This window comes from Candidatus Delongbacteria bacterium, assembly GCA_041675285.1.
In the GTDB taxonomy this organism is placed as follows: domain Bacteria; phylum CAIWAD01; class CAIWAD01; order CAIWAD01; family CAIWAD01; genus CAIWAD01.
Window position 1 is genome coordinate 115343 of the sequence record JBAYTZ010000001.1, and the last position, 57554, is coordinate 172896.

Here is a 57554-nt window from a genome sequence, read left to right on the forward strand (position 1 = left end):
CGGCAATCCGCGGGCCCAGGTGCTGGCGGAGGCCCTGAACGAGGCCATCGGTCAGGTGCTGGAGAACCGCAAGTCGCCCTCGCGCCGGGTGAATGAGCTGGACAACCGCGGCAGCCACTTCTACCTGTGCCTCTACTGGGCGCGGGCGCTGGCCGCACAGTCCAAGGACGCCGCCCTGCAGGCGCGCTTCGCGCCCGTGGCCGCCCGGCTGACCGAGGAGGAAGCCGTCATCCTGGCGGAGCTGGCCGCGGCCCAGGGCGCGCCGGTGGACCTGGGCGGCTACTACCACCCGGACGCGGAGAAGACCACGCGCGCCATGCGCCCCAGCGCCAGCTGGAACGCCGTGGTGGACGCGCTACTGAAGTAGCGGGACGCGCTACTGAAGTAGCGGGACGCGCTGCTGTAGGCAGCGGGCGCGCTGCTGTCGCGCGGCACTGACGAAATGCAAAAGGCCGGGACTCGCAGGAGTCTCGGCCTTTTCATGGCTTGGTCAAGCTGGATCCAGCGGGACGGCGGCCCGCCACCCGTAGGCGCGGCGGCTTGTTACCACCCTTGGTCCAGCAGCGGGACTTCGGTGCAGCCCACGGAATCCTGTGGGGACGGCTCGCGCCGGAAGCGGCGTTCGTCGCCAGCGGGCTGGATGATGACCAGGGTCGAGTCGCCGGCTTCCACCCGATAGGCCCGGGTCGCCTCCGGCAGTGCGTCCAACCGGAGACTGTCGGCGTCCGCCTGCCAGCGCCCCGACGAGACGCTGCAGACGAAGTCATAGTAGTCGTCCTCCATATAGGTCCAGCTGCCATCGGTGGCCAGGTTCAGACTGTAGCCGTAGTCTTCCAGGGGCGCCAGATTGTACCACGTCCCCGACAAGGCCGGGGACCCGCCGGGTTCTGCGCCGAGTCCGCCGCCACCCACGCTGAGCAGCAGCAGGAGAACTGCGCCACCCGTCCATGCGATTCCCATGAGATTCTCCCGACTTGGGCCTGCAGCGGGCTGGGCCTGTGGCAGGTGTCGAACGAAGGGGGCTGGTGTTCCTACCAGCCCAGCAGAATCAACACATCGCGCGGGCAGCCCGTGGTGTCGATGGTGTCCGCCAGGCGCAGGTAGCTGCGCGTCTGGCCCTGCCGGGTGGTGAGATCCAGACTCGTGGCCGTACTGTCCAGGGCATAGGCCAGGCAGCGCTCCGGGTTGCCCATCTGGCGCAGACTGTCCGCGTCGGCCTGCCAGCGCAGCTCGACGTGCCGGCAGTAATCTCCAATGAAGTCGGATTCGAAGATCCACCAGCGGCCGTCGGGATCGAAGCGCAGGGAGCTGAGGGTTGCATCCGGATCGAGGAAGTCCCACGCCTCATCGTCCTCCAGGAGCAGGACGTCCTCGCTGACCCAGGATCCCAGCAGACCGTCCGACGGACCCATGCTCCGCGCGCCGCGTCCGCCCGCGCCCAGGGCCAGCAGCGCCAGGCCCGCTGTTGCCATCCACAACCTGCCGCGCATCTAACCTCCGGGAGTTGGTTGTAACACAGGGTTTGCCTCCAGGCGCAACGTAGACAATTCTTCGATGGGTTAACGGCCACTTCCCCAGCGCTTTGGTTCAGGCGCCGGCGGAGCGGATCTCCTCCAGGAAGGCCGCGCCGTAGCGCTCGAGCTTGGCCCGGCCCACGCCGCTCACCTGGAGCAGTTCCTCGGCGCTGGCGGGACGGCGGCCGGCCAGCGCGGCCAGCACGCGGTCGTGGAAGATCACGTAGGGCGGCACGCCCTGTTCCTCGGCCAGCCGGCGGCGCAGGGCGCGCAGGCGCTGGAACAGGTCCAGGGCGGCTGGATCGGGTTCGCCGTCGCTCTCCAGGCGACTCTCGCCCCGGGGGAGCAGGGTGGCCGGGCGGCTGGCGGGCAGCGCGCGCGCCCGAGGCGGCGCGGCGGCCAGCTCGGCGCGCAGGGCTTCCAGACCCCGGGCGGAGCGCACCCGCCCCCTGGTCGCGGGTGCGGGAGCGTCCTGGCGCAGCTGCAGGCGCTGTTCGCCGCTCAGCACGGGCCGGGCCGCGGCCGTCAGGCGCAGGCCGCCGAAGCCCTCGGGGTCCAGGTCCAGCAGACGCCGCGCCAGCAGCTGGCGGAACACGGCCCGCCAACCGGCGGGCTCCAGCTCCGGGCCCACGCCGTACACGCTCAGCGTCTCGTGTCCCAGGCTGCGTGTGCGTTCGGTGGAGGTTCCGCGCAGCACGTCCACCAGGTGCTGGACGCCGAAGCGCTGGCCCGTGCGCGCCACGCAGGAGAGCGCCTTCTGTGCCGCCACCGTGGCGTCCCAGCTGGCGGGCGGGTCCAGGCAGTTGTCGCAATTGCCGCAGGGCTCGGGCAGGGTCTCGCCGAAGTGGGCCAGCAGGGCCTGGCGCCGGCAGCCCGTGTCCTCGCAGTAGCCCAGCATGGTGTCCAGTTGCTGGCGATTGCGCCGGCGCTGGGCCTCGTCGCCCTCGCCCTGCTCGATCAAGCCGCGCAGCAGCACCACGTCCTGCAGGCCGTAGAGCAACCAGGCGTCCGCCGGCAGGCCGTCGCGGCCGGCCCGGCCGGTCTCCTGGTAGTAGCCCTCGATGGATTTGGGCAGGTCCAGGTGGGCCACGAAGCGCACGTCGGGCTTGTCGATCCCCATCCCGAAGGCGATGGTGGCGCAGACCACCAGCCCGTCCTCGCGCAGGAAGCGCTCCTGGTGGCGGCGCCGCACGGCGGCGTCCAGGCCGGCGTGGTAGGGCAGGGCGGGGATTCCCTTGCCGGACAGGGCCGCGGCCGTCTGCTCGGTCCGCTTGCGGGAGAGGCAGTAGACGATCCCCGCCTCGCCGGCGTGTTCGCGGCGCAGGAAGTCCAGCAGTTGCTGCGGGGCCTGGCCCTTGGGCGCCACGCGATAACGGATGTTGGGCCGGTCGAAGCCGCTGATGAAGACCCGCCCCCCCTGCAGGCGCAGGTTGGCCAGGATCTCGGCGCGCGTGCGCTCGTCCGCCGTGGCCGTGCAGGCCAGCCGCGGCACGCGCGGGAAGCGTTCGGCCAACAAGGAGAGCTGCAGATATTCCGGGCGGAAGTCGTGGCCCCACTGGGAGACGCAGTGCGCCTCGTCGATGGCGAACAGCGCGATGCCGCCCCCGCGGGCCGCCTGCTCCAGCAGGGCCAGCGTACGCTCCTGCAGCAGGCGCTCGGGCGCTACGTAGAGCAGGTCCAGCCCGCCGTCCAGCAGGCGCCGCTCCACCGCGTGCGCCTCGGCGGCAGACAGGCTGGAATTGAGGAAGGCGGCGCGCAGCCCCAGCTGGTGCAGGGCGCTCACCTGGTCCTGCATCAGGGCGATGAGGGGCGAGACCACCACGCCCGTGCCGGCGCGCAGCAGGGCGGGAATCTGGTAGCAGAGGGATTTGCCGCCGCCCGTGGGCATGATGGCCAGGGCGTCGCCGCCCGCCACCAGCTGCGCGATGATCTCCGCCTGCCGGGCGCGGAACTCCGGGTAGCCGTAGACGCTGCGCAGGATCTCCAGGGCGGTGCGGGACACGGGCCGGCCTAGCTCTGGCCCTGTCCGCCACCCGTGGAGCGGCGCCGCCGGCGCTTGGGCCGGGTGCGCGCGGCCTCGCCCTGGGGTGGAGCGCCGCTCGGGCGGGCGCTGCCGCGGGCCGGCGCGGAGGCCGCTGCGGCGGAGCGGCCGGCGGGCTTGGCGGGTGGCCGGGATCCGGATTGCGTGGCCGCGGGCTTGGGCGTCGTCCGCGCCGCGGACCGGTTGGGCGTGGCCCCCAACGGGTGGGAGGTGCCCAGCACCGTGACTTTCATGCCCGGCTTGCGCGACGTGCCGGCCGCTGCGCGCGCGGACTGCTCCTCGAGCTTCTGCCGGGCGCGCTCCTCAGTGGCCAGCGCCAACTGCTGACGCCGGTACTCCTTCTCCTTGGAGCGTTCCCGGGCCGCGGCCTTCTCGGCGCGGATCTTGGCGATGCGCTCGGCCAGCGGCACCTCGAGCTTCTCGCCCTGGCTGGCCTTGTAGTCGAAGTCCGGCAGCACCACGCGGGGCAGACGCTTGCCCACTGCGCCTTCAATGCGCCGCAGGTCGCCCTCCTCCTCCGGCGAGACGAAGGTGAAGGCGTCGCCCGTGGCCTCGGCGCGCGCCGTGCGGCCCACCCGGTGGATGTAGTCCTCGGGCACCACGGGCACATCGAAGTTCACCACGTGGCCCAGTTCGCTGATGTCGATGCCGCGGGCCACGATGTCCGTCGCCACCAGGATCCGGGTCTGGCCGGCCTTGAAGGCGGCCAGGGTGGCGGTGCGCTGGGCCTGGGAGCGGTTGCCGTGGATGCGGTCGGCCACGACGCCGTTCTTTTCAAGGAAGTTGGCCAGCCGGTCGGCCCGGTGCTTGGTGCGCGTGAAGACCAGGGCGTCGCGCAGCTCGCCGCGTCGCAGCAGTTCCAGGAAGAGCAGGCCTTTCAGGTCCTGGGGCACGGGGTAGATGGCCTGGGTGATGCCCACCGCCGGCGCGGCCTGGCGCTGCAGGTTGATCAGCGCCGGGCTCTTGAGCATCTCGCGGCTGAGCAGGCCGATGGGGCCGGGCATGGTGGCCGAGAAGAACAGGGTCTGGCGCCGAGTGGGGAGGTGGGTCAGCACGCGCCGGATGTCCGGGAGGAAGCCCATGTCCAGCATGCGGTCCGCTTCGTCCAGCACCAGGAACTCCAGTCCGGCCAGCCGGGCGTAGGGCGAGCGGAAGTGGTCCAGCAGGCGGCCGGGCGTGGCCACCAGCAGGTCCACGCCGGTGCGGAAGGCGTGCTCCTGTGGTCCCATTCCCACGCCGCCGAACACGGCGGCCCCGCTGAGCGGCGTGTGCACGGCCAGGGTGTTGAAGTCCTCGAGGATCTGGGCGGCCAACTCGCGTGTGGGCGTCAGCACCAGGGCCCGCGTGGTGCGCCGGGGCTTGTCGATGAGCTGGTGCATGATGGGCAGCAGGAAGGCGGCCGTCTTGCCGCTGCCGGTCATGGCGCAGGCCAGCAGGTCCTGGCCGGCCAGGGCGGGCGGGATGGCCTCCGTCTGGATGGGCGTGGGGCGGATGAAGCCGGCCTCCTTGATGGCTTTGAGCAGGGAGGCGTGGAGGTGCAGGGATGTGAAGGACATGGTTCGTTCCTTGGTTGTCTGATCCTCCGTGACCGGCCCGGCGGAGGTGGATTCGGCGGCGTACATCCTCTGTCCGACCGGGTTGGCCCCAGTCCGACAGGCGGTCAGGCACATCCGATTGGAACCGCCCGGCGCGTAGAGGGCCGCGGGGCGGAGGGTGGGCTTCCGGCCTCAAGGTGACGAAGTTCGGGCAGACGCGCGTCGCCGCCCGGTTCAGGTGGGTTCGGCGCGCTCCGGGCCTGTGGTTCGGGCGGCCCGGCGCCGCAGGGACTCGCGCTGCCGGTCCTGCCGTCCGTCCCAGAGGTGCAGGAGCGCCAGCCAAGGGTGGCGCCAGAGCATGCGCGGCCCGGCGTAGCGCATCACGCGGCGGATCCGCTCGCGCATCTCCGGCTTGTAGCAGTGGACCGGACAATTGACGCAGGTGGGTTTGTCCGGGCAGAAGGGGCAGGCCTCCACCCGGGCCCGGGCATAATCCCAGAGCGGCGCGCATTCCGCACAGAGCTCGCGGGCGCCGTGCCGGTGGCGGCAGTGGAGCCGCAACATGGCGTGCACGGTCTTCAGCTCCCGGTGAATGCGCCGGGTGTCGGAGTGGGCGGGCCGCGTGGGCATCGGGCGTCGGGTCCTTGCGCTTAGGTCGGCCTAAGATGTCGATTTCCAGCCGGGTCGCCAGCGCTGGAAAGCCATTGTGCCTGTCTGGCGCCATCCCTACGTTTTTGTAGGCCTTCCCCCGTTCATCCCAGCTTGAGGTACCCATGAATCCGTGCAAGCGCCCCCTCGTCGGCTTGTGGCTGTGTCTGTGGTTGTGCGTCGCCGGCCTGCCCGGCCGGGCGCAGGAGAGCCCGTCGCTGCTGGTGCCCGTCTACGATCGATTCGAGGATCTGGGCAGCCTGATGACCCCCACCTTCATCGTTGAGCTGAGCGGCGACCACGCGGACGCCCGGGGCGAGCTGCGCTTCAGCGTGTTCCATCAGGGCCGGCAGCTGCGGCCGCAGGCCCTCAAGCGCGTGCTGTTCACCTTAAGTGCGGACAAGCCGATGTTCACACGGAGCATGCGGGCGGAACTGGTGGCCCTGGTGGACGGGGAGCGCATCTTCTTCGACGAGGTGGAGCTGTCGGGCATCGAAGTGCCCAGCCAGCCCGTCACGCGGCTCGACGTCTGGCTGCCCGTTGAATCGTTCCGCCGGCTGGCTCACGCCCGGAGCGTGGAGTGCCGGGTCGGTCGCTTCGATTTCAGCTGTCCGCCGGAGCTGCTGGAGCAGCTGCGGCACCTGGCGCTCCGGCTGTGAACTCGGGAGCGGCGGCATGAACCCGCGGCCGGTGGACGACTGCGCCGGGTGTGCCTCGTGCGGGCTCTTCGCCGCCCTCGGGCCGGCGGAGCGAATCCGGCTGGAGCAGTTCCACCTCGTGCGGGAGTGCCGGCGCGGACAGGTGCTGTTCTATCAGGGCGAGGAGCTGCCCCACCTGATCGGAATCCAGCAGGGTTTCGTCAAGCTGCTCAAGACGGACTCCCTGGGCCGAGAGATCGTGATCCGCTTCCTGGGGCCCGGCGACGTGGCGGGCTTCCGGCCTCTGCTGGCCGGCGAACCCAGCGCGGCGGCGGCGGAGTGCGTCACGCCCGCGCGACTCTGTCTCGTGCCGCGGGCCCTCTTCCTGGAATTCGCCACGGACTGCCGGCCCTTCGCCCGCCTGCTGCTGGGCAAGCTGGCCCGCGAGCTGCGGGAGTCCGAGGAACGCTGGCTCTCCCAAACGCGGGAGAGCGCCGAGCAGCGCGTGATCCGCTTCCTGGCCCAGTTGGCCCACCGCCACGTGGAGGCCGGGGGAGTCCGGGTGGAGATCCCCAAACTGGAGATCGCGCGCGCGGCGGACGTCACGCCTTCCACCCTCTCGCGCATCCTGGGCCGCCTGTCCCGCCGCGGCCTGCTGACCGTCGAGTCCCGCGCCCTGACCCTGCTCCCCGCCCTGTCCCGGCCATCCCTCCCCTGAGCTTGCTCCAGGACAAGTTCCACCTTGCCCGTCCGGCTTGCGCCCGGCCGCCGCTCGCCGTATCCTGTTGAAGCCTTGACAGCGCTTCGACCACTCCCTTGCCCGAGGTCCCCATGGATACTCGACGTCTGTTCGTCGCCCTCGCCCTGGCCCTGCTGTCCGCGGCTGCCATGGCGACCCCCGTACCCAGCACCCTGGCCGATTTCCAGCTGCCGGGCTCCCAGCCCGGGCAGTCGGGCACGTTGGAGAACCCTAGCCAGTGCGACAACTGCCACTCCGGCTACGGCGAGACCGCCGTGGAGCCCGTCCACTCCTGGAAGGGCAGCATGATGGCCCAGGCCATGCGCGATCCCTTCTTCCTGGCCTGCCTGGCCGTGGCCAACCAGGACGCGCCCGAGAGCGGCGACCTCTGCCTGCGCTGTCACACGCCCAAGGGCTGGCTGGAGGGCCGCAGCACGCCCACGGACGGCAGCGCCCTGACCGCCGCCGACCGCGAAGGCGTGCAGTGCGCGTTCTGCCACCGCCTGGTGACGCCCACGCCGCTGGGCGTGAACCCCTGGCCCGGCAATGCGAACTACCTGAGCGGGACCTACCCGCGCGATCAAACCTATCTGGCCACCCTGGCCCAGATCCCGCCCGCCTCGGCCAACGGCATGTTCGTGGCCGACTCGGACAACGGCCGGCGCGGACCCTTCTTCGACTCCGTGGCCCGGCACGCGGACTTCTATTCGCCCCTGCACTCGGACTCGCGCCTCTGCGGCACCTGCCACGACGTGAGCAACCCGGTCTTCAGCCTGGATCCGGCCAGCGGCCGCTACCTGCCCAATGCCTTCGACCAGGCCCCGCCCGACGCCGATCCGCGCCGCCAGTTCCCCATCGAGCGCACCTACAGCGAGTGGTCGGTCAGCGCCTACAACACGGCGGAAGGCGTGTTCGCCCCGCAGTTCGGCGGCAACCTGAGCATCGTGCGCAGCTGCCAGGACTGCCACATGCGCGACGTCACCGGACACGGCTGCAGCATGAACGACGCCCCCCTGCGCACCAACCTGCCGCTCCACGATCTGACCGGCGGCAACACGGTGGTGCCCGTCTGGGTGGCCCAGCAGTTTCCCGGCGAGGTGGACGTCGGCGCGCTGAACGACGGCATCCTGCGGGCGCGCTACCTGCTGCAGCACGCCGCCAGTCTTGCGCTCAGCGTGGAGACGGACGGGGATCGTCCGCTGGCCCGGGTGCGGGTGACCAACGAGACCGGCCACAAGCTGCCCTCGGGCTACCCGGAAGGCCGGCGCATCTGGCTGAATCTGAAGGCCTACGACGCCGCCGACCAGCTGCTCTACGAGTCCGGCGCCTACGATCCGCTCACGGCCCTGCTGGAGCACGATCCGGCGCTCAAGCTCTACCAGGTCAAGCCGGGGATCTCGCCCCTGCTGGCCGGGGTGGTGCAGCAGCCGCCGGGACCCAGTTTCCACTTCGTGCAGAACGACAGCATCTACTTCGACAACCGCATTCCGCCGCGGGGCTTCCGCAACGCGGACTTCGCCGCCATCCAGTCGCCGCCGGTGGGGGTCGCCTACGCGGACGGCCAGCACTGGGACGACACGGAGTACGAGTTGCCGCTGGCGACCACGCGAGTGGAGGCGGCCCTGTACTACCAGACCACCAGCCGCGAGTACATCGACTTCCTCCGGGACGCCAACGTCACCAACGACGCCGGACAGACGGCCTGGAACCTCTGGAACGCCAACGGCCGCTCCACGCCGGAGTGGATGGCCGGCGGCAGCGCCAGCGTCACCCTGCCCGCCCCCGGCGTGGCCCAGGATCCCGTTCCGCCCGCGGGCAGTCTGGATCAGCTCCTGCGGCCGTGGCTGGATTGGCAGGCCGGCGCGCGGACGGCGCTGCATCAGATCTACCTGGGCACGGAAGAGCCGCTGCCGCTGGTGGCCAGCCAGCCGGGCACGGGGTGGCAGCCGGACGAGGACCTGCTGCCCGGGCAGTCCTACTTGTGGCGCGTGGATGAGTTCGGCCCCGGCGGCCTGACCCCGGGCCCGCTCTGGAGCTTCACCACCTCCGGCCCGCTGGAGTCACCCATGCCGGTCCTGATCGAATGGGTGGAAGGCGGAGTCCGCTTGAGCTGGCCGGTGGTGCCCGGGGCGCTCAGCTACCGGATCTATCGTGTGGAGCAGACAGGGACCGAACCCGGTGCCACCCACCTGGTGGCACACGTGACCGACACCTTCTGGGTGGATCCGGAAGCCGTCGGGTCGCTGGAGCGGGCCCTGTACTTCGTGACGGCCAGTCGTCCGTAGCCGACAGGGAGGGTGGCAAGAGCGGTCGGATGAAAGGCCGGCGCGGGCTCCCGAAGGGGAGCCCGCTCTCTGTCCAGCCGGCGCGTCCCGCGGCTACAGGGTGGACGTGCACTGCGGGCAGCGCGTGGCCTTGAGGGGCACGGCGCTGCAGCAATGCGGGCATTCCTTGGTGCTGGGGGCGGTGGGGGCCGGCGCCTCCTCGCGCTGCAGGCGGTTGACGCTCTTGATGAGCAGGAACACGGCGAAGGCCACGATGAGGAAGCTGATCACCGCGTTGAGGAACACGCCCAGGTTGACGGTGACCGCCCCGGCGGTCTGCGCGGCGGCCAGCGAGGCGTAGGGCGCCGGCACGCTGCCGTCCTTCAGCGTCAGGAAAATGTTGGAGAAGTCGACTCCGCCCAGCACCAGGCCGATGGGCGGCATGATCACGTCGTCCACCAGGCTTTTTACGATAGTGCCGAAGGCGCCGCCGATGATGATACCCACGGCCATGTCCACCACGTTGCCGCGCATGGCGAACTGACGAAATTCCTTGAACATCTGATCCTCCTGGTCGCTTGCTGGTGTGTGACGGGGACAATGTGCGGATTTTTCACGGGCGGGAGAATGCCGGATCCCGGGTGTCGGCCTGGTGATGATTCGTCAGAACAGGATTCGGGCCTGCACAAGAAACCGGCCTGGGGGACAGGCCGGTTGTGCGTGTGTGCCTCCGCGTGCGGTGCGTGGAGTTCAAGGGTTCTGGCCGGTTGCATGCAAGCCCGATGCCGGAAACTCTCCGGGACCAAGGCCGCAGGGATCTGAAAGACCGGCAATCCCTTCCCTCTAACCCAGGCGCCTGTCTGGCGGGTCGGCCCGGACGGAATGCCAGCCCTGGCCGGTTCCCGTGCCAGATCTGACAACAGCGGGCTTACCCCGCGGGACGCAGGGCGTTGGTCATGGCGAAGCCGTCGGCCATCGCCACTTCGGCGCGCAGCCATGCTCGGCCGGACCAGGGATCGGCAAAGGCCTGCTCCCACTCGCCGGCGGCCCCCTCCCACTCGGCAAGTAGTTGTTCGCCCTGCCCGTTGCCCGCCCAGGCCCGCACCTGGGCGCGCGGCCCGCAGGCCGCGGGCAGGACGGCCCGCAGCCGCAGGGCACCCGTGCGCTCCATCAGGCCGCCCAGCCGTGGAGTTCCTGCAGCATCCTCGAACCAGAGCAGCGGACCGTTTCCCAGCAGCGTGCGCCCTGCCCGCAGTTCCGCCAGCAGCAGGCCCGCCCGCGGATCGCCGGCGGTGTCCCCGGGCGGCTTGAGCGCGCCCCCCGGGAGCAGCACGCTGCTGCGAAGGCCGCCGAACTGCCGTTCGCGATCCCAGCCGACGCGCCACAGGGGCGCCGTCAATTGGCGGCCCAGACTGAAGGAACCGTGGCTGTCCGAGCCGGCCAGCACGGCGCTGGGCTGTCCCGTCCGCAGCAGCTCCAACCACCGGGCCCGGCCCCGGCGGAAGTCCGCGCCGGTCCCGCCGGAGAGGATCTGCTGGGCCGGCACCAGGGCCATTTCGCGGGGAGACCAGGCCCGGCGGCGCAGCAGCCAGCGCTCGGCGCGCCCCGGCTGCTCGGCCGTGTGGGCCGAGACGGGCAGGCAGGGCTGGCCGGCCAGCTCCTCCAGCAGCTCGGGCAGGCGCCACTCCGGCCGCCGGGGCCGCCAGGATTCGCCGCCGTCGGCGGAGCCGTGGAAGAAGCGCGGCGGCTCCAGGAGCAGCAGGTGCAGCACGCCGCCGCCCAGTCCGCCCACGGAGCACTCCTCGCCGCTGACCACAAAGGGCCCGGGCGTGGCGTTGGCCTGCCGGATCCACTCCTGCTGCGCGTGCCAGACCGGCAGGGCGGGATCCTGGCGCGCCCAGTCGTCCGGCGCGTCGTCCAGGTCGTAGCTGTGGTCGGTGAGGGCGAACCAGTCCAGCTCCAGCGCGACGGCGGCGGCGCGCAGCAGCTCGGGGGGCGGGCCGAACTCCACCATGTCGCGGGTGGCCGAACTGTGCACGTGCGGATCACCCTGGACCATCCCGGGCAGGCGGGGCAGCGCCTGCTCGTCCACCCGCACGCGCAGCGGTTCCTCGGGCAGGCCGGGCGCGAGGTGGTTGCGGAAGCGCAGGCGCTGGCCCGTCGCTCCCGTCGGGCCGGGCAGGCGTTCCAGACTCACGTCGCCCCAGATCTCCCAATAGCCCGGCTCCTCCAGCTCCAGCTGGGCGAGAATGGCTCCGCCCACCGGGCTCACCACGCGCAGATCCAGCTCCACGTGCTGCCGCCGGAGCTGCCCCGTGGGGCTGCAGAGCAGCAGGTCCAGCTCGCGCAAGCGCACGGGGAAGCGCTGGCCGTCCGCCCAGGCCAGCAGGAGGGGCAGGGGGGTGCCCCGGGTCACCCGCCAGGGCAGGTCGAGGTAGAGTTCGGGCCAGGGCTGCCAGACCCGCGAGAGTCGCCGACCCAGCGGGGCGTAGTGCAGCTCGGCGTAGGCCGGCACGGGCCGGGGCCAGCGGGACAGACTCATGCGCGGGATCCCCGCCGGGCGCCGCCGCTTGCGAATGCCCAAGCGGCCAGCAGCCCCAAGGCGGGCAGCAGCAGCAGGTACTCGGCGCTCTCCCCCGGTCCCGCCCCCTCTTCCTCCAGGCAGGCTGCCAGCCCGCTGAGCAGGGCCCCCAGGGCCTGGCCCGCCATCAGCAGGAGCAAGAGGCCCAACAGCGGTTTCAGCAGCAGGACCAGCAGCAGGGCGCCCAGCCAGAGCGGGACGGCCAGGGCCAGCAGACGGGGGCCGGGGGAGAGGCGACCCAGTCCGGCGGCCCAGCGGGCCAGCTGGCGCGCGCTGCCCGCCCAGTCCACGGGGTGCGTGCGCACGCGCAAGGCCCGGGGCCAGAGGCGCAGGGCGACGGGCTGGCCGGCCTGCGCCAGTCGGCGGGTCAGTTCCAGATCCTCGTTGCGGTTGCCCGTGGAGCAGGCCGCGTAGCCGCCCAGGGCCTCCACGGCCCGCCGCCTCACGGCCAGGTTGCCGCCCCAGAGCGAGGGCGTCGTGGGCCGCTGGCTGCCGGCGTTGCGCGCGGAGAGCGCGGCCCCCACTCCCGAAAGCAGGATCCAGTGCAGGCGCTGCCAGCGGGCCGCCCGGTCGCCGGAGGTCACGGGCAGCAGCAGGACGGGTCCGCCCGCCGCCTCCAGACCTTCCCGGTTCAACAGCTCCTCCAGCGCCAGGCTCCAGTGCCGGGACAGGCGGCAGTCGGCGTCACTGAACAGCAGCAGGTCCCCCTGGCCCAGCGGCACCGCGCGGCGCAGCCAGGCGGCCTTGCCGCGGATGTCGGCGCGCTCGAGAAGCCGGGCGCGGGGCTGTGTGTCACAGAAGTCCTGCAGCAGGCGGCGCGTGTCATCGCTGGACTGGTCGTCCGCCAGCAGGATCTCCAAGCCGCCGTCCTGGTCCAGCAGCCCCTCCAGGTCCTGCAGCAGGCCGGGCAGCCGCGGCGCCTCGTTGCGGGCCACGATGAACAGGCTGCGCCGGATGCCGCCCGCCGGGTCCCCGTCAGCCAGGCCGCCGGAGTCCTGCGTCCGGATCCGGCAGTCCTCCAGATCGGCCAGCCAGCGGCGCCGCGCCCAGAGCAGGGCCAGGATTCCCGCACCCACCACGGGAACCAGCAGACGTTGCCAACCTTCGGGCAGCAGCAGCAGGTCAGTCATGGCCGGTCTCCAGCAGACAGAGGGGATCCAGGGTCGCCAGGCCGCGGTCCCGCAGCCGGGCCAGCAGCTCGGGCAGCGCCGCGCGGGTCATCTCCTGGCCCGCGCCCGTGCAGTGCAGCAGCAGGATGTCGCCGCCCCGCACGCCCTCGCCGGCCAGCCGGGCCAGCTCGCGCGGATCCCGGGGCCGGTAGTCGTAAGGATTGAAGCTCCAAAAGACCAGCTGCAGGTCCAGGCGCCGGGGCACGTGGCGCAGCCAGGGTCCCCAGGAGCCGTAGGGCGGCCGCATCTGCCGCGGGGCGAATCCGCAGGCGGCCTGGATGCGTTCGGCGGCCCGGGAGAAGTCCCGGGTCACGGCCGTGGCCGGACGCCAGGCCTGGCGCCGGTGGACCAGCCCGTGGACGGCGGGCAGATGGCCGGCCCGCAGCAGCTCGCGCGTGATCCGCCCGGCCTCGGCCTGTTGCGGAGTGGCGGGCTGTGGATCCCCGGGCAGCCGCTCGCCCAGCAGGAAGAACAGGGCCCGCGCCTCCTGGGCCTGCAGGACCTCGGCGATGCGCGCCGTGGACGGAGCGGGTCCGTCGTCGAAACTGAGCAGCACGCGCCCGCAGCCGCCTAGCCGGTCCAGCCCGGCGGGCAGGCGCCACAGGCCGCCGTGCCAGGGCGGTCGCCAGGGGGGCGTCCGGTGCAGCCAATCCATCACGCCGACTCCTTCCAGCGCACGCGGCCCAGCGTGCCGAACCAGGGCGCCAGCAGGCCGTAGGCCAACTGGCCCGGCCAGACTACGGCGAAATCCCCCCAGCGCCACTCCACGCCCAGCCGCCGGGCGGCCCGCCGCACCAGCCGGAGGTCGGGCAGCAGCTTGAGGGCCAGCAGCAGCCCGGCCAATCCGCCGCCGATCCACCCGCAGCCGGCGGCCAGGGGCGCCAGCGCGCAGGTCAGGAACACCAGGTAGAGACCCGCGGCGGCGGCCAGCGCGCCCTTGTCGGGGAAGTGGCGCTCCGTGGAGGTCCAGCGCACGCGCTGCCGCCAGAAGGCCCGCAGGGTGGCGGGCGCCCGGCTGCTCACCCGCGCCCGGGGATCCAGCAGGGCGGCGAGCCGCCAGGTCGTGTACCGACTCAGGCGCTGGATGAGCAGGGTGTCGTCGGCGCTGGCGATCTCTTCCAGCCCGCGGTAGCCGCCCGCCTCCTCGAAGGCCGCGCGCCGCCAGCACAGGTTGGCCCCGCTGGCGTAGAGCGGGCGGCCCAGCGCGAAACTGGCCAGGCCTGCGCCCAGCACGCCGGCGTATTCCAGCCGCACCCGGCGCGCGAAGCGGCCTTGTCCTTCGAAGACCACGGGGCCGGCCAGCAGGCCCAGGTCGGGGCGCAGCTGCTCCACCAGACAGGCCAGCCAGCCGGCGGCCGGGCGCGAATCCGCGTCCAGCACGGCGACCCAGTCGTGACACGCCGCCCGCTGGGCCAGATCCAGCGCGCGCTTCTTGCCCCCCGGTGGCGGCGCGCTCAGCAGGCGTCCACGAATGCCCGCCGCCGCCAAGTCGGCCAGGGCCCCTTCTGCTACGCGCGCCGTGCCGTCCCGGCTGCCGTCGTCCACCACCAGAATCTCCCAGCGCGCGGGCGCCAGGGTCTGGTCCCGCAGCGCGCGCAGGGTGGCCCCCAACCAGGCCTCCTCGTTCCGCGCCGCGATCAGCACGCTGATGCCGGCAGGGGAGTTGGACGGGGCGGAGTCGGCGCCCGGCGACCGGGCTGTGACGGGACCCTCCAACCGTTCCCGCGGGTCGGCCAGAGCGCTGCCCAGCCGCCAGACGAAGGCCGCATAGGCCGCCGGCAGGGGCAGCAGGAGCAGGCCGAGCGGGTTCACGCGGACCCCCGCGGAGGGCGGACCCGGGGCGCGGGGGCGAACCAGCCGCCGAGCAGCGAGGGCAGGCCCATGTTGATCAGGAAGAGCAGGAAGGCCGCGCCCACCGCGCGCTCCGGCGCTCCGCCCAGGCTCTCGAAGAGGTTGGCGGCGAAGAGCTCGCGCACGCCCAGATCGCCCAGGCTGACGGGAAACAGGCTCTTCAGGAACATGGTGCCGGCGGCCGCTGCCGGAACCAGCGGCGAGGCAAGTCCCAAGCCGCGCGCCAGCAGGCTGAACTGCAGGATGAAGGTGGCGTAAAAGGCCAGGGCCGCGGCCAGCACGGCGGCGCGGCGGGGCCGGCTCACGGCGGCCATGGCGGCGTGCACGCGCTGGAAGCGCAGGTTCTTCGCCAGCCAGCGCCAGCGGGCCAGCAGGCCGGTGACCCGCGCCGGGGCCAGCAGCAGGGCCAGTCCGGTCAGGGTCCAGAGCAGCACGGCCGCGGCGTAGGCGCCCAGCACGGCCAGCACCAGGGGCGCGGCCCGCCCGAACAGGCTGAGGTCCCAGCGCGGCAGCGCCAGCAGGCCCAGGGCGCCGAACAGGCTGGTCACGGCGGCGGAGCTGAACTTGTCCAGCAGCGAGAGGGCGGTCAGCTCGGTGGTGTTGCCGGCGAAACAGGCGGCCCGGGCGTGCTCGCCCACCCGGCCCGGCGTGACCGTGCCCAGCGCCAGTCCACCCAGGAAGGAGCGGAAGATCAGGCCCGCGCCCGCGTCCGGCCGCTGGGTGCGCACCAGCAGGCCCCACTTGAGCGCCTGAAAACCCAGGTTGGCGGGCAGCAGGGCCAGGGCGGCCCAGAGGTGGGGCCGTGACACGTGCAGCAGGGTCTCGCGCAGGCGTTCCAGGTCCAGGCGCCCCAGTAGCCAGCCGCACAGCGCGACCGCGGCCAGCGCCTTCAGCAACAGCAGGAGCGTGCGCCGCGAGCTCATGCCGGATCCCGTTCCTGGAGGTCCTCGATGGGCCGCGGGCCCTGGCCCAGGGACATGCCCGCCACGCCGCTGCGACCTTCGCGCCGGCTCTCCTTGTCGCCCGCCTCGCGCGGGCGGCTGGCCCGGGCGGCCTGCAGGCGGCGTTCGATCTCCTCTGGCGAGGGCAGCGTCCAGCCGCGCCGGCCCAGGCTGTCGGCCAGCGGGCGGCGCAGGTCCACGCTCAGGTCGCGCTGCTGGATGGTGAGCTTCACGCCCTCGCCGCAGTTGCGGCACATCTCGAACTGGCTGCGCTTCTTGAACACGGCCCGCCGGAAGGCCATGTAGGGCCGGCTGGTCCAGATGGAGCGGAAGTCCGTCTCCGACAGGCGTCCCATGGCGAAGTCGCTGTCCTTGTCGAAACAGCAGACCGCGATCTCCGAGCCGGCGTTGAGCACGGGCTGATTCCAGAGCCGCTTGCAGCGGTCGGGATAGCCGTGCTTCATGGCGAAGTGGCGGCCTTCGCCGCCCTCCACCACCTGGTAGCGGCGCACGGCCGGGTCGTCGGGCAGCCAGACGTCGATGTCGCCGTCGTCGTAAATCTGCACGGTCTTCAGCGTCAGGCGGTCCACGCCGCAGGCCCGGGCCAGCCGGTCGATCTCGGGGATCTCGTGCTCGTTGTGCTTCATCACGATGAACTGCAGATGCACCACGGGCGTGGCGCTGCCCAGCCGGTGCTTGGTCTCCATCAGGCGCGTCAGTCCTTCCACCACCAGCTCGAAGTTGCCGCTGCGCCGGTAGGCCTCGTAGGTGGCGGCGCTGGCGCCGTCCACGGAGACCAGCAGCGTTCCCAGCCCGCTCCGCACCAGGGCCTCGGGATCCTCCAGGTAGTGGCCGTTGGTGGAGCCGTAGGTCCAGAGCCCCTGAGACGAGGCGTGCCGGACCATCTCCAGGAAGTCCGGGTGCAGGAAGCTCTCCCCCTGGTTCCAGAGCAGGACCATGAAGGAATCCCGCGCCAGCTCGTCCACCAGCTTCTTGTAGACGGCCAGCTCCAGGAAGCGCGTGGGCCGCTTGAGCGTGCCCGCGCCCGTGGGGCAAAGCGGGCACTTGAGGTTGCAGGCGTTGGTGGGCTCCACCATGAAGACCGGCGGCAGGCCCCAGACCACGGGCCGCCGCAGCAGCACGGAGAGGCCGTAGCTGCCGTAGCTCTTGAGCACGTTCCAGCAGCGGCGCAGGGTCAGCGTGTGCCGCAAGAACAAAAGGGACTCGTTCATGCCTTCCTTTCCCGTTCCCCGTCCGGTGGGAACGCCGCCGGGGCGGGTTTCCACTCGTAGCCGCGCAGGAGGCCCAGGCCCGTGTGACACAGGGCGTGCAGGGCCAGACCCAGGGCGGAGGCCAGCGGCCGCGCGGCCAGTTCAGGCTCGCCCAGCAGCTGTAGGCCGCGGACCAGCAGCGCGCGGGCGGCCAGCGTCAGCAGACCCAGCAGGCCCAGCGGCAGCGCCAGGCGGGGCCGCGGATCGGGCAGCCAGAGCGCCAGCAGCGCCAGTTGCACGGCCAGCGCGCCGAACAGCCCCAGCTGGCGGGCGCGCTCGCCCAGGGCCAGGTCGCGCAGCTTGCCGTAGCGCCGGCGGGCCTGGCGCCGCAGGTCGAGCGGCCGGACGCTCTCCGTCGTCTCGACCTCCGCCTGGGGGTCCAGCAGGAACTGCGCGCGCGCGCCGCAGCGCAGCAGCCGACGCACCAGATGGACGTCGTCGCCGCTGCCCAGGTGTTCCAGGCCGTCCAGGGCGCCGGCCTGCCGCAGGAGTTCCGCGCGCGTGGACCAGTTGCCGCCCCGCGCGTAGCCCGGGTTGCCCAGCGCGCAGCCCAGCGCGCACTGCAGGCTGCTGACGGTGTTCTCGAAGCGCCGCGCGCGGCTCAATCCGGCCGCGCCCTCCGGCAGGATGCGCACGTGCCCGCAGACCAGTCCGGCGCCGCGCACGTGGGCGGCCCGGTGGGCGGCCAGCCAGCCCGCGGCGGGCCGGCAGTCGGCGTCGGTGAAGCAGACGCGATCCGCGGGGCTGGCCTGGGCCAAGATCTGCGCGAGCCCGCCCTGCAGCGCGGCCAGCTTGCCGGTCGCCGGTTGGCGGAGGATCCGCGCGCCGGGCCAGTGGGCGAACAAGCGCTCGGCCAGCTCGGCCGTGCCGTCCCGGGAGCCGTCGTCCACCAGCACCAGCCGGAGGGGCGCCGTCTGCCGCTCCAGCGCCCGGGCCAGCGCCGGCAGCCGCTCGGCCTCGTCCCGCGCCGCCACCAGCACCCAGTCGACGCCCTCAGGTGGAGAGATCGCCCCGCCCGCCGACGGACCCCCCGGGCCCGGGCCGGCCTGAAGGCGGCGCAGCCCGCGCCACCAGCGGGCCGCCTGCCAGAGCAGCAACAGGGCCGACGACAGCCAGAGCATCCAGGTGATCAGCATGGGCGAAGATCCTTCACGCCTGCAACCTAACAACGGAGGCCGCCCCTTCCCAGCCACGGCGGCCCTGGGGGGACGGACCTGGGTCGGCCGGCCGTTTGGCGCGAATCACCCCCACTGGACGCCACCGGCCACTGCCCGCACCGGTCCAGCCTTGATTTCCTTCCCGCCAGTGGCTAAACTGTTGCGCTTCCGATGGAGGAATAGACCTAACTGGTAAGGCAGCGGTCTTGAAAACCGCCGGGCTTCGGCCCTTGGGGGTTCGAGTCCCCCTTCCTCCGGTTCCTCCATTGGGCGCGCACATCCATGGAGAGGTGGCAGAGTGGTCGAATGCGCTCGCCTGCTAAGTGAGTAACGGTTAACCCCGTTCGAGGGTTCGAATCCCTCCCTCTCCGTCCCACGAAAAAGGCCCGCACCAGCGGGCCTTTTTCGTGGGACGGAGAGGAATCCGTCAGGCCCGCGCTTAGCGGGCCCTTCCTTAGGGATTCACGTCGGCGTGCCGGGAATCCAGTTCTGTGCGGGGGTGATGGGCCGCGCCGGCGTCGTCTCGCACTGTTTCATGCGCATGAACATGTGCATGAAACGGAATCCATCAGGCCTGCGAGTAGCAGGCCTTTCCATTGAGACCTGCGGCTTCGCTGTGACACCATGGGACAAGGAATGACTTGTCGGCGCGAAGGCGCTATCCCTCCCCTGGCACGCGGATGTACCTGCTGACTGATTGGCGGGTCACTTCAGGCGCCTAGGCGCGGATCGTCTTCCGTTTCGCTTGGCCGGCTTCCGCGTCGCGCCATTCCTGCCAGGCCTCCCGCACCAACGCGTCCGCCAGTCCCATCCGCGGCGCCAGGATGATCCGGGCGCCGGCGGCTTCCATGCACTGCAGGTAGATGCGCAGGGCGTGGGGGAAGACGTCCGCGCGATCCGGCCGCAAGCCCAGTTTCAGCACGCGCTGCTCGACGGACATGGGCTCGACTTTCTCCAACATGCCGCGCACCTGCTCGGCCTTGATGGGTTCCGTCTCCGCGCGCCGCAGCAGGCTGGCCAGCTTGTTGATGTTGCCGCCGCTGCCTACGCAGACCGGGGTCAGGCCCTTGCAGCAGCCGGCCAGCCAGTTGGACATCTGCACCCAGGCCCGGGGATCCACTTCGCCCAGCAGGAGGCGCACGGTGCCCAGGGGCCAGGACTGGCTGGCGACCACCTTTCCGCCGCGCAGCAAGGTCAGTTCCGTGGAGCCGCCGCCCACGTCCACGTAGAGGTAGGCTTCCGTCTCCGGGTGCCAATCCAGCGGCTGGTTGCGCAGGAGCAGCTCGGCCTCCCGCTGGCCGCTGATGATCTCCAGCTCGACGCCGGCCTCCTGCTCGATGCGCCGCAGGACCTCCGGTCCGTTCTCGATGCTGCGCAGGGAGGCCGTGGCGCAGCCCCGCCAGCTGACCGGCTCCCAGGCCTGGATGAGCTGGCGGAATCCGCTCAGGGCCAACACCAATCGATCCACGGTGGCCGGCTGCAGGCGGTGCGTGGAGAAGGCCTCCAGCCCCAGGCGCAGCGGCATGCGAATCAGCGAGACTTTACGGAAGACCGTCGCGCGCTTCTGCAGCAGCACCTGCATGAAGAGCAGGCGCAGGGCGTTCGAGCCCACGTCGATGGCGGCCACGCGCCAGCCGGGCTCCTGCGCTTCCTGGTTGGTCATGAGGATGTCTCCTGCCTGCTGTGCAGCACCTGATTGAGTCGGGCGATCTCCACCTGTACGCGCGGTCCGTCGCCGGTCGGGTGCCGTCGCACGTTGGACTGCTGGTCGTCGTACTCCCGCGCGGATCCCCGATCCTCCCAGTACAGGTCCATCACCTGGCCCAGGTAGGCGCAGATGCCGGGATCGTAGACCGGTGCGAACACCTCCACCCGGCGATCCAGATTGCGCGGCAGCATGTCGCCGCTGCCCAGATAGACCACGGGCTTCTTGGGATGGTCGATGCGGATCACGCGGCTGTGTTCCAGATAGCGATCGATGATCGCCATGGCCTGGATGCAGCCATCCTGCTGCGTTCCATCGGGCTTCAGGGCGAACATGCCCCGCACGTTGAGGCGCACAGCCACTCCCGCCGCGGCGGCGCCGTAGAGCCGGTCAATCAGGCGGTGGTCGGCCAGGTTGTTCATCTTGATGTCGATGCGCGCCGGCTGCCCGGCAGAGGCCCGCGCACTCTCCTGCTTGATGAGCTTCTCCAGGCGCTCCCGGGCTGTCCAGGGACTGACGAGCAGGTGGCTGAACTGCACTTGCAGGTAGGTCTTGTGGAAATAGGCGAAGAGCTGCGCCACCTCGCGCGTGATGCGCGGGTCGGCTGTCAGCAGGAGCATGTCCTCGAAGACCGCCGCCGTGTCCTCGTTGAAGTTTCCAGTTCCCACGCCGGCATACAAGCGCCGCTCCTTTCCCTCGCTGCGTTCGATCAGCAGGAGCTTGCTGTGCACCTTGAGGCCGGGCACGCCAAAGACCACGTCCACTCCCTCGTCGCGCAGTTTCTCGGCCCAGCGCAGGTTGTCCTGCTCATTGAATCGGGCCTGGAGCTCCACCACGGCCGTCACCTGCTTGCCGTTGCGCCGCGCCGAGACCAGCGCGCGGACCACGTCGGAGGAGCGGGCGACGCGGTAGAGGGTCATGCGGATGGCCGTCACCTTGGGATCCAGGGCCGCCTCGCGCAGCAGGTCGACGAACTGGCTGAAAGGGTTGTAGGGCACGTGCAGGAGCACGTCGCGGCGGCGGATGGCGGCCAGCAGGGAGCCGTCGGCGGGCAGATCCCGATGGTGGGTGACCAGGGACGGCGGATAGTGCAGGCGGCGGCCGCCCATCTGGGGAAAGCCCAGAAAGTCGCTGCGCTTGTGGATACGGCCACCCGGCAGAAGCGCGTCCCGCCGGCTGATGCCCAACTTGATCACCAGCAAGTCGAGCAGGCCCCTGGGCATGGCGCCGTCATAAAGGAAACGGACGGTGGCGCCGTGGGCGCGCTTCTTGAGGCTGGCCGCCAGCTTGGCGCTGTAGCTCAGGGCCAGGTCGTCCTCCACGTCCAGTTCCGCGTCGCGCGTGATCTTGAAGGCCCAGGCCTCGGCACGCTCGGGCTGGAACAGGGCGAAGACCTCCGGCAGCATCAAGCGGACGATGTCGTCCAGCAGGATCACCTGGCGCGTGCGCCCGCTGCCCGGCAGGACCAGGAAGCGCGGCAGGTGCGCCGGCAGGTCGATGAGGCCGTGTCTCACGCGGCCCCGCGGGCCTTCCAGCACCCGCACCGCCAGGTAGACCTTGCGTTCGTCCAGCTCCACCAGCCGTCCGCGCCGTCCCAGCAGCATGGGGCTCAGCTCGGAGCGGACCTGGCGCCGGAAATGCTCGCGCACGAAGTCGGCCTGGGCGGAATCGAGGTCTTCGTGGCCCACCAGCCGGATGCCGGCCCGGCCCAGCTCCTCCAGCACGCCCTGGAAGACCTCGTCGTACTCCTGGTTCAGCTCGAGCACGCGCTGGCGCACCAGCTCCAGCACCGCTCCCGGGTCGTGGCCCACCAGCTTGACGGCCTTCGTGCCCAGGCGCGTCAGGCGTTTCAGAGCCGCCACCTTCACGCGGAAGAACTCGTCCATGTTGCTCGAAGCGATGCCCAGGAAGCGCAGGCGCTCCACCAGCGGAACCCGTGGATTGCGCGCTTCCTGCAACACCCGCTGGTTGAAGGCCAGCCAGCTCAGTTCCTTGGGAATGTACCGGCCGTCGTCTTGCTGCTTCTTCATGGCTTCTCCGCTCGGTTGCCCGCAAGAAGCCTCCCTTGTGTTAGAGTCGCGTTGAATTGGCAACCGTCCGCGCACGTCCCCGATGGGCGGAAGGCTGGGCGGCAGCCACTATCTTCAGCGCCATGAATCCGGCATTCCCTGGCACAGCGGCCGACCCCCCCAGCACCCGATCCACTGGCCCGTCCGGGGGGCGGATCGTGGCGCGGCAGTTGGCCGTGCGCTTCCCCGACGGCACCTGCGCGCTGGAGGGCCTGGACCTGGAGCTGCAGGCCGGTGAGTTCGTCTCGCTGGTCGGCCCCTCGGGCTGCGGCAAGTCGACGCTCCTGCGCGTGGCCGCCGGGCTGCAGGCCGCCAGCTCCGGAAGCCTTGAAGTGCCGGACGCGGGGCTGGCCTTCGTGTTCCAGTTTCCCACGCTGCTGCCCTGGTGCACCATCGCCGAGAACGTGGCCCTGCCCCGGCGGCTGGGGCACGGCGGGCCACGACCCGCGGAGGACCTGTTGCGTCTGGTGGGCCTGGCGGGCTTCGCCGACCACTACCCGCGCCAGCTCTCCGGCGGCATGCAGATGCGGGCCTCGCTGGCCCGCGCCCTGGCCACGCAGCCCCGCCTGCTTCTGCAGGACGAACCCTTCGCCGCCCTCGATGAGATCACGCGCCAGCGCCTGAACGAGGACCTGCTGGTCCTCTGGGAGCGCGAACGTTGGACCAGCCTGTTCGTCACCCACAACGTGCTCGAGGCGGTCTTCCTCAGCCAGCGCGTCCACGTCCTGAGCGCCCGCCCGGGCCGCGTGGCCGCCACCTTCGAGATCCCCTTCCCCTATCCGCGCGCGGCCGGACTGCGGGCCCAGCCGGAGTTCGCGCGGCTGGGCGGCGCCATCAGCCAGGCGCTGCGCGAGGCCTCCGCGTGAAGCGGCGCTGGCTGCCTCCGCTCCTCGTGCTCGCGGGAGGCCTGCTCCTCTGGGAGGGCCTGGTGGCGAGCTTCCAACCGCCCGCGTATCTGCTGCCCGCCCCGCACCAGGTGGCGCTGGCGGCCTTCCGGCACGCGCCCGCACTGCTCGGCGCCACGGCCTGGACCGCGCTGGCGGCGGCGGGCGGCTTCCTGCTCAGCATGTCCCTGGGCCTGCTCATCGCCCTGCTCTTCTCCCAGTCGGAGACCCTGCGCCGCGGCTGCTATCCCTACGCCATCTTCCTGCAGACCGTCCCCATCGTCGCCGTCGCGCCACTGATCATCATCTGGTTCGGCACCGGCATGGGCAGCGTCGTGCTGGTCTCCTTCATCATCAGCCTGTTTCCGGTGATCACCAACGGCACGGCGGGCCTATTGCGCGTGGACCCCGCGCTGCTCGACCTGTTCCGCCTCTACCGGGCCTCGCGCCTGCAGGTGCTTTTGCGCCTGCGCCTGCCGCACGCCGTGCCCTATCTGGTCGCGGCGGCGCGGATCTCCAGCGGCCTGTCGGTGATCGGCGCCATCGTCGGCGAGTTCTTCGCGGGCTACGGTTCGGGCCGCCAGGGGCTGGGCTACCTGATCACCCTGACCTCCGGACAACTCAAGACCGAGTACCTCTTCGCCTGCGTGCTGGCTTCCGCCGGCCTGGGCCTGGTGATCTTCTGGTCGGTGGGCCGGGTGGGCGACACCGTGTTGCGCAAATGGCAGGAGGAACGATGACTCACACCCTGAGACGCTGGACGGGCGCGCTGGCGGCCTGCGCCCTGATCGGCCTGGCGGGCTGCGGCCAGCCACAGCCGGCGGGCGGGCGCGACCACGTCCGCATCGCGCTGAACTGGTTTCCGGAGCCCGAGCACGGCGGTTTCTACGCGGCCCTGGTGCACGGCTACTACCAGGAGGCGGGCCTGGACGTGGAGATCCTGCCCGGCGGACCGGACGTGCCGCTGCTCCAGCAGGTGGCCGCGGGCCAGGTGACCTTCGGCGTGGAGAACGCCGACCTGATCCTGATCGGCCGCGCGGCGGGCGTGCCCGTGCAGAGCGTGCTGGCACCCATCCAGGTGAGTCCGCGCTGCATCATGGTCCACGAGGAATCCGGCATCACGCGGCTGGAGGACCTGCGTGACCTGACCCTGGCCATGTCGCCCCAGAACCCCTTCTACCACTACCTGCTGCGCCGCGTGCCGCTGACGGGTGTGACCGTGGTGCCCTACCCGGGCAGCGTGGCGCGTTTCCTGGTGGACAAGAACTACGGCCAGCAGGGCTACGTGTTCAGCGAGCCCCTGCTGGCGCGGCGCGAGGGCGCCCGGCCGCGCAGCCTGCTGCTCTCGGAGATCGGCTTCAACCCCTACACCAGCACGCTGTTCTGCACCGACGAGCTGGCGCGCACGCGGCCCGACCTCGTGCGCCGGGTGGTGGCGGCCTCCATCCGCGGCTGGCAGCAGTATCTGCGGGATCCCGCCGCGACCCAGCGCCGCCTGCAGGAACTCAATCCCGAGATGACCCCCGACGTGCTGGCGGGCGGACTGGAAGCCCTGCGTCCGCTGGTGCTGCCGGCAGGTTCAAGGCCGGAGAGCATCGGCCGCATGAGTGCCGCGCGCTGGGACGAGCTGCTCGCCCAACTGGAGGAGTGCGGCGTGGTCCCCGGCGGCAAGACGACGGCCGCCGCGGCCTACAGCCTGGACTTCCTGCCCGTGCCGGCCGGCGAGTAGCCAGCCGGAGAGCCGCTTCCACCACCCGCTGCCGGCCTGGAGCTGCAGCGCCCATTGGACCCCATGGATCAGGAGGGATGAATCATGGCAGCCAAACGCGATCCGGGGTTCAGCTTGCTCAGGCGGGTTGCGAGCGTCGCGCTGGCGGGACTCGTCCTGCTGCTGGTTCGGGGTGCGGGAGCTGCTGGCGGAGTTTCCCTCCCGGGGCCCGCTGCCACAGAGTTGGTGGCGGAGCTGATGGCCGCGCCGGTGGGCCGCTTCCTCCTGCCCGAGGCGCTGCCGGACTGGCGCGAGCTGGCCGCCGCCGCCCGGGCCTGGCACCCGGGTCAGGCGCCGGAACGGAGCGTGTGGATTCGTGACACGCTGGTCTGCCAGGACGGCGTGAGCCGGCACTTCTTCTATCGCCTGCCGGCGGACTACGATCCCAACCATCCAGCGCCCCTGCTGCTGGACCTGCACGGCGGCGTGTCACGGGAGAAGCTGCTGGATCTGGGCGACGGAGACTTCCCGGAAGGCTACCTGAGCCGGTGGGCCACGGAGCGGGGCCTGATCCTGGTCGTGCCCACGGGCCAGCGGGGCGCCACCTGGTGGGACGAGATCGGGGCGCGGCACCTGCTGCGCATCCTGCGCACGCTCAAGAGCCGGCTGGCCGTGGACCACGAGCGTGTCTACGTCACCGGCTTCTCCGACGGCGGCAGCGGCTCGTACTTCCTGGCGCAGTTCCACCCCACGGATTTCGCCGCCTTCCTGCCCCAGTGCGGCCACCCGGGTTGCGACAACTGGGGCGAGCCCCGGCGTCAGGCCTATTTCGTCAACCTGCGCAACCGGCCCGTCTACGCCATCAACAACGGCCAGGACGGGCTCTACCCCGCGGCGCGCATCCACGGCTATCTGCTGCCCGCCTGGGAGGCCGACGCCGACCTGCGCTTCCACAGCTACCCGGACTACGGTCATCGCCCGGACTATTGGGAGGCCGAGCAGGAGCGCATGGGCGCCTTCCTGGACGGCGCCTGCCGCGATCCCCTGCGCCCGCGGCTCACGCTGGAAGGCGCCGACCCCGTGCGCTGCGACTGGCTGGAGATCCTGGCAGTGGATACGACTGGGCGCTTTCCGGGCGAGTGGACGGACTGGAATTCGCGCACGGTGAGCGACCGAGTGGTGGTGGGCTTCCAGCCGGACGAATCCTTCCAGGGGAAAGGCTACCGGGTGGCGACCGTGATGGCGGATTCCACGCTGCCCGCGGCGCGCCTCGGGCTGCGGGCCGGGGACACGATCACGGCGCTGGGCGCGCACAAGGTGGTGAGCGAGGCGACCTTCCGGGAGGCCGTGCGCCGCTTCCAGGCCGGCGACTCCTTCACCTTGGAGATCCTGCGGGAGGGCCGGCGCCTGCGCCTCTCCGACCGCTTCAACCCGCCGCAGTTCGGCTGGCTGCACGACCGCACGCGTCCCTCATTGCGCGTGGAGGCCAGTCTGGCGGACAACCGCTTCGATCTGCGCGCCTCCGGCCCGGGCCGCGTGGCGCTCTGGCTGGATCCCCGCGTCATTGACTTCGGCCGCGAGGTGACGGTCTATCTGGAAGGGCGCGAGATCCTGCGCCGCCAGCTGGAGCCGGATGCGCGCCTTCTGCTGGAGGAGCTGGACCGCCAGCGCGATCCCACTCGCTTGGTGGCGGGCCGGCTGGAGATCGACCTGGAGGCGGCGCGGACCTGGTAGCTGCAAGACGCAGCGCGGGCCGCTGGTCGGGGTTGGCGCCGGGAGCGGCGGCTAGGGTCGGGGCCCCCGGTCCGCCTTTCCGAATTCAATTTGAGCGCAATGCAGATTTCAAACACATAAAAATGACTTGGTCTTTCTAGGGCACAGCCGCACCTTGTCCCTGCGCTCCTTCCTCCCGCCCTGTCGAACCCCAATGCTCCCCAGGACCGAAGGCGTGGACCGCCCAGGGGCCGCCCGGAACGTCCGTCTCGGACGTGGCGTCGGCTAAAGGGGACTCCACCGTGCAGTGTCTGTTCATCAACCCCGAATTCCCCGACACCTTCTGGAGCTTTCGGCACGCCCTGAGTTTCACCAAGCGCAAGGCCGCCCTGCCGCCGCTGGGCCTGCTCACCGTGGCGGCCCTGTTGCCCGCGGCTTGGCCCAAGCGCCTGGTGGACTTGAATGTGCGCGGCCTGAGCGCGGAGGATCTGGCCTGGGCCGAGACCGTCTTCATCGGCGGGATGAGCGTCCAGGGGCCCTCCGCCAAACTGGCCATCCGCCACTGCCGGGAGGCCGGCCTGCGCGTGGTGGCCGGCGGCCCGCTCTTCACCATGGAGCCCGAGCGCTGGCCGGAGGTGGACCACCTGGTGCTGGGCGAGGCCGAGCTCAGCCTGCCGCCTTTCCTGGCCGACCTGGCCGCCGGCCGGGCGCGCCACCTCTACGAGGCCGTGGGCCGCGCCGAACTGGCGCAGTCGCCCGTGCCGCTCTGGGAGCTGGCCCGGCTCGAGGACTACATGACCGCCAGCCTCCAGGTCACCCGCGGCTGTCCCTACGACTGCGACTTCTGCAACGTCACCGGCCTGCTGGGACGCCATCCGCGCCGCAAAACCACGGCCCAGGTGCTCCAGGAGCTGAACCTGCTCTGGGAGATGGGCTGGCGCAAGGGCGTGTTCTTCGTGGACGACAACTTCATCGGACAGCGGCCCCTCGTGCAGCGGGAGCTGATTCCCGCGCTGCTGGACTGGCGCCGCGCCGGGCCCGGCGGCCGGCCGCGCCGGGGCATGCCCTTCAACACCCAGGTGAGCATCGACCTGGCCGACGACCCGGAGCTGTTGCGCGGGATGGTCCAGGCCGGCTTCGACGCGGTGTTCATCGGGCTGGAGACCACGGAGGAGGAGAGCCTGGCGGAGTGTCACAAGCGCCAGAACCTGGGCCGCGACCTGGGCGCCGACGTGCGCCGCATCCAGCGCGCCGGGCTCCAGGTCCAGGGCGGCTTCATTGTCGGCTTCGACCACGACGGGGCGGGGATCTTCAAGCGCCAGCTCGACTTCATCCAGCGCAGCGGCATCGTGACGGCCATGGTGGGCCTGCTGCAGGCGCCGCCCGGCACGCGCCTGCACGAGCGCCTGAGCGCCGAGGGCCGGCTGACCGAGCGCGACTGGGGCGACAACGCCGACGGCGGCACCAACATCGTGCCGCGGATGGATCTCTCCCTGCTGCGCGCGGGCTACTTCAGCCTGATGCGCCGACTCTACACGCCCTCGGTCTACTACGCGCGGATCCGCGGTTTCCTGCGCGAATACCGCCCGGCCGGCGTGCGCGCGCCGCTGGACCGCGACCGGCTCACGGCCTTCCTGCGCAGCCTTTGGCGGCTGGGCGTGCTGGGCCGGGAGCGCTTCCACTACTGGCGCCTGCTGCAGTGGACCCTGCTCCATCGACCGCGCTCGCTGCAGATGGCCGTGACCCTGGCCATCTACGGCCGGCACTTCCGCCGGGTCTGCGAACTGCACTTGAAGGGGTGAACGGCTCCTCCGCCGTGTGACAAGGCCTGGACTCAGGGCAGGTAGAGGGCGCGCCGGGCCTCGACGCCCGTCTCCCGGCGCAGCACGACCAGGTACAACCCTCCGGCCAGCCCGGCGGGCGACCAGACGATCTCCCGGATTCCGGCCGGCAGCCCGCCTTCGTGCAGGCAGGCCACCTCGCGCCCCAGTAGGTCGTGGATGGAGAGGCGCGCCGCCCCCGGCCGCGCCAGCTCGAGGGGAATCCGCAGCGCGGGATTGAATGGATTGGGGTAGGGGGCGAGCAGTTCCGGCCGCCCGGGCCGCGTGTTCGCCCCGCCCAGCGCGCTGGACTCCAGCGTGTAGTCGGCCAGCACGGCGAAGTGGTCCGAGGGGAAGTGCGTGCCGTCGTAGGGCGTGGTCAGCTCGCGCCGGCAGCTGTCGGGCAGCCAAGGCTGGCCCTCCCGTCGGGAGAAGAGGTAATCGATGCGCGCCGTGGGCGCCTCGGCGGGCATGGTCCAGCCGTTCTCGCCAGGATGCAGGCTGGCCCAGGCGTCGGCGAACAGGCTGTCCGGATCGCCCTGGGTGAAGAGCCGGATGGGCGCGCTCTCCGGGGTGGCGTTGAAATCGCCGCCCAGCACGGCCGCGCTGCCCGGGTGGGCGGCCAGCGTCTCCAGCACGTAGTCCTGCACCTGGCCGGCCTGCACCCGCCGTACGGCGTCGGAAAGGTGGTCCAGGTGCGTGGAGAAGACCTGCAGCTCGCCGTCCTCCGCCTGCAGGCGGTGCCAGACCACTTTGCGGGGAAAGGTGCCCGGAGTCAGGGACTGGTACCCGCTCTCCAGCACGGGCAGGCGGCTCACCAACCCCACCCCCTCGTTGAACAACTCCCAACCCACGTGCGTCGGTTGGAAACTCCACGTGTAGTCGCCGCCGTGCGCGGCCTGCAGCGCTTGCGCGATGCTGCGGGCCTGGTTGTCCGCGCCGCCGCCGTCCAGGGTCTCGCAGACCTCCTGCAGGCAAATCACGTCGGGGTCCAGCTCCACCAGCCGCTGCACGATGAAGAACAGGCGCACCTGCCAGTTGCTGTCGGGCCGCATGCCCTGCAGGTTGAGGGTCACCACCCGCAGGGGCTCGGCCCCGGCTCCGGTGGTCAAGAACAGCAGCAGGCCCAGGGCCAGCCGACGGGCGGTCATGAGGCGGCGCGTGTGCATGGGAACCTCCAGTGACGGCCCGCAACTTCCCGATCGCCGGGCAGCGGGACAAGCGCGCCGGGACCGCGGCCGGGGGCGGCATTGCGGGAGCGGCTTGTTAGGTTGTGACAGGCCCTGACACACGGGAGATCGCATGGCGGCCAGTCTGCGCACCCACCCGACCCCCATCCTGTCCCGCGGGGACATTCCGGCATTTCAGCCTGATCTGATGGACGTGAGCAGCGTCTTCAACCCGGGCGCGCTGCGCCACGGGGACGAGGACGTCCTGCTGCTGCGCGTGCAGGACCGCGGCCGGCGCACGCACCTGCTGCCCGCCCGCACCCGGGACGGCCACGTCATCCGCGTGGAGCCCCGGGACCTGACACCTCCCGCCGACTTGCTGCCCGGCCGCGTGCTGCACCATGTCTACGATCCGCGCCTGAGCTGGCTGGACGGCTGTTGCCACCTGCTGGCCGCCGTGGATCTGGAGGAGGGCTGCCGCCTGCTGCTGGGCCGCTGGCCGGAGTTCGGCGAGCTGCAGTGGCTGGGCCTGACTGGCGCGGACGACCAGCGCAACGGCGTGCTCTTCCCGCGTCGGCTGGCCGGTGAGGCCCTGCGTCTCACGCGGCCCAACCGCCCGGGACGGCCCGGCGATCCCCCCAGCGGCAGCGAGATCTGGCTCGAGCGCTCCCGCGACCTGCTGGATTGGACGCCCGTGGCCTGCGTGGCCCGCGGTCGTTTCCACTACTGGGATGAACTCATCGGCCCGGGCCCGCCGCCGGTGGAGACGGAGGCCGGCTGGCTCTGCGTCTACCACGGCGTGGCCACCCATTTCGCCGCCGCCAACATCTACCAGGCGGGCGTCCTGCTCCTGGACCGTGAAGATCCGGCGCGCGTGCTGGGGCGCAGCCGGCTGAACATCCTGGAGCCGCGCCGCCCGTGGGAGTGCGTGGGCCAGGTGGGCAACGTGGTCTTTCCCAGCGGCCTGACTGTCGACGTGGATGCCGCGGGGCGGGCTTCCCTGGCGGCCCCCTTCCGCTTGTATTACGGCGCGGCGGACACCTGCGTGGGGCTGGCCGAGGGCCGCCTCCAGGATCTGCTGGACGCCTGCGAGCCTGTGTAGGAGAAGGCACTCATGAACGAATCCCCCGGCCTGGTGCTGGGCATCGACATCGGCGGCACCAACACGCCCTTCGGACTGGTGGATGGGCAGGGCGGCCTGCAGCTGGAGGAACGGCTGGAGACCCGGGCCGAGCAGCCGCTGCCCCAGTTGCTGGACCGGCTTTTCCAGTGTTTGGAGGAGGGACTCCGGCACCGGCCGGAACTGGGCCCTCCGCGGGCCATCGGCGTGGGCGCGCCCAACGCCAACGCGCTCACCGGCTGGGTGGAGTCGCCGCCCAACATCTGCTGGGGCACCGTCGATCTGGTGGGCGAGCTGCGCCGGCGCAGCGGCCTGCCGGTCTTTCTGACCAACGACGCCAACGCCGCCGCGCTGGGCGAATGGACCTACGGGGCCGGCCGGGGCGCCTCCGACGTGCTGGTGATCACGCTGGGCACGGGCCTGGGCAGCGGCCTGATCGTCGGCGGCGAGCTGGTGCACGGGGCCAGCGGCCACGCCGGCGAGCTGGGACACATCTGCATCGAGCCCGGCGGGCGGGCCTGCAATTGCGGCCTGGAGGGCTGTCTGGAGACCTACGTCTCCGCCGGCGGCCTGCTGCGCACGGCCGTGGAGTTGGGTCTGGCCCTCGAGCCTTGGTGCCGCTCCGGCGAGGCGCCCAGCCCGCGGGCCCTGCACCAGGCCGCCGAAGCCGGCGATCCGCGGGCGGCCCAGGTCTTCGAACTCAGCGGCGCGCGGTTGGCCCGGGGCCTGGCCACGGCCATCCACATCCTCAGCCCGGGCCGGATCGTGGTCTGCGGCGGCATCACGCGGGCCGGCGAGTGGCTGCTGGAACCCGTCCGCCGTCAGTTGCCCCCGCTGCTGCTGGAGCCGTTCCGGGACAGCTACACGCTGCTGCGTGGCGAACTGGATCCCGACCGCGCCGGCGTGTTGGGCGCCGCCGCCTGGGCGCGGCGCGGGCTGGCCGGAACGACCCATGTCTGAGCCCGCCGCCCCCCGCCGCCGGCGCGTCCGCCGCCTCCTGCTGGTCCACCACACGCACACGGATGTGGGCTACACGGCGGCACCGGGACAGGTGGCCGCCTGGCAGGGGGACTGGCTGCGCCGGGCCATTTGCTTGGCCCGGGAGAATCCGGCCTTTCGCTGGACCTGCGAGGGCTTCTGGGGCGTGGAGCGCTTCTGGGAAACGGCCAGCGCGGACGAGCGCGCGGCGCTGCTGGAGCAGATCCGGGCAGGCCGCATCGGGCTCTCCGCCTCCTGGCTCAACTTGAGCGAGCTGCCGGACCAGGAACTGCTGGACGAGCTGCACAGCCGGGCGGCCCGCTGGGCGGCCCCGCACGGCCTGACGGTCCCCTGCGCCATGACCGCGGACATCAACGGACACTCCTGGGGCCTGGCCCAGTCCTTGCTCGACAGCGGCGTGCGCTTCCTGTTCAGCTGCGTGCACGGCCACCACGGCCTGCCGCCGCTCTTCCGTCGCCACCAGCCCTTCTGGTGGGAGGCCCCGGCGGGCGGGCGCCTGCTGGTCTACAACGGCGAACACTACCACCTGGGCAACGAGCTGGGCCTGGCTCCCGCCGCCACCTCGTCTTACCTGATCAAGGACGACTGCACGGCGGCGGAGATCTTCGGCGACGCCTGGACGGTGGCCCGGCGCCGCATTCCCCGCTACCTGGCCGCCCTGGAGGCCGCCGGCCATCCGCTGGACTTCGCGCCGCTGATGATCAGCGGCCTGCGCACGGACAACGGTCCGCCCTCCGGCGCTCTCCTGGGCCAGCTGACGCGCTGGGAGCGCGAGGGCGAGCCGGAGATCGAGATCCGGCTGGCCACGCTGGACGACGTGCGACATGAGCTGGAGACGGCCGGCGGCGAGTGGCCCGTCCACCGCGGGGACTGGCCGGATTGGTGGTCCGACGGCGCGGCCTCCGTTCCCGCCGCCGTGAGCCGCTTCCGGCAGGCCCTGCGCGAGCGACGCCTCTGCCGGCTGGCAGCCCGCTGCCTGGGCCCACAAGCGGCCGACCCCGCCTGGGAGCAGGAACTGGAGACCCGGCTGGGCCTCTTCGCCGAGCACACCTTCAGCCACGCCGCCAGCGTGTCCCAGCCCTGGCACCCGGCCGTGCAGCGCATCGCCGCGGCCAAGGAGGCCCAGTCCGCCCTGGCCCTGGACCTCTGCGCCCGGCGCCTGGCCGAGCTGACTCGCGCGCTGGGCGACGCCCTGCCCCGGCCCGGCCTGCCGCCTGGCTGGCGCGTCCTGAATCCCCGTGATACAGCCTGGGCCGGGCCCGTCCTGCTGCCCGTGGCCTGGCACGAACTGCACGAGCTGGGCCTGGATCAGCCCCAGTTGCTGGTTGACGAAGACGGCCGCGAGTTGCCCTGCCAGCGCAGGCCCGCGGGCTTCCTGGTTTGGCTGGAACTGCCCGCCGGAGGTGAGTCGCGGCTGGAACTCCGCCCGGCTCCGCCCCGGCCGCTCGCCAGTCTGGCACCGGACTCCGCCCTGCCCGCCGACCGGGTGGCGGACCTGGCCGCCCATGCCGCGGCGCCGCACTGGCCCGCCCCGGCGTCCGCGCTTGTCACGGCGCATGGGCGGCTGGAGTGGGATCCCGGGCAGGGAATCGTCGCGCTCCGGGATTCCCACGGCCACGCGCTGCATGAGCTCGGCGCTGCGCGTTCGCTGTTCACTCTGGTGCACGAACTCACGCCCTGCCGGTTGCCCGAGGAGGCCTGTTCCAGCCGGGCGGTGCTGGGCCGCAACCGCAAAGGCGCGGGCGTTCAGCGGCGGGAATCCAGCTGGAAGCGCGTCTTGAGGCGCGAATCCGGCCCCGTGCTCGAGGAGCTGGAGGTGGAGTTGGACGCGCCGGGCTGCTCCTGGGCCGTGCTGGTGCTGGGCCTGCATCACGCCGCCCCGCGTCTGGACGTGGAGCTGCGCCTGCACAAGGAGAGCCGCTGGGAGGCGGAGAATCTCTACTTCAGCCTGCCCCGCCCCGCGGGCGAACTCTGGGTGGACAAGGCCGGCGGGCCGCTGCGGCCGGGCATCGACCAGTTGCCGGGCACATTGTTGGACTACACCAGCGTCCAGGCGGGCTATGCGCTGTGTGACAGCGCGAGCGGCCTGGCGGTAGGCATGCCCGACCAACACCTGCTGCAACTGGGACCGCTGGAACACGGACCGCGGCGACTGGCTGAACCGCCTTGCGCGCCCATGGGTCCGCTCTACGCCTGGCTGATGACCAACTACTGGGAGACGAATTTCGCCGCCGAACTAGGCGGCTTCCACTCCTTCCGCTTCAGCCTGCACTGGGACGCCGCCTGCGCCCGACCGGCGGACGCCCTGGCGCGGGCGCGGGAGGCCTGGGAGGAGGCGCTGGTGCTGCGGCACGACCAAGGGGAGGACGGGGCATGAGCAGCGGCTGGAACCCAGCGCGCGGACTCCTGCTGCTGGCCTTGGGCGCAAGCCCGGGCTGGGCGGAGTTTCCCGTGCCGGAGGCGCCCTTCGCGCCCCGGAGCTACGAGTGCCGCTGGACGGACACGGCGCCCCGCGTGGACGGCCGGCCGGATGAGCCCTGCTGGGCGGCCGCGCCCTGGACAGAGGACTTCGTGGACATCCGCGGCGGCGATTGGCCGGCGCCGCCGCTGCGCGCGCGGGCGCGCCTGCTCTGGGATGCCACTCATCTTTTCGTGGCCGCCGAGCTGCAGGAACCGGATCTCTGGGCGACCTACGATCGGCACGACATGGTGGTCTACCACGAGCACGATTTCGAGCTCTTCCTCGATCCCGACGGCGACAATCACCACTACTACGAACTGGAGATCAACGCGCTGGGCACGGTCTGGGACCTGCTGCTCACGGCTCCCTACCGCGACGACGGCTGCGCCGTGGACAGCTGGGAGATTCCCGGCCTGCAGTCCGCCGTCTCCCTGGACGGCACCCTGAACAACCCGTCCGACCGCGACCAGGGCTGGACCGTGGAACTGGCCCTGCCCTGGGCCGTGCTCGAGGAGACGGCCCGCCGCCCGGCCCCGCCCCGTCCGGGGGATGCCTGGCGTCTGAACTTCTCGCGCGTGGAATGGCACTTGGACGTGGTGGACGGGGCGTATCACAAGCGGGTGGATCCTGTCACGAGCACGCCTCTGCCCGAAGAGAATTGGGTCTGGTCGCCCCAGGGGCTGGTGGCCATGCACTACCCGGAGCGCTGGGGCCTGCTTCGCTTCCAGGGCCCGGCCGCTGCTGACGCGGGGGAGTCGCCGGAGTGGACGCTGGACGAGCTGACCGCCGGCGAGGCACTGATGCAAGTGTATTACGCCCAACGCCGCGAGCTGGAGGAGCACGGCATTTGTTCGGATGCGCCGGTGGGCCGTGGGCTCACTCCGGCGCCGGGCTGGACTCCCGTGGTGCTGAGGTCCGCAGGTGTCCGTTTCACGGCACATACACAACGGGCAGATGGTCTGCTCCTGGAAGTGGATGAACGGGGCCGCCTGAGCCGCCGCAAGCTGGAGACCCGCCCATGAATCTGGCCTGGTACGACTGGAGCATCGTGCTCTTCATCTTCCTGGTGATCTTGGTCAGCGTGCTGCTGAGCCGAGGCCACATGAAGAGCGTGGCCGACTTCCTCGCCGCCGGGCGCACGGGCGGCCGCTACCTGATCACCGTCAGTGCCGGGGCCGCCGGGCTGGGGGCGATCACCGTGGTCAACATGCTGGAGATGAACTACCAGGCGGGCTTCACCCAGACCTGGTGGGGCTTCACCATGGGGCTGGTGATCCTGGCCCTGACCGTCAGCGGCTGGGTCAACTACCGCTTCCGCCAGACCCGCGCCCTCACGCTGCCGCAATTCTTCGAAATGCGCTACAGCCGGCGCTTCCGCGTCTTCGCCGGGCTGGTGGCCTACATCTCGGGGCTGATCAACTTCGGCATCTTCCCCAGCGTGGGCGCCCGTTTCTTCATCCACTTCTGCGGCCTGCCCGAGCACTTCAGTTTCCTGGGCCTGCAGCTGGCCAGCTATCCGCTGGTGATGGGCCTGCTGCTGGGCTGCGCCGTGACCTTCGTCTTCCTGGGCGGCCAGGTCTCCGTGATGGTGAGCGACTTCTTCCAGGGCCTGTTCGTCAACATCGTCTTCGTGGTGCTGATCCTCTTCGTGATGACCCAGATCAACTGGACGCACATCCAGGAAGCCCTGGCCATGGCCCCGGTGGACGCCTCAAAGATCAACCCCTTCCACACCTCGCACCTGGAGGATTTCAACTTCTGGTACTTCCTGATCGGCGTGTTCGGCGTGATCTACGGCGCCATGTCCTGGCAGGGCACCGCGGCCTACAACTCCAGCGCCAAGAGCGCGCACGAGGCCAAGATGGGCGGCGTGCTGGGCACCTGGCGCGGGCACGGCATGTCCGTGGCGCTGCTGCTGCTGCCCATCGTGGCCTACACGGTGATGCACCACGAGGCCTACGCCGCGCTGCGCGGCACGGTGGAGAGCGCGCTGGCCGGGCTGGACACGGACACGGTGCGCAACCAGATGCGCGTGCCGCTGGTGCTGGCCAACCTGCTGCCCGCGGGGCTGCTGGGGGCCTTCGCCGCCTTGATGCTGGCGGCCCAGATCAGCACAGACGAGACCTACCTGCACTCCTGGGGCAGCATGCTCGTGCAGGACGTGATCCTACCCCTGCGCGGCCGGCCCTTCACGCCCAAGCAGCACTTCCTGGCCCTGCGCCTCTCGATCCTTTTCGTGGCCGTGTTCATCTTCGGCTTCAGCCTGTGGTTCCCGCCCACCTACGAGTACATCGCCATGTTCTTCGCCATCACCGGGGCGATCTTCGCCGGCGGATCCGGCGCGGTGATCATCGGCGGCCTCTACTGGAAACGCGGCACCACGGCCGGCGCCTGGAGCGCCATGCTGACGGGTTCGGGCATTGCCGTGGGCGGCATCATCATCCGCCAAATGAACCCCGACTTCCCCATCAACGGGCAGCAGTTCTGGGCCCTGGCCATGGTCTGCAGCAGCCTGCTCTATGTTGTGGTCTCGCTGCTGGGCCGGCGCCCGGCCGTGGAGCTGGACCGCCTGCTGCACCGGGGCCGCTGGGCCGACGCCGACGAGGCGGCCGCGGCCGCGGCGGTGCGCCAGCCCGGGCTCTGGTGGCGCGTGTTCGGCATGGGGCGGGAGTTCACCCGCCGGGACAAGATCCTCTACATCGCCACCTATGCCTGGACCTTCCTCTGGGGCGGCATCTTCGGCATCGGCTCGCTCTGGCACTGGTGGCACGGCACCACGGACACGGGCTGGATGCGCTTCTGGCGCGTCTACATCTGGTTGTACGCCGGCGTGGCCGTGGTCGTGCTGGTGGTGTTCACCATCGGCGGCTTCCGGGATCTGAGACGGATGTTCCACAGCCTCAAGCACCAGGAGCGGCGTGAGGATGACGACGGGTTCATCCGCGAGCCCTGAGGGGCGTCGGTCGCGAGCGGCTTCGGCGAATGAGGGGCTCGTGCGCGTCCAGTCGGAATCTGGAGCGGGGGAGTGTCTGCTGGCCGTGTCCCGGCGGGGACCGGGCGCATCCGGACACCGGAGGTGAGCCCTTGGCCTGACGCTCTCTCCCGAATGGCGCGGATTGGGCCCTTGTACGGGGATCAAAAAGCGCATTCCCGAGTGCCCCGGGTGGGTGGGGGGTCGGTGGGAGGGAAAACCCCCGAAAATCGGAAAAGTGAACCCACGCTCGGTCACACCGGCCGACTCAATCGGTGCCTGAGCAGGGCCAGAGCAAGGCCCAACAGGAAGGACGATCCCCATGAGCGAAGCGGCTCGACCCGAATCCAGCCCCCTGCAGGGCAGCGTGCACGTGGTCTCGCACACCCACTGGGACCGCGAGTGGTACCTGCCCTATCAGACCTTCCGCGTGCGGCTGGTAAACGTGGTGGACCAGGTGCTGGAACTGCTGGAGTCCGACTCCGGCTACCGCCACTTCATGCTGGACGGCCAGGCCGTGGCGCTGGAGGACTACCTGGAGATCCGGCCCGAGGCCGCCGGGCGCGTGCGGCGTCGGGTGGAAGAGGGGCGCCTGTCCATCGGCCCCTGGAGCGTGCTGCCCGACCAGTTTCTGGTCTCCGGCGAGGCCACCGTGCGCAACCTGCTGCTGGGCCACGCCAGCTGCGCGCCCCTGGGCGGCGTGTCCCGGGCGGGCTACATGCCGGACACCTTCGGCCACATCGCCCAACTGCCCCAGTTGCTGCGCCGCGCCGGGCTCGACTCCTTCATCTACTGGCGCGGCCACGGCGACGAGTGCGTCGCGCTGGGCAGCGAGTGGATCTGGGAGGCACCGGACGGCAGCCGCGTGCTGGCCGTGAACCAGGTGGGCGGCTACTGCAACGCCTCGGCGCTGGGCTACGAGGAGATCTGGGAGATCCTGGTGGGCCGCCAGCCGGATCTGGAGCGGGCGGCCCGGCAGTTCCTGGAGCGCCTGGAGCGCGTGGCCGCGGCCTCCCACGGCCGGGTCTGGCTGCTGAACAACGGCTGCGACCACCATCCCCCCCAGCCCGAGCTGCCCGCGATCCTCGAGCGCGTGCGCCAATTGGCGCCGGGCCTGCGCGTCCAGCACTCCACGCTGGAGGCCTTTCTGGAAGAGCTGCGCTCCCAAGGCGCCCAGCTGCCGGGCTGGCGCGGCGAGCTGCGGGCGGGCCGCCAGGCGCACCTGCTCAGCGGCGTGCTCTCCGCGCGGCTCTACTTGAAGCAGGAGAACGAACGCTGCCAGCGCCTGCTGGCCGAGGAGCTGGAGCCGCTGGAAGCCCTGCTGCACGCCGGCGGAGGGCGCGGACTGCCCGACGGCCTGCTACGCGAGGCCTGGCGCCTGCTGCTCCGCAACCATCCCCATGACAGCATCTGCGGCTGCTCCACCGACGAGGTGCACACGGAGATGGAATCGCGCTTCGCCCAGCTGCGCCAGCTGGGCGAGGAGGGCCTGCGCCAGCTGATGGGCCAGGCGACGGCCCTGTTCGCGCCCCAGGCCGCAGGCGACCTGGCCACTTGTCTCACGGCCTGGAACCCGCTGCCCTTCCCGCGCCGGGACGCCGTGCGCCGCTGGGTGATCCTGCTACCCGAGGACCGTCCCGTGGAGGAGCTGGAACTGGTGGACGAGGCCGGGCGGCCCCTGCCCTTCCGCGTGCTGGAGCGGCACTGGCTGGAGCGTTTCTGGGGCATCGACTACCGCTCCTGCGTGGACTGGCGCGAGCAGGACTGCCTGCTGCGCACCTACCTGGAGCGCTTCGGCTCCCGCATCGTGCGCGAAGCCGGGGCGCCGGGTCTCACCGACCAGTTCGTGCTGCTGGAGTTCCAGCCCGAATTGCCCGCCCTGGCCCTGCGGCACTTCCACCTGCGGCCGCGGATCCAGGCGGCGCCGGAGCCGCCCCTCCGGGACGCGGTGGCCGCCGCGCTGATCTCCGCCGAGGGGGCCTGGCTGGAGAACGCCGCGCTCAAGGTCTGGCTGAAGCCCGACGGGCGCTTCGATCTGCAGCACAAGGCCAGTGGCCGGCGCTGGAACGGCCTGGGCCTGCTGGAGGACCAGGAGGACGCGGGGGACGAATATGACTACTCGCCCGCCGCGGAGCCCGAGCTCCACAGCAGCGCGGGCCGGCGCGGCCTGCTTTACCTGGATGAGGACACGGGGCTGGGGGCCACCCTGCGCTGCGAATTCAGCTGGCCGCTGCCCGCCGGACTGACGCCGGACCGTCGCCGGCGCTCGGCGGAGCGGATCGACTGTCCCGTCGTGCTGCGCCTGCGGCTGCGCGCGGACTGTCCCCTGCTGGACCTGGAGGTGGAGGTGGACAACCGCGTGCGCGACCACCGCCTGCGCTTCGTCACGCCCAGCGGTCTGGTCGATTCCGCCTGGTACACGCACGGCCAGTTCGAGCTGCGCCGCCGGCCCTTGACCCTGCCCGACGGCGCGGACTGGGTCCAGCCGCCCCAGGGCACCGCTCCGGTGCAGGAGTTCAGCCTGCTGGAAGCGGAGGACGGCCTGGGTCTGGCCCTCTTCAACCTGGGGCTGCCGGAGGTGGAGGCCCGGGTGGAGGCGGACGGCACGGCCAGTCTGGTCCAGACCCTGCTGCGCGGCGTGGAGTGGCTCAGCCGGGACGATTTCTCCAGCCGGCGCCGACAGAACGCCGGACCCACGCTCTTCACGCCGGGGGCCCAGTGCCCCGGACGGCGCCGCGCGCGCCTGGCCCTGCTGCCCTACACGGGTGGCTGGCAGGCGGCCCGGGTGCGGGAGTGGAGCCGGCGCTGGCGCGTGGAGCCCCTCTTGCGCCAGGGCGTGGACGCGGGGCGGATGCCCGAAGCGGGGCCGCTGCTGGAGCAGGATTTGCCGCAAGTCGTAGAGATCGCCGCCCTGCGCCGCCAGCCCGCGCGCGGCAGCCTGATCGTGCGGCTCTGCAACCTGGCCGAGCACCCCGTGCGTGAGACGCTGCGCTGCGGACAGCCGCTGCGCGCGGCGTGGCGCTGCTCGCTGCTTGAAGAGCGCGAGGCGCCCCTGGCCACGGCGGGGATGGACTTGCAGCTGGAGTTGGGCCCCGCGGAGATTCTCACCGTGGAGCTGGAGCTGGCGTCGAACTGAGTCAGGCGGATTAGAAGCGGACCCGCTGCCAGAGGAATTCGGGCAGCAGGTTGAGCGCCCGGGAGATCCAGCCCCACCAGGCGGGCGCGTAGACCTGAGGCCGGCCCTGCTCCCAGGCGCGCAGCACGCGCGGCGCGATGCCCGCCGGCGTGGCCAGCAGGGGGGAGTCCGGCAGGTGCGCGGTCATGGGCGTGGCCACCGGTCCCGGTTTGACCAAGGTCCAGCGGAGCCGCGTCGCGCGCGGCCGCAGCCGCTCCAGGCCGCGCTCCAGCTCCTGCTTGCTCAGGCTGTAGTCCCACATGCTGCGGCGGGGACGATCCCCGGCCACGCTGCCCAGCACGGCCACGTGCGAAGCGCGGCCGGCCGCGTCCAGCCAGTCCGCCAGAGCCTCCAGCCAGCGCAGCGTGCCCGCCCCGTTGATCTCGCGCATCTCCTGCAGCTCGGCCGCTGAACCCTGGCCGCCGGGCACCAGCCGACCCCAGGCCACCAGCACGCGCTCCGGCCGCCAGCCTTCCGGCAGGGCTTCCAGCCAGGGCCGGGGATCCTGCCGGGCCTCCGCCGCCCGCCAGAGCAGCTCGCGCCCCGGACCCGCGGCGGCCGCCAACCCGGGCAGCGCTTGCCCGGTGCGCGTGGTCAGCACCCAGCGTCCGCGACCACCGGGATCCGCTGCCCAGGCCTCCAGCAGCAGGGCCTGCGCGATGCCCGACGAGGCTCCCAGCACCAGTCCGTCCATCACAGCTCCAGCCGGCGCGCGAGGTCGCTTTGCCAGCGCCGTTGTGGATCCAGCGTGTCACGGAGCTCCTGCCAGCCTGCCAGTCCGGGCGTCATGGCGCGGTACTCCGCGGCGCTGAGCAGGGCGTCCTTGGCCAGGTAGATGCGCCCGCCCCAGTCCAGCACCAGCCGGTTGGCCTGCCGCACCGCCTTGCGGGTTTCCGCGCTGGCGGGCAGGTCCAGGGCCAGGGTGGCGCCGGGGCCGGGAAAGGCCAGCGGTGACACGTCGCGGCCGGCCTCGCCCATGGTCTTCATCACGGCCAGCGTGCCGCCGCCCACTGTGGCGAACAGCTCCAGCAGCTGATGCAGGGGACCCGCACCGCGCTCGTCCAGCAGGGCCACGGGTAGCAGGCACTGGAACTGCAGGAAGCCCGCGTGTCCGTAGAGATGGTTCCAGCCGTCCACGGCGTCCAGGGGCCAGAAGAAGGAGTCCAGGGCCTGCAGGTCGGCCACGCCGTGGCGACGCTGGCCGCCGCGCCAGACCAGCTGGTTGAAGGCCCGCGAGGCCGCGGGTCGCACCAGGTTGAAGAAGGACAGGGGCGGCAGCTTCAGACGGGCGGGACGGGGCAGCTCGCGGTGCGGGCCGGCCACGGGATCGCCCAGGTAGACCAGGCAGCGGCCCAGCTTCGCGCCGGGGGAGGCGGCGTCCACCCAGGCCACGGTGTGACTCTGGGTCGCCTCGCGCAGCCGCAGCAGGGCCTGCTCCAGATTCTCGCAGGCCAGGGTCAGGCGCTGGAAGGTGACGGTGTCGCGCCGCACGAGCTGCAGGCGGACCTCGAGGATCAGGCCCGCCAGACCCATCCCGCCGCAGCAGGCGCTGAATTGGCCGGGGTTCTCCTCGCGCGAGCACCAGCCGGCCGTGCCGTCCGGGGCCGCCACCCGCAGGGCCTGCACCCAGCGACAGAAGGAGCCGTCCACGTGGTGATTCTTGCCGTGCACGTCGGCGGAGACCGCGCCGCCTAGCGTCACGTGGCGCGTGCCGGGGAGAACGGCCGGCGCCCAGCCCTGCGGCAAGGTCTGGTTGAGAATCTCACCCAGGCTGTGGCCGGCCCCGGCGCTGAGCACGCCGCTGGCGCTGTCCAGCCTGAGCGGGGCGTTGAGGCAGCGCGTCAGCAGCAGGCGGTCTCCCGTGCAGGCGTCGCCGTAGCTGCGCCCCAGGCCGCGGGCGATCAGCGGCACGGGATCGGTGGCCAGCCGCTCGAGCAGCTCGGCCTCGCTGGCCGGGTCCAGGATGAAGGAGCGGGGGCGGGGCAGCCGACCCCAGCTGCCCAGGTGGCGGTGGTGGGTCTTCATGCGAGCAGCAGCCAGCAGGTGAGGGCCCAGCCGGCCACGGTGGCGGCCAGGGGCAGGTCCAGCAGCAGGCTGCGCCCGCTGCCCTTCAGGTCCTGCACGCGGCGCAGGTAGTGCAGCACGCCGAAGAGCACGAAGGGCAGGGTGAGCAGGAAGTTGGGCCGTCCGGCCTGCTGCTGGTTCAGCTCGCTGCAGTAGAGCCCATAAAACAGCACGGTCCAGCCCGCGCTCATGGTCAGCAGTTGCTCCAGCAGGGCCGGCTGATAGCCGCGAAAGGTGGGATCCTCCAGCCGGCCCCCGTCGGGCGCGTCCAGCCGGCGCTTGGCCACGGCCAGGAAAAAGGCCAGGGCGCCGGAGCAGAGCAGGATCCACGACGAGGTGGGCACGGCCACGGCGTGGGTGCCCGCCAGCACGCGCAGCACGAAGCCCGCCGTGATCAGCAACAGGTCCAGCACGGGCACGTGCTTGAGGCCCAGCGAGTAGCCCAGATTGAGCAGCAGGTAGAGCGAGACGTGCAGGGCGGCCGCCGGCCGGCCCAGGGTGATCCAGAGGGCCAGCAGCAGCAGGCCCGCGCCCAGGGCGGCCCGGGCGGCGGAGAGCGGGATCAGGCCGGCGGGCAGGGGGCGCAGGCGCTTGAGCGGATGGCGGCGATCCGCCTCCAGGTCGCGCAGGTCGTTCCAGAGGTAGACGAGGCTGGAAGCCAGGCAGAACAGGGCCAGCGTCTCCAGGGCGGAGTCCCAGGCCGCGGCGTCCGTCCAGCGGGCGCCGAAGAGCAGGCCCGCCAGCACGAAGAGGTTCTTGGGCCACTGATGGATGCGGAGCAGCGTGATCCATGCCATGGCTCAAGGTATGAACCGGGTGGCAAGGACACGCGCATCGGCCAAGCGGTGGAACAGCAGGGGATTTCCGGCTCCCCGGGCGGCTCCGGCGCCACATGCCCAGTGCGGGAACCCTACCTTGCAGGCACATTCGGAGCGGCCCCGCCGGAGCCATCCCGGAGTCGCGCCGAGCCTGCAGGAGTCGGCATGCGCAGAACCAAGATCGTCTGCACCATCGGACCGGCCTCGGAATCGGAAGAAATCCTCGACCGCCTGATCCGGGCGGGCATGGACGTGGCCCGGCTCAATTTCTCCCACGGCAGCCACGAGTCCCACGCCGAGAAGTTTCGGCAGATCCGCGCCCTGGCCGCCGCGGCCGGCCGGCCCGTGGCCATCCTGCAGGATCTGGCCGGGCCCAAGATCCGCATCGGCGGACTGGCCGCAGGACCCATCACCCTGCGGCCCGGGGACGAATTCACGCTCACCGCGCGTGAGGTGCCCGGCGACGCGACCGAGGTCTCCATCAGCTACAAGGAGCTGCCCGAGGACGTGCGGCCGGGCGACACGCTGCTGCTGGCCGACGGCGCCCTGGACATGAGCGTCCTGCGCGTGGACGGCCCGGACATCCTCTGCCGCGTGGTGACCGGCGGCGTGCTCAGCTCCCACAAGGGGATCAACCTGCCCTCGCGCAGCATCCGCGCGCCCATTCTGACGGCCAAGGACCGGCTCGATTTGGCATTCGGGCTGGAGCTGGGCGTGGACTTCGTGGCCCTCTCCTTTGTGCGCAGCGCCCATGACATCAGCGTGGTGCACGCCTTCATGGACGAGCTGGGCCGTTCGGCGCCGCTGATCGCCAAGATCGAGAAGCACGAGGCCCTGGCGGAGATCGACGCCATTCTCGAGGCCGTGGACGGCCTGATGGTGGCCCGGGGCGACCTGGGCGTGGACATCCCCCTGGAGCGTGTGCCTCGCGTGCAGAAGCTGCTGATCGAGAAGGCCAACCGCGCGGGCAAACCCGTGATCACCGCCACGCAGATGCTCAAGAGCATGGTGGACGCGCCCCGCCCCACCCGGGCCGAGGTCACGGACGTGGCCAACGCCATCCTGGACGGCACGGACGCTGTCATGCTCTCCGAGGAGAGCGCCGCCGGCCACTATCCGGTGGAGTCCCTCCTGACCCTTGACCGCATCGCGCGGGAGACCGAGCGCGACTTCCCCCACCGGCTCTGGATGCGCCGCTTCCATCCGGAGGGGGTCTGCAACCCGCCCCAGGCCGTGGCCCATGCCGCCTGCGAGCTGGCCATGCGCATCGACGCGGCCGCCATCCTGACCTGCACGCGCTCCGGCGGCACCACGCGCCTGGTGGCGCGCACGCGGCCCGCCCAGAATGTGCTGGCCGCCACTCCGGACGAGACGGTCTGGCGGCGGCTGGCTCTGACCTGGGGCGCCGTGCCCCTGCTCACCAGCCTGACGGAGAGCCTGGAGGTGATGATCGCCGAGGCCCTGGGCGCGGCCCGGGCCGCCGGCCTGACCCAGCCGGGCGACCCCGTCGTGGTCACCGCCGGCACCCACCTGACCACGCCCGGCTCGACCAACCTGATCCGCGTGGAGACCACGCCCCTGGAGGACTGACATGAAGCTGCACTTCCTGGGCGCCGCCCGCACCGTGACGGGCTCGCACCATCTGATCGAAGCCAACGGCTGCCGCGTCCTGCTGGACTGCGGCCTGCTCCAGGGCAAGCGCAAGGAGGCCTTCGAGGAGAACCGCCGTCCGCTGCCCGGCGGGCCGCCGGATGTGGTGGTGCTCAGCCACGCCCACATCGACCACTCGGGCAACCTGCCCAGCCTGGTGCGGCGCGGGTACGCGGGCCCCATCTGGGCCACGCCCGCCACCCGCGACCTGTGCTCGCTGATGCTCCAGGACAGCGCCCAGATCCAGGTCCACGACGTGAACTTCGTCAACAAGCTGCGCAAGCGGCAGGGCCGGGCGCCTTTCGAGCCCCTCTACCGGCCGCAGGACGCGCTGGCGGCCCTGGAGCTCTTCCAGGGCCTGGCCTACGGCCGCTGGCGCGAGATCGGCCCGGGCATTCGCTTGCGCTTCACCGACGCCGGACACATGCTGGGCAGCGCCCACGTCTGGCTGGAGATCACCGAGCCCGGCCGGGCGCCGCGGCGCCTGCTCTTCTCGGGCGACATCGGCCGCAAGGGGATCCCCATCCTGCGTGATCCCGAGCTCCCGGAGGAGGGGGCGGACATCCTGCTGCTGGAGAGCACCTACGCCGGGCGCAGCCATCCGCCCTATGCCGAGAGCGAGGCCGAACTCTCGCGCATCGTGCAGGAGGCCCATGCCGCCCGCCGCGTGGTGCTGATCCCGGCCTTCGCCGTGGGCCGCACCCAGCAGCTGGTGGTGGCCCTGCACCGCCTGCACGACCAGGGACGCATCCCGGGCATGCCCGTCTACGTGGACAGCCCGCTGGCCACGGACGTCACCAGCGTGTTCCGCCTGCACCCGGAGACCTACGACGCCGAGACCCTGGAGTCCCTGCACCAGCCGGGCAACCCCTTCAGCTTCCGCGCCCTGCGCTACACGCGCTCCGTGGAGGACTCCCAGCGCCTGAACGATCTGCATGGCCCGGCGATCATCATCGCCTCCAGCGGCATGCTCGAGCACGGCCGCATCCTGCACCACCTGCGCAACCGCATCATGAAGGACGACACGCTGCTGCTGATCACGGGCTGGCAGGCGCCGCACACCCTGGGCCGCCTGCTTGCCGAGGGTGCCACGGAAGTGTTCATCCACGGCGAGCCTTTTCCCGTCAACTGTGAAGTGCGCGAATTGACCGGTTTCAGCGGCCACGCCGACCAGGCCGAGCTGGACGAGTGGGTGGGCAGCATGCGGCTCAAACCCTCCCACACCTTCGTCGTGCACGGCGAGGAAGACGGCGCGCTGGGCTTGGCCAAGCACCTGGGCGAGCGCTTCCGGCTGCCCGATGTGCGCGTGCCGCGGCAGGGCGAGAGTTTCGAGTTGTAGCCGACGCCGCGAGAATCCCCGGGCGCGGCCTCCGACGGGCATGCCGCTGGAGACCGCGTGACCGGGGGAATCCCGTCAGTCGAGGGACGGGAGGGGCGAGCCGGACGTGGCGGACTCCATGTCAACACGGGAGAGTCTACGGGACGCAGTCCCGTCGGTCACGCTGACCCGGAAAAATCCGCGCGACCCTTCAACCGGCCGCAGGCTGCTCAGCCCGTCCGTGCTCTCCGTCTCGCTCCACGGACCCGTCGCCGCGGGCGCTTGCCAGATGTGATACAAGGGGTCGGCCAGTGGGCAGCCGGACAGGTCGTGGGTCACCGCGCTCCAGCCCAGCCGCAGCTGCGCGCCCTCCAGGGTGATGGCCAGCCCGGGGGCCGAAATTCCGCCGCCGCACTCGCACTCGTCGGGCACGTGGTTGCCGTTCGCGTCCTGGCTGAAGCCGGAGGCGAGGTCGTCGCAGTCGCGCAACCCGTTGCCGTTGCAATCCGTGGCGCAGCAGGCCGGGAGGAACTGCAGGCCGTCCAGCCACCAGCTGAAGGCCCAGTCCCAGGTGTCGGCGAAGAACTCGATGCGGTTCACCAGCGTCAGGTCCGGGCTGCCGGACTCCGTGCGCGTCCAACCGTCTCCGCCGGCCAGGGGCAGGGAGATGCGTGTCCACGCTCCGCCGGCAGGGGTGAGCAGATCCTGGTCCGGCAGGAACTCGACGTAGGCTTCGCTTGCGCAATAGAGGCGGATCTGCGGCGCATTCAGCTGGAAGGGCCAGTCGTTGTCCACCCGGGACCAGAAGACCAGGCTGTCGCAGCCGGAGAGATCGTAGCGGCCCTGGCGATGGCCCGGGTAGATCAGGGTCAGGAAGTCGCCCTGGGTGTCCGCCTTGAGCGAGGTCGCGCCCAGCACGCGTTCCGTGCCGTCGTCGCTGAGCGCGTGGTCGCCGTTGCTGACGACGGCCCACTGGTCGGCGTTGCTTTCGCAGTTGTCCGCCGCCAGATAGTACTCGGGCTCGCCCCCCAGCTGCAGCTGCCGTTCGAAGACCGCCTCCTCCTGCTGGCCGTCGTAGAAGGCCACGTTGGCCTCGCTGATGTCCAGCCAGGCGTAGTCCACGCTCTCCTGCGCCGTGACGCGGAAGTGCAGCACGCCGTTGCTGGCCACCACGGCCACGTAGCCGAAGGGGTTGTCCGTCAGACGGTCGCCCAGGCAGGTCCCCGGCACCAGCCCCTCGTCGATGTCCACATTGGGCAGCGTGAAGAATCCGTCCCCGTCCGTGCTGCCGCTGAACTTCAGCTGATCGGTGATGACTTTGCCCATTCCCGGCCGCTCGCAGTACTGGAAGACTTCCACCTGCGCCCCCGCCAGCGGAGCGCCCGTGTAATCCAGGAAGCGCATGCGCAGGATCGCCGGCAAGCCGTAGAGGTACTGGCCGTAGTAGCCGTGCCCCTGCCGATCCCAGTGCCGCATGGCGGCGGCGCTGTGCTGGTTGAGCAGCGGGCTGCAGCCGTGCATCAGATCCTCGTGGGCCGTGTAGGCCAGGCCGCTCACCAGATTGGCCTCCGCCGGCACGTCCAGCTGGTAGACGTCGATCAGGCCCAGCTGGTGGGCCAGCTCGTGGAGCAGACCGTAGTCGATGTCCTCGTCCGGGTTGTAGTAGCCGCTCAGGCGCGGATCGCCCTCGCCGGCGCGGTAGCGGAAGGGGAAGATGCCGAAGTGGGAGTCCGGCGGCAGCGCGGGATCGTCAGCCGTGTCGTCCAGCACCTGGAGCAGGTCATAGTGGACGCGCTTGGCGACGCCGGCCTCCTCGAAGAGCTGGTTGAAGCGCGCCATGTGGCGCTGCAGCCAGTCGATGTGGTCGCGGGTCCAGGGGCTGGGCCAGGTGCCGGACAGCTCGCGGAACTGCTCCAGCTGGGTGACGTCCAGGTAGGTCTTGAAGGGCACGGACCAGGCCTCCTGGTCCAGCTCGTTGTTGGAGCTGTTGTCGTCCCACGAATAGAGGGAGAACTGCAGCCGGTGACCGTCCCCGTCCCAGACGCGGGTGTGGCTGAACAGCGCCGTGTCCCCGGGTGCCAGGTTGAGGAAGCGCTGGCCCTCCGCCTGCAGATTCTCATCCACCCACCAGGCCCAGGGCAGCTCGCCTTCCCAGCTGGTGGTTCCCGCGTTGCGCACCACGGCGGTCCAAGTCACGGGATCGCCCAGGTTCGGTTGATGCGGGTCCGCACAGCTCTGGCCCGCTTCCAGGCCACTGGCGGCGCTGAACAGGTAGGGACCGAAGCCGTCCGGCTCGCTGATTTCCAGGCCCGTGTACATGGGCAGGTAGCGCTGGAACTGGGGACTGCGCCGGATGCAGGCCACCTGCAGATCGCTGCGCCAGTGGGGCGTGCGCGGCCCCGTCGCCGTGACAGCGGGATCGAAACTCCCGTCGAGGTTGACGCCCACCACGGCGTACCAGAGGGGCTGATCGTTGCCCAGCCCCTCGTCCAGGAAGGTGTCCGAGTCGACGCCCTCCACCTCCGCCACGTGTTCCAGCCCGCTGATCGAGTCGAAGGGGCCGGGCTCGCGGTAGATGCGGTACCGGTCGAAGCACTCCGTCGGCACGTTAACGGGCGTCCAGTTCAGGCGGACGCTCTCGTTCAAGGCCACGGCCGTCACCTGCTGGGGGTTGGCGGCCACGCAGGCCGGCGTCACGGTCCAGGGGGAGGCGCCCAGGTCCACGGCGGCCAGCAGGTCGTGGATCTCATGGTCGGGCATCACCAGGGCGTTGGGCGCGCTCCACTCCCTGCGCGTGCTCAGGTAGAGCAGGCCGTCCTCGCCCAGCGCCGGCGAACTGGTGGCCGCGTCGCTGTCGCAGAGCCACTCGTCCAGCACGCTGCAGCCCGCGCCGTCGTCGCGCAGGGCCAGCCAGCGGTCCGTGTTGTTGCCCAAGATCAGGATGCCGTTGGGCGTGACCAGCGGACAGGAACTGGCGCGCTCCCAGCCGGCGCTGCCCGTGGGCAGGCTCCACTTCAGGCTGCCGTCGCCGGTGTTCACGGCGTAGAGCGCGCCGGAGCCGTCCTCGGCCACCGACTGGAAGTAGAAGGTGGCGCCGTCGTGGCTCAAGGCGCCGCCGGCCTGGGCGCGCTGCGGGGAGTTGGCGCCGTCCACCCAGGTGAAGAGCTGGCGGTAGGCCGCGCTCCACGCCGGCGTGCCGTCGGGATTCAAGCCCACCACGCCCACATGGTTGGTTCCGGCGGGGAGATAGATCCGGCCGCTGGCCGGATCGACGGTGGCGGTGGCGATGAGCGGCATTCCCGTCTCACGCGACCAGAGGGGCGAGTCGCCGCTGGTGGACCAGCACTCCACCGAGCCGGCCTCGTTGCCGGTCACGGCGCGCAGGTCCCCCTGCCACCAGCCCAAGGCCACGCCGTTGTGGTAGTGGCCGCCGATGCTCCAGGGCGTCCAGGTCATCTCGAGGCTGCCGCCGGTGTCCGTCAGGGACGCGGGACCCAGTCCCCAGCCGTGGGCGTAGACGTGGCCGTCGTCGCCCAGCGTGAGCGCCGGTCGGGAGACCAGCCCCGGGTCGGCGGCGCCGCCGCTGTGGGCGCGCACGTTCCCGTACAGCAGGTCCAGGGCCATGACGGGCGTGCCGCCCGGCCACTCGGGGCTCTCCGTCGCGTCGTTGGTGACGTAGATCCAGCCGTTGTCGGCCGAGAGGGCGCCGCTGAATTCGCCGATGGTCTCGCCGCCGCCGGGATTCAGGGCCCAGTCGACGACGCCCGTGGCGCGATTCATCACCTGCACGCCCTTGGGCCAGTGGTAGCCCACCGCCACCCGGCCGACGGTCTCGCCGTCGGTGGGGGTGAAGAGGGGCGAAGAGCCACCCACGCCGCCAGGCAGCGGAGTCTGCCAGCGGCAGGTTTCGAAGAGCTGGTCGTTCTGGCGGCTGGCGGGGATCTCGAACCAGGCGCGCCCGGTGTGTTCCTGGTCCCGCTGCTGCATGGCCCAGCGGTCGGCCGGCAGGCCCAGCTCGTTGGGTCCCGTGCACTCCACCAGCGGATCCTGGGTCCCGTCGGCGTGGACCACGGCCACGGCATAGTGCCAGACGCCCTGGCCGGGCGCGTCCAGGTACTCCGGCGACAGGCGCTCGCCGGCTTCTCCGACGGGCGTCAGGCCCCCCGCAGCGAAGAAGTGTTCGCTGGAGCGGTAGATCGCATAATGGCCGAAACAGCCGTCCGGGTCCTCCGTCACTGGCCAGCTGAGCCGCAGATCCTCGCCGCTCAGTTCGACCTGCGGGGCGGCGGGGTTCACCAGGTGGCAGTCCCCCTCGCCCAGGTCGCGCGAGCTCAGCAGGTGGCGCACGCTGTGGTCCGGATAGGGATTGCTCGGGTTGCCCGTGCGCCAGACGGCGTACTCGGTCAGGTAGAGGCGGCCGTCATTCGCCAGGGAGGGCGTGGAGCGCGCGTAGTTCGCCGCGGAACCCGCCAGTTCGTCGATGACCAGCGCCCGCTCGCCCAGGTCGCGGATCGCGTACCAGCGTCCGCCGTGGTTGTTGCCGACGATCAGCACGCCGTTGGGCGTCACGATGGGAGCGGCGCAGACCTCTTCCCAGCCCTGGCTGCCGGTTTCGATCTGCCAGTTGAGCGAGCCGTCCGCCGTGTTGACGGCGTAGAGCGCGCCGCTGCCATCCTCGGCCACGGTCTGGAAGTAGTAGACCGAGCCGTCGTGGGCCAGACAGCCGGCGCTCTGGGCGCGCTGGGGCTGGTTGAGGCCGGACACGTGCGTAAAGACGGGCTGCGCGACGCTGCCCCAGAGCGGGTCGCCGTCGGCGCTCAACCCCACTACCGCCACGCTTGAGGAGGAGATGGCCACGTAGATCGAGCCGCTGAGCGGATCCACCGTGGGGCTGGCGTCGGTGCCGTACTCCACCGCACGACTCCAGAGCTCCGCGCCGCTGCCGCCGTCAAAACAGCGGATCCAGCCGTCCCGCCCGCAGGTGACGACCCGCAGCGCGCCCTCGACTTCGAACAGGGCCGGATCGCTGAAGAAGCAGTTGGCCGGGCTGGCCGCGGACCAGGCCAGCGACAGCGTCGTTCCGTTGTCCTGCGCCGCGCCGGCAACTCCGCCCCACTGGTGCAGGAAGATGCGCCCGTCGGGGGCCAGCGTGGGCGAGCACATGCTGGTGGCGGCGGGCAGGGCCATTCCGCCGTTGTGCGCCTGGATCGTCCAGCCGCTCAGCGAATTCAGGGCCATCAGCGGATGGCCGTTGGGCGGCAGGTTGGGCTCCGTGGCGTCGTTGACCACGTAGAGGCGCTCACCGTCGGCGGAGAAGGCCGGCGTATAATCGCCGATGCGCTCGCCGCCCGCCGGGTTGCCCGCCCAGCGGCTCTGGCCGGTGAGCCGGTCCATCAGTTCGATGCCCTTGGGCCAGTGGTAGCCCACGGCCACCAGGTTCTGGCCGGACACGTCGTCGTGGAACACCGGCGAGCTGGCGCCCGCCGCGCCCGGCAGCGGATTCTGCCACTGGACGGCGTCGAAGAACGAGCTGTTGAGTCGGCTCAGGGGCACGCTGAAGTCGGCCCGGCCGGTGTGTTGCATGTCCCGCTGGTACATGGGCCAGTGGTCCGCCCGGGCCGCGACGGCCGTCAGAACCAGCAGGAGAAGTGGCGTCGTCACGCGCATGAGAGCCTCGATGCTAAAGAGGATGGGCTGTGTGGCGTCGGCCCCGCTCGACGGGTGCGTCCGTCGGGTGAACTGAATCAAGAGTCAACGCAGCGGAGACGTACCAATTAAAATCTTGACAGCAAAGCTCAGACTGGCTGATTCAGCTTTGCGCGAGCCGGGTCGGAGGACCGGCGCGGCGGTTTGTTTGCCGAGGCGCTGGCGGCGCGGGAGCCCCGGCGGATCCTTCTGCCCGGCTGCGCGACGGGCAATGGCCTGGAACAGCTGCACGGGCGCGACCTGGAGCGCGTCAGCGCCGTGGACCTCCAGCCCGACTACCTCGAGCTGGCCCGCCAATTCTCTGTCCCGCGTCCTTCCGGTTACTCGGCTGGCGGCGTCCGCTCTGAGCCCGCGCGGCGGCGCGGCGGCCGCACCAGCGGCTCCAAGGCTTCCACGAACACGCGCGTGCGCGCCGCCTCGCAGATGGCCGCCACGGCGGGGTGCTGGATGCGCCGCTCCACGCTGACGGCGTAGAGCCGCTCGCGCAGGGGCACGCGCCCCACCCGGCGCACCTGTTGCGCGCGCTCCACCTCCGCGGCCAGCACCGTGGGCGCCGGAAAGGCCCCCAGCCCACGGGCCCCGAACACCGCCAGCAGGGCGCTGTCCTCGAAATCCCCCACCACCCGGGGCCGGACGCCCGTCGCGGCGAACCACTGTTCCAGCCCGCGCCGCAGCTCGGAGGTCTCCGCCGGCAGCAGGACGGGCGCGCCGTCCAGGGAACGCGGCCAGTCCTTGCGCAGCCGCCGGGCCAGCTCGGGCGCGGCGAAGAAGCTGATGTCCGACTCGCCCAGCAGGTGGTTGTAGACGCGCACGTGGGCCCCGGGCGGCGCGGGGGCGTCCGTCAGCACGAGGTCCAGTTCGTGGGCGGCCAGGTCGCGCAGCAGGCGCACGGGCCGATCCTCCCGGCACACCAGCCGTACGGGCTCCTCCAGTCGCAGGGCCTGCTCCAGCACGCGCTGGGCCACCAGCTTGTGCACCACGTCCGCGACGCCCACGGTCACGCGCAGCGGCCGCCCCACGGGACGGTCCCGCAAGGTGTCCAGCAACTCCTGTCCCAGGTTGAAGATCTCCTCGGCGTAGCGCTGGGCCACGCGGCCGGACTCCGTCAGTTCCAGGCGCCGGCCGCGCTTCTCAAACAGCTTGTGGCCCAGCAGGTCCTCCAGCTGGTGGATCTGCTTGCTGACGGTGCTGGGCGCCAGGCGCAGTTCTTCGCAGGCCTTCTGCAGGCTGCCCTCCCGCGCGGTGAGCCAGAAGTAGAGCAGGTGGTGGTAGTTGAGCCATTCCATGGGGACAAGATGCTTCGATAATCAGCAACGAAACAAGCCAAATTTTCCTTTTGTCGAATTGAAGCGCGCACGCTACTCTGTCCCCCGTCAACCGGAAAGGACGATGGCCATGAAGATTCAGATCAGTGCCCGGGACCTGGAATTGAACCCGGAGTTGCACGGCCACATCGAGCGGCGCATCCAGTTCGGACTGGGACGTTTCGCCCCGCGCGTGCGCCAGGTGAAGGTCCGCCTCACGGACGAGAACGGGCCCAAAGGCGGCGAAGACCTCAGCTGCCGGCTGGAGCTGGTGCTGACGGCGGGCGGCAGCCTGATCGTGTCCGAGCGCGACAGCCAGCCGCGACCGGCCGCGGACCGGGCCGTGGAGCGGATGGCCCGCCAACTGGCCCGCCACCTGGAGCGCGAACGCGACACCCGCAAGGACCTGATCGAGGAAGGAGGAGCCCGATGAACTGTCCCCGCTGTCCCGACACGGAACTGCTCGAGCGCGAGCGCGACGGCATCACGCTGGACGGCTGTCCCGTCTGCCGCGGCATCTGGCTGGATCGCGGCGAGCTGGAGCGCTTGATCCAGGCGACGCGCAAGGACGAGGAGGAGCGCCCGCGCGACAGTGGCCGCGACCACGATGATCGGCACGATCACGACGACCGCTACGAACGCCACGATCGGCACGACCACCACGACCACGACCGGAAGTACGGGCCCGACAAGAAGCGGCTCAAGGCCCGCACCTGGCTGGAAGGCCTGGGCAATCTGTTCGACTGAGACTCCCAAGACATGAAAGGAACCCGCATGAGCTCCCCTTCCTCACAGCCCGGCGCCCCGCTGCGCGGGACCGGAGGATTCTCCAACCAGCTGCGCACGGTGCTGCTGCTGGGTGCCCTCTCCGCCGTCCTGGTGGGCGTCGGCGGCCTGCTTGGCCCGGGCATGCTCTGGCTGTTCGGCGCCCTGGCCATTGCGTTGAACATCGGCGCCTACTTCTACTCGGACAAGCTGGTGCTGCGGATGCACAAGGCCCGGGAGATCTCCCCGGACGAGCTGCCCGCCCTGCACCGCATGACCGCGGAGATCGCCGCCACGGCCGGGCTGCCCATGCCCCGGCTCTACCTGTTGCCCGGTGAGCAACCCAACGCCTTCGCCACGGGCCGCAACCCGGAGCACGGGGTGGTGGCCGTCACCCAGGGCCTGCTGCGGCTGATGAACGAGCGCGAGCTGCGCGGCGTGATCGCCCACGAGTTGTCCCACATTCGCAACCGCGACATTCTGGTGGCCAGCGTGGCGGCCTGCATCGCCGCGGCCGTCTCCATGCTGGCCCAGGCCGGCCAGCTGGCCCTGCTGTTCGGCAGCGGGCGCGACGACGAGGAGGGCGGCAGCCCGCTGGCCGGGCTGCTGATGATCTTCCTGGCGCCCGTGGCCGCCACGCTGATCCAGCTGGGCATCTCGCGCTCCCGCGAGTACCTGGCCGACGCCTCCGCGGCCCGCTTCACGGGGGATCCCCACGGGCTGGCCGACGCCCTGGAGAAGCTGCGGCGCGGCACCGAGGCCCATCCCTCCGCCGAGGCGCCGGCCACGGCCAGTCTGTTCATCATGAATCCGCTGGGCGGCGGGGCGCGCCGGCTGGCGAATCTGTTTTCCACCCATCCGGCCGTGGAGGAGCGCGTGGCCCGGCTGCGCGCCATGGCCTGACGAACCGACATGCGGGGCGGGTCTGCGGACCCGCCCCCTAGAACGAGGATCCACATGCGGCTGCATCGTCCCGCCGCCGAGCGCGGCCACGCCGACCACGGCTGGTTGCGCACCTGGCACAGTTTCAGCTTCGCCGACTATCACGATCCGGCCTGGCAGGGCTTCCACAACCTGCGTGTGCTCAACGAGGACGTGGTGGCGCCGGGCACGGGTTTCGGCATGCACCCCCACCGCGACATGGAGATCGTCACCTGGATCCTGGCCGGCGCCCTGCGCCACCGGGATTCCCTGGGCCACGAGGCCGTGATCCGGCCCGGGGAGGCCCAGCGCATGAGCGCGGGCTCGGGCATCCTGCACAGCGAGACCAATCCCTCGGCGACGGAGCCCGTCCACCTGTTGCAGATCTGGCTGCTGCCCAGCCGGCGTGGCGGGACGCCCGGCTACGAACAGCGCCCTCTGCCCGCCGCCGCGGACGGCTGGCGCCTCCTGGCCGCCCCGCCGGCGGGCGGCGGCGCCGTGACCATCCAGTCCGAAGCGCGGATCTGGGTGGTGGAACCAGCGCAGGGCGCGCTGCCCGCGCGGCCCTGGAGCGGACGCCCGACCTGGGTGCACGTCTCCGCGGGCGCCGTGCAGGTGAACGGCGAGATCCTGCAGGCCGGGGACGGTCTCGGTCTGGCCGGAGAGGACTCGCTGCTGCTCACGGGTGAAACGCGTAAGAACCAGCTGCTGGTCTTCGAACTGGCCTGACCTGATACCGGAGCGGACCGCCCCGCGCCACCCGCCGGACTCCGCGACGTCCGGCGGGCGCCGCCGGGGCGGATCCTGGACTGACCCTTCATTCAGGCGTGAATCCCATCCTTTATTTGCCGATACTCCTTCCGCGTCCACTCCAGCAGTCCACCAGGTACAGCCAGCGCTCCAGGATCGGGCCGAGGATCGGGAGGATCGTCCATGCGCTACCATTCCGCCACCACCGTCAATCCGGATCCCTATCGGGCCGGCATGCAGATCGGCGACGACCTGCGCGAGCTGCGGCCCGAGGTGATCCTGATCTTCGCCTCCATCACCTACGATCCCGATTTCTCCGAATTCTTCACCGGACTGCAGGACGCCCTGGAGGGGCAGACGCCACTGATTGTCGGCGGCACCGGGGACGGCATCTACGGCACCGGCCTGGCGGCGGATTACGGCGTCAGCGCCCTAGGCCTGCAGTCGGACGGCGCGGTGGAGTGGTCCGCCGCCTGTTGCACGGGCGTGGGCGCCGATTCCCTGGCCACCAGCCGGGCGGCCGCCCGGGCCGCCGCCCGGGAACTGGACGGCGACCCCGATTTCTGCTTCGTGCTGGCGGATGGCGCGCGCGCCGACGGCACGGCCGTGGTGGAGGGCCTGTTCGGCGCCCTGGGCATCCCGGTCTTCGGCGGCCTGAGCGGCGACGATCGGCAGTTCACGCGCAGCCGCATCTTTCACCAGGGCCGCGAGTGCGAGGATGCCGTGGTCGTGCTGCTGGGGCGCGGCCCCCTGCCCTTCCTGCTCAATGCGGGCAGCGGCTGGACGCCGCGCGGGGAGTCCGGCGTGGTGGAGGAGGCGGAGGCCCGCACCCTGCGGCGCATCTCCGGCCAGAGCACGGCGGAGTTCATGACCCGCCAGGTGGGCAAGACGGTGGGCCAATCGGACATCGGCGTGATGCCGCTGGCCTTCTTCTCCGCCGAGCAGGCCGGGCACTTCTTTCTGCGCTCCGCCTCCCACCTGAACGAGGAGGAGGGCTCCACGATCATGTTCGGCAGCCTGCCGCCCGGGGCCCGCGTGCAGGTCTGCGCCGCCACGCGCGAGGAGGTGCTGGCCGGCGTGCGCGAGACGGTGGAGGGCCTGCTGCCCCTGCCGCCGGGTTTCGAGGTCGGGGCCGCCGTGTTGATCAGCTGCGCCGGGCGCAAATGGTTCCTGGAGGACAAGGGCGCCCTTGAGCTGGAGGTGTTCCAAGCCGCCCTGGGCCGCAGCGTGCCGCTGGTGGGCATCCCGTCCTTCGGCGAGATCGGCCCCTTCCGCGAGGGAGGCGCCTACACCCCGCCCTGCTTCCACAACGTCACCTTCGTGGTTTGTCTGTTGGGGCGCTGAGCATGGACGCCCCGCTGTTCAGCCTCGTGGAGCCGGTGCCGCCGGGATTCACGCCCTGTTACACCTTCAGCCAGCGCGATTTCCGCGCCCGGCCCTTCGCCCTGTTTGCGGCCAGCCTGTCCCAGGGCGAAGCCTTTCTGGGCGACCTGCTCCCCAAACTCTGCGGCATTCTGGTCACGGCGGGCGAGGGGGAGCCGCTCTGGGAGCACGGCCATCCGCTCCTCTACCACCTGCGAGTGCCCGCCGGGCTGCTGCCGCAGCTCGCCCAGACGGTCCGGCCAACCCTGCATCTGCTGGGTCAACTGCGCGACCGCGCGGACGCCCAGACTCTGCTCCAGCTGGAACTGAACCGGGCCCTGGAAAGCCGCAACCGGATGGCCGCCGAGTTCGACGGCATCCGCAGCGGACTGGTGCGGGAGATCGACGAGCGTCGCCGGGCCCTGCGGCGGCTGGAGGAATCCGAGCAGCGCCTGCAGTCCATCTACGACGCTTCGCCGGACGGGATCCTGGTGGCCGACGTGGAGAGCCTGCGCTTCGTGACGGCCAATGCGCGCATGTGCCAGATGCTGGACCGCAGCCCGGAGGAGGTCGCCGCATTGGCCGTGCCGGACATCCATCCCCCCGACGTGCTCACGCACATGCTCCACACCTTCACCCGGCAAGCCGAGGGAGTGGACATGACGGCCACGGACGTGCCCCTGCTGCGCAGGGACGGCACGCAGCTGTTCACCGACGTGAACGCGCAGCCCGTGACGCTGGGTGACAAGGTCC

44 protein-coding genes and 2 tRNA genes (2 of these 46 running past the window's edge) are annotated in these 57554 nt (G+C 71.2%); 25 read left to right on the top strand and 21 right to left on the bottom strand.

Annotated features, from left to right (window positions below; all coding sequences use genetic code 11):
- On the top strand, positions 1 to 367 hold the end of the coding sequence (locus WC326_00335; GenBank protein ID MFA7329497.1) for an NADP-dependent isocitrate dehydrogenase. The gene continues 1862 nt to the left of window position 1, outside the view; 367 of the gene's 2229 nt are visible here — the last part of the coding sequence; its start codon lies beyond the left edge, outside the window; it ends in the stop codon at positions 365 to 367.
- A 176-nt stretch (positions 368 to 543) separates the two neighbouring features.
- Here the strand turns inward: WC326_00335 and WC326_00340 are convergent, their stop codons facing one another.
- From WC326_00340 to WC326_00360, 5 genes are all read right to left on the bottom strand, one after another.
- A complete protein-coding gene (locus WC326_00340; GenBank protein ID MFA7329498.1) occupies positions 544 to 960 on the bottom strand; it encodes a hypothetical protein in 417 nt (138 codons plus the stop codon).
- Between the two features lie 71 nt (positions 961 to 1031).
- Positions 1032 to 1490, bottom strand: a complete 459-nt coding sequence (locus tag WC326_00345; protein ID MFA7329499.1) for a hypothetical protein — start codon at positions 1488 to 1490, stop codon at positions 1032 to 1034.
- A 97-nt stretch (positions 1491 to 1587) separates the two neighbouring features.
- On the bottom strand, positions 1588 to 3516 hold the full coding sequence (gene recQ, locus WC326_00350) for a DNA helicase RecQ (protein ID MFA7329500.1): 1929 nt from the start codon (positions 3514 to 3516) through the stop codon (positions 1588 to 1590).
- An 8-nt stretch (positions 3517 to 3524) separates the two neighbouring features.
- Positions 3525 to 5111 (bottom strand): DEAD/DEAH box helicase, encoded by a 1587-nt coding sequence (locus tag WC326_00355; GenBank protein ID MFA7329501.1) that lies wholly within the window; start codon positions 5109 to 5111, stop codon positions 3525 to 3527.
- A gap of 213 nt (positions 5112 to 5324) precedes the next feature.
- A complete protein-coding gene (locus WC326_00360; protein MFA7329502.1) occupies positions 5325 to 5720 on the bottom strand; it encodes a nitrous oxide-stimulated promoter family protein in 396 nt (131 codons plus the stop codon).
- 143 nt (positions 5721 to 5863) lie between these two features.
- Between WC326_00360 and WC326_00365 the strand changes: the two genes are divergently transcribed.
- The 3 genes from WC326_00365 (at position 5864) to WC326_00375 (ending at position 9400) form a co-directional block, all read left to right on the top strand.
- Positions 5864 to 6397 (top strand): hypothetical protein, encoded by a 534-nt coding sequence (locus WC326_00365; GenBank protein ID MFA7329503.1) that lies wholly within the window; start codon positions 5864 to 5866, stop codon positions 6395 to 6397.
- A gap of 16 nt (positions 6398 to 6413) precedes the next feature.
- A complete protein-coding gene (locus WC326_00370; GenBank protein MFA7329504.1) occupies positions 6414 to 7094 on the top strand; it encodes a Crp/Fnr family transcriptional regulator in 681 nt (226 codons plus the stop codon).
- A 113-nt stretch (positions 7095 to 7207) separates the two neighbouring features.
- A complete protein-coding gene (locus tag WC326_00375; protein MFA7329505.1) occupies positions 7208 to 9400 on the top strand; it encodes a hypothetical protein in 2193 nt (730 codons plus the stop codon).
- Positions 9401 to 9493: 93 nt separating this feature from the next.
- Here WC326_00375 and mscL read toward each other — a convergent pair whose 3' ends face one another.
- The 8 genes from mscL to WC326_00415 form a co-directional block, all read right to left on the bottom strand.
- Positions 9494 to 9940, bottom strand: a complete 447-nt coding sequence (gene mscL / locus WC326_00380; GenBank protein ID MFA7329506.1) for a large-conductance mechanosensitive channel protein MscL — start codon at positions 9938 to 9940, stop codon at positions 9494 to 9496.
- A 367-nt stretch (positions 9941 to 10307) separates the two neighbouring features.
- Positions 10308 to 11921: a hypothetical protein gene (locus WC326_00385; protein ID MFA7329507.1), complete on the bottom strand. Its 1614-nt coding sequence runs from the start codon at positions 11919 to 11921 to the stop codon at positions 10308 to 10310.
- A complete protein-coding gene (locus WC326_00390) occupies positions 11918 to 13090 on the bottom strand; it encodes a glycosyltransferase (protein MFA7329508.1) in 1173 nt (390 codons plus the stop codon). Before WC326_00390 ends, WC326_00385 begins: the two co-directional genes overlap by 4 nt.
- Entirely contained in the window at positions 13083 to 13784 is a 702-nt protein-coding gene (locus WC326_00395; protein ID MFA7329509.1) for a polysaccharide deacetylase family protein, read from the bottom strand. Before WC326_00395 ends, WC326_00390 begins: the two co-directional genes overlap by 8 nt.
- Positions 13784 to 14941: a glycosyltransferase gene (locus WC326_00400; protein MFA7329510.1), complete on the bottom strand. Its 1158-nt coding sequence runs from the start codon at positions 14939 to 14941 to the stop codon at positions 13784 to 13786. Before WC326_00400 ends, WC326_00395 begins: the two co-directional genes overlap by 1 nt.
- Complete coding sequence (locus WC326_00405; protein ID MFA7329511.1) at positions 14938 to 15903, bottom strand: lysylphosphatidylglycerol synthase domain-containing protein; 966 nt, start codon at positions 15901 to 15903, stop codon at positions 14938 to 14940. The genes WC326_00400 and WC326_00405 overlap by 4 nt, the downstream gene beginning before the upstream one ends.
- On the bottom strand, positions 15900 to 17153 hold the full coding sequence (locus WC326_00410) for a radical SAM protein (protein MFA7329512.1): 1254 nt from the start codon (positions 17151 to 17153) through the stop codon (positions 15900 to 15902). The genes WC326_00405 and WC326_00410 overlap by 4 nt, the downstream gene beginning before the upstream one ends.
- The gene (locus tag WC326_00415; GenBank protein MFA7329513.1) at positions 17150 to 18328 is read right to left on the bottom strand and encodes a glycosyltransferase; all 1179 of its coding nucleotides are present in this window, start codon (positions 18326 to 18328) and stop codon (positions 17150 to 17152) included. The genes WC326_00410 and WC326_00415 overlap by 4 nt, the downstream gene beginning before the upstream one ends.
- Before the next feature lie 194 nt (positions 18329 to 18522).
- Here WC326_00415 and WC326_00420 point away from each other — a divergent pair.
- Positions 18523 to 18606, top strand: a tRNA-Ser gene (locus WC326_00420).
- A gap of 27 nt (positions 18607 to 18633) precedes the next feature.
- A tRNA-Ser gene (locus WC326_00425) sits at positions 18634 to 18720 on the top strand.
- A 347-nt stretch (positions 18721 to 19067) separates the two neighbouring features.
- Here the strand turns inward: WC326_00425 and WC326_00430 are convergent.
- Together WC326_00430 and ppk1 are read right to left on the bottom strand one after the other, a co-directional pair.
- A complete protein-coding gene (locus tag WC326_00430; protein MFA7329514.1) occupies positions 19068 to 20012 on the bottom strand; it encodes an exopolyphosphatase in 945 nt (314 codons plus the stop codon).
- Positions 20009 to 22084: a polyphosphate kinase 1 gene (gene ppk1, locus WC326_00435; protein MFA7329515.1), complete on the bottom strand. Its 2076-nt coding sequence runs from the start codon at positions 22082 to 22084 to the stop codon at positions 20009 to 20011. Before ppk1 ends, WC326_00430 begins: the two co-directional genes overlap by 4 nt.
- A 197-nt stretch (positions 22085 to 22281) precedes the next feature.
- Between ppk1 and WC326_00440 the strand changes: the two genes are divergently transcribed.
- The 5 genes from WC326_00440 (at position 22282) to WC326_00460 (ending at position 28230) form a co-directional block, all read left to right on the top strand.
- A complete protein-coding gene (locus tag WC326_00440) occupies positions 22282 to 22989 on the top strand; it encodes an ABC transporter ATP-binding protein (protein MFA7329516.1) in 708 nt (235 codons plus the stop codon).
- Positions 22986 to 23747 (top strand): ABC transporter permease, encoded by a 762-nt coding sequence (locus WC326_00445; GenBank protein ID MFA7329517.1) that lies wholly within the window; start codon positions 22986 to 22988, stop codon positions 23745 to 23747. The genes WC326_00440 and WC326_00445 overlap by 4 nt, the downstream gene beginning before the upstream one ends.
- A complete protein-coding gene (locus WC326_00450; protein MFA7329518.1) occupies positions 23744 to 24736 on the top strand; it encodes an ABC transporter substrate-binding protein in 993 nt (330 codons plus the stop codon). Before WC326_00445 ends, WC326_00450 begins: the two co-directional genes overlap by 4 nt.
- 84 nt (positions 24737 to 24820) lie before the next feature.
- Entirely contained in the window at positions 24821 to 26449 is a 1629-nt protein-coding gene (locus WC326_00455; GenBank protein ID MFA7329519.1) for a PDZ domain-containing protein, read from the top strand.
- A gap of 281 nt (positions 26450 to 26730) precedes the next feature.
- Complete coding sequence (locus WC326_00460) at positions 26731 to 28230, top strand: DUF4070 domain-containing protein (protein MFA7329520.1); 1500 nt, start codon at positions 26731 to 26733, stop codon at positions 28228 to 28230.
- A gap of 32 nt (positions 28231 to 28262) precedes the next feature.
- On the opposite strand, the gene WC326_00465 is transcribed toward WC326_00460, so the two are convergent.
- Positions 28263 to 29417, bottom strand: coding sequence for an endonuclease/exonuclease/phosphatase family protein (locus tag WC326_00465; protein ID MFA7329521.1), 1155 nt, complete (start codon positions 29415 to 29417; stop codon positions 28263 to 28265).
- Positions 29418 to 29550: 133 nt separating this feature from the next.
- Between WC326_00465 and WC326_00470 the strand changes: the two genes are divergently transcribed.
- The 6 genes from WC326_00470 to WC326_00495 all read left to right on the top strand — a co-directional run bounded on the left by WC326_00470 (position 29551) and on the right by WC326_00495 (position 40104).
- Positions 29551 to 30519: a glycosidase gene (locus WC326_00470; protein MFA7329522.1), complete on the top strand. Its 969-nt coding sequence runs from the start codon at positions 29551 to 29553 to the stop codon at positions 30517 to 30519.
- 12 nt (positions 30520 to 30531) lie between these two features.
- Positions 30532 to 31497: an ROK family protein gene (locus WC326_00475; GenBank protein ID MFA7329523.1), complete on the top strand. Its 966-nt coding sequence runs from the start codon at positions 30532 to 30534 to the stop codon at positions 31495 to 31497.
- The gene (locus tag WC326_00480; protein MFA7329524.1) at positions 31490 to 33913 is read left to right on the top strand and encodes a hypothetical protein; all 2424 of its coding nucleotides are present in this window, start codon (positions 31490 to 31492) and stop codon (positions 33911 to 33913) included. Before WC326_00475 ends, WC326_00480 begins: the two co-directional genes overlap by 8 nt.
- Complete coding sequence (locus WC326_00485) at positions 33910 to 35019, top strand: carbohydrate-binding family 9-like protein (GenBank protein ID MFA7329525.1); 1110 nt, start codon at positions 33910 to 33912, stop codon at positions 35017 to 35019. The genes WC326_00480 and WC326_00485 overlap by 4 nt, the downstream gene beginning before the upstream one ends.
- Positions 35016 to 36950 carry a sodium:solute symporter family protein gene (locus tag WC326_00490; GenBank protein ID MFA7329526.1) on the top strand — a complete coding sequence of 645 codons (1935 nt, stop codon included), beginning with the start codon at positions 35016 to 35018 and terminating at the stop codon, positions 36948 to 36950. The genes WC326_00485 and WC326_00490 overlap by 4 nt, the downstream gene beginning before the upstream one ends.
- 340 nt (positions 36951 to 37290) lie before the next feature.
- Positions 37291 to 40104, top strand: a complete 2814-nt coding sequence (locus WC326_00495) for a glycosyl hydrolase-related protein (protein ID MFA7329527.1) — start codon at positions 37291 to 37293, stop codon at positions 40102 to 40104.
- 10 nt (positions 40105 to 40114) lie between these two features.
- Here the strand turns inward: WC326_00495 and WC326_00500 are convergent, their stop codons facing one another.
- From WC326_00500 to WC326_00510, 3 genes are read right to left on the bottom strand one after another with little or no spacing between them, the layout of a single operon-like run.
- Positions 40115 to 40837 (bottom strand): hypothetical protein, encoded by a 723-nt coding sequence (locus WC326_00500; protein MFA7329528.1) that lies wholly within the window; start codon positions 40835 to 40837, stop codon positions 40115 to 40117.
- On the bottom strand, positions 40837 to 42168 hold the full coding sequence (locus WC326_00505; GenBank protein ID MFA7329529.1) for an FAD-binding oxidoreductase: 1332 nt from the start codon (positions 42166 to 42168) through the stop codon (positions 40837 to 40839). Before WC326_00505 ends, WC326_00500 begins: the two co-directional genes overlap by 1 nt.
- Positions 42165 to 43004: a UbiA family prenyltransferase gene (locus WC326_00510; GenBank protein ID MFA7329530.1), complete on the bottom strand. Its 840-nt coding sequence runs from the start codon at positions 43002 to 43004 to the stop codon at positions 42165 to 42167. The genes WC326_00505 and WC326_00510 overlap by 4 nt, the downstream gene beginning before the upstream one ends.
- A 186-nt stretch (positions 43005 to 43190) precedes the next feature.
- Between WC326_00510 and pyk the strand changes: the two genes are divergently transcribed.
- Positions 43191 to 44615, top strand: a complete 1425-nt coding sequence (gene pyk, locus WC326_00515) for a pyruvate kinase (GenBank protein MFA7329531.1) — start codon at positions 43191 to 43193, stop codon at positions 44613 to 44615.
- Position 44616: 1 nt separating this feature from the next.
- A complete protein-coding gene (locus tag WC326_00520; protein MFA7329532.1) occupies positions 44617 to 46014 on the top strand; it encodes an MBL fold metallo-hydrolase in 1398 nt (465 codons plus the stop codon).
- A gap of 75 nt (positions 46015 to 46089) precedes the next feature.
- Here the strand turns inward: WC326_00520 and WC326_00525 are convergent, their stop codons facing one another.
- Complete coding sequence (locus tag WC326_00525; GenBank protein MFA7329533.1) at positions 46090 to 51660, bottom strand: PQQ-binding-like beta-propeller repeat protein; 5571 nt, start codon at positions 51658 to 51660, stop codon at positions 46090 to 46092.
- A 359-nt stretch (positions 51661 to 52019) separates the two neighbouring features.
- Positions 52020 to 52985, bottom strand: coding sequence for a transcriptional activator NhaR (gene nhaR, locus WC326_00530; protein MFA7329534.1), 966 nt, complete (start codon positions 52983 to 52985; stop codon positions 52020 to 52022).
- Positions 52986 to 53094: 109 nt separating this feature from the next.
- Here nhaR and WC326_00535 point away from each other — a divergent pair, with 109 nt between their 5' ends.
- The 6 genes from WC326_00535 to WC326_00560 all read left to right on the top strand — a co-directional run.
- Positions 53095 to 53436, top strand: a complete 342-nt coding sequence (locus WC326_00535; protein ID MFA7329535.1) for an HPF/RaiA family ribosome-associated protein — start codon at positions 53095 to 53097, stop codon at positions 53434 to 53436.
- Positions 53433 to 53750, top strand: coding sequence for a zf-TFIIB domain-containing protein (locus WC326_00540; GenBank protein MFA7329536.1), 318 nt, complete (start codon positions 53433 to 53435; stop codon positions 53748 to 53750). The genes WC326_00535 and WC326_00540 overlap by 4 nt, the downstream gene beginning before the upstream one ends.
- Positions 53751 to 53777: 27 nt before the next feature.
- The gene (locus WC326_00545) at positions 53778 to 54671 is read left to right on the top strand and encodes a zinc metalloprotease HtpX (GenBank protein ID MFA7329537.1); all 894 of its coding nucleotides are present in this window, start codon (positions 53778 to 53780) and stop codon (positions 54669 to 54671) included.
- A gap of 54 nt (positions 54672 to 54725) precedes the next feature.
- Positions 54726 to 55418, top strand: a complete 693-nt coding sequence (locus WC326_00550) for a pirin family protein (GenBank protein MFA7329538.1) — start codon at positions 54726 to 54728, stop codon at positions 55416 to 55418.
- A gap of 204 nt (positions 55419 to 55622) precedes the next feature.
- The gene (locus WC326_00555; GenBank protein ID MFA7329539.1) at positions 55623 to 56783 is read left to right on the top strand and encodes an FIST N-terminal domain-containing protein; all 1161 of its coding nucleotides are present in this window, start codon (positions 55623 to 55625) and stop codon (positions 56781 to 56783) included.
- 2 nt (positions 56784 to 56785) lie between these two features.
- Positions 56786 to 57554: the start of an ATP-binding protein gene (locus WC326_00560; protein MFA7329540.1), read on the top strand. The gene runs 1220 nt beyond the window's last position; 769 of the gene's 1989 nt are visible here — the first part of the coding sequence; its start codon is at positions 56786 to 56788; its stop codon lies beyond the right edge, outside the window.

What these genes read in the sequence shown, in the direction of transcription:
- WC326_00340 (MFA7329498.1), bottom strand. Translation starts at nt 960, where the DNA reads ATGGGAATCGCATGGACGGGTGGCGCAGTTCTCCTGCTGCTGCTCAGC.
- WC326_00345 (MFA7329499.1), bottom strand. Translation starts at nt 1,490, where the DNA reads ATGCGCGGCAGGTTGTGGATGGCAACAGCGGGCCTGGCGCTGCTGGCC.
- WC326_00355 (MFA7329501.1), bottom strand. Translation starts at nt 5,111, where the DNA reads ATGTCCTTCACATCCCTGCACCTCCACGCCTCCCTGCTCAAAGCCATC.
- WC326_00360 (MFA7329502.1), bottom strand. Translation starts at nt 5,720, where the DNA reads ATGCCCACGCGGCCCGCCCACTCCGACACCCGGCGCATTCACCGGGAG.
- WC326_00365 (MFA7329503.1), top strand. Translation starts at nt 5,864, where the DNA reads ATGAATCCGTGCAAGCGCCCCCTCGTCGGCTTGTGGCTGTGTCTGTGG.
- WC326_00370 (MFA7329504.1), top strand. Translation starts at nt 6,414, where the DNA reads ATGAACCCGCGGCCGGTGGACGACTGCGCCGGGTGTGCCTCGTGCGGG.
- WC326_00375 (MFA7329505.1), top strand. Translation starts at nt 7,208, where the DNA reads ATGGATACTCGACGTCTGTTCGTCGCCCTCGCCCTGGCCCTGCTGTCC.
- mscL (MFA7329506.1), bottom strand. Translation starts at nt 9,940, where the DNA reads ATGTTCAAGGAATTTCGTCAGTTCGCCATGCGCGGCAACGTGGTGGAC.
- WC326_00385 (MFA7329507.1), bottom strand. Translation starts at nt 11,921, where the DNA reads ATGAGTCTGTCCCGCTGGCCCCGGCCCGTGCCGGCCTACGCCGAGCTG.
- WC326_00390 (MFA7329508.1), bottom strand. Translation starts at nt 13,090, where the DNA reads ATGACTGACCTGCTGCTGCTGCCCGAAGGTTGGCAACGTCTGCTGGTT.
- WC326_00395 (MFA7329509.1), bottom strand. Translation starts at nt 13,784, where the DNA reads ATGGATTGGCTGCACCGGACGCCCCCCTGGCGACCGCCCTGGCACGGC.
- WC326_00405 (MFA7329511.1), bottom strand. Translation starts at nt 15,903, where the DNA reads ATGAGCTCGCGGCGCACGCTCCTGCTGTTGCTGAAGGCGCTGGCCGCG.
- WC326_00410 (MFA7329512.1), bottom strand. Translation starts at nt 17,153, where the DNA reads ATGAACGAGTCCCTTTTGTTCTTGCGGCACACGCTGACCCTGCGCCGC.
- WC326_00415 (MFA7329513.1), bottom strand. Translation starts at nt 18,328, where the DNA reads ATGCTGATCACCTGGATGCTCTGGCTGTCGTCGGCCCTGTTGCTGCTC.
- WC326_00430 (MFA7329514.1), bottom strand. Translation starts at nt 20,012, where the DNA reads ATGACCAACCAGGAAGCGCAGGAGCCCGGCTGGCGCGTGGCCGCCATC.
- ppk1 (MFA7329515.1), bottom strand. Translation starts at nt 22,084, where the DNA reads ATGAAGAAGCAGCAAGACGACGGCCGGTACATTCCCAAGGAACTGAGC.
- WC326_00450 (MFA7329518.1), top strand. Translation starts at nt 23,744, where the DNA reads ATGACTCACACCCTGAGACGCTGGACGGGCGCGCTGGCGGCCTGCGCC.
- WC326_00455 (MFA7329519.1), top strand. Translation starts at nt 24,821, where the DNA reads ATGGCAGCCAAACGCGATCCGGGGTTCAGCTTGCTCAGGCGGGTTGCG.
- WC326_00465 (MFA7329521.1), bottom strand. Translation starts at nt 29,417, where the DNA reads ATGCACACGCGCCGCCTCATGACCGCCCGTCGGCTGGCCCTGGGCCTG.
- WC326_00470 (MFA7329522.1), top strand. Translation starts at nt 29,551, where the DNA reads ATGGCGGCCAGTCTGCGCACCCACCCGACCCCCATCCTGTCCCGCGGG.
- WC326_00475 (MFA7329523.1), top strand. Translation starts at nt 30,532, where the DNA reads ATGAACGAATCCCCCGGCCTGGTGCTGGGCATCGACATCGGCGGCACC.
- WC326_00480 (MFA7329524.1), top strand. Translation starts at nt 31,490, where the DNA reads ATGTCTGAGCCCGCCGCCCCCCGCCGCCGGCGCGTCCGCCGCCTCCTG.
- WC326_00485 (MFA7329525.1), top strand. Translation starts at nt 33,910, where the DNA reads ATGAGCAGCGGCTGGAACCCAGCGCGCGGACTCCTGCTGCTGGCCTTG.
- WC326_00490 (MFA7329526.1), top strand. Translation starts at nt 35,016, where the DNA reads ATGAATCTGGCCTGGTACGACTGGAGCATCGTGCTCTTCATCTTCCTG.
- WC326_00495 (MFA7329527.1), top strand. Translation starts at nt 37,291, where the DNA reads ATGAGCGAAGCGGCTCGACCCGAATCCAGCCCCCTGCAGGGCAGCGTG.
- WC326_00500 (MFA7329528.1), bottom strand. Translation starts at nt 40,837, where the DNA reads ATGGACGGACTGGTGCTGGGAGCCTCGTCGGGCATCGCGCAGGCCCTG.
- WC326_00505 (MFA7329529.1), bottom strand. Translation starts at nt 42,168, where the DNA reads ATGAAGACCCACCACCGCCACCTGGGCAGCTGGGGTCGGCTGCCCCGC.
- WC326_00510 (MFA7329530.1), bottom strand. Translation starts at nt 43,004, where the DNA reads ATGGCATGGATCACGCTGCTCCGCATCCATCAGTGGCCCAAGAACCTC.
- pyk (MFA7329531.1), top strand. Translation starts at nt 43,191, where the DNA reads ATGCGCAGAACCAAGATCGTCTGCACCATCGGACCGGCCTCGGAATCG.
- WC326_00520 (MFA7329532.1), top strand. Translation starts at nt 44,617, where the DNA reads ATGAAGCTGCACTTCCTGGGCGCCGCCCGCACCGTGACGGGCTCGCAC.
- WC326_00525 (MFA7329533.1), bottom strand. Translation starts at nt 51,660, where the DNA reads ATGCGCGTGACGACGCCACTTCTCCTGCTGGTTCTGACGGCCGTCGCG.
- nhaR (MFA7329534.1), bottom strand. Translation starts at nt 52,985, where the DNA reads ATGGAATGGCTCAACTACCACCACCTGCTCTACTTCTGGCTCACCGCG.
- WC326_00535 (MFA7329535.1), top strand. Translation starts at nt 53,095, where the DNA reads ATGAAGATTCAGATCAGTGCCCGGGACCTGGAATTGAACCCGGAGTTG.
- WC326_00540 (MFA7329536.1), top strand. Translation starts at nt 53,433, where the DNA reads ATGAACTGTCCCCGCTGTCCCGACACGGAACTGCTCGAGCGCGAGCGC.
- WC326_00545 (MFA7329537.1), top strand. Translation starts at nt 53,778, where the DNA reads ATGAGCTCCCCTTCCTCACAGCCCGGCGCCCCGCTGCGCGGGACCGGA.
- WC326_00550 (MFA7329538.1), top strand. Translation starts at nt 54,726, where the DNA reads ATGCGGCTGCATCGTCCCGCCGCCGAGCGCGGCCACGCCGACCACGGC.
- WC326_00555 (MFA7329539.1), top strand. Translation starts at nt 55,623, where the DNA reads ATGCGCTACCATTCCGCCACCACCGTCAATCCGGATCCCTATCGGGCC.